The organism is Paenibacillus sp. BT-177 (assembly GCF_025846815.2).
Taxonomy (GTDB): domain Bacteria; phylum Bacillota; class Bacilli; order Paenibacillales; family Paenibacillaceae; genus Paenibacillus; species Paenibacillus polymyxa_C.
The window spans coordinates 1-57,671 of the sequence record NZ_JAOYTP010000004.1; the positions used below are offsets into that span (position 1 = coordinate 1).

Here is a 57,671-nt window from a genome sequence, read left to right on the forward strand (position 1 = left end):
AGGATGTATCGGGTATTAGCTACCGTTTCCGGTAGTTATCCCTGTCTTGTGGGCAGGTTGCCTACGTGTTACTCACCCGTCCGCCGCTAGGTTATTTAGAAGCAAGCTTCTAAATAACCTCGCTCGACTTGCATGTATTAGGCACGCCGCCAGCGTTCGTCCTGAGCCAGGATCAAACTCTCCATTAAAGACCAACCGAAGTTGGTTATAGAAAGAGCGATTAGCTCATGTTGAAACTGACGAGATAAAATATCTCATTTTCGTTTCCATTTCATACAGCCAGATGGCATGTACCAAAATTTAAACGTTGGATTTTGTAAACAAAATCCATACTCACTCGTTGTTCAGTTTTCAAAGATCAAATTCTTCATTTCATCGCTATTTTTTCCTCAATAGCAACTCTTATATACTATCATCTTTCAACTAACTTTGCAACAACTTTTTTTTCGTTTTTTCTTCAATTCGTTCTGCTCATTAGCCGACCGACAAAATATCTTGTTTAATTGGCCGGAATAAGAATATAACACATAATCAAATTATATAGCAAGTGTTATTTTCTAAAATAATTCGAGTTTAATTTAAAATCAAAACAAACCCCAAAACCGATGAAGGTTGTGCAAATTCGGCTGGCTTTTAAGCAACCACAAATCAAGAGGACTTAAATCTGAAAAATATAAAAAAAAAGCCAGCGATTTTATCGCCGGCTTCCCGTCAATTCAACAAAATGTTATGGAGTATGATGGCCAAAATATTGGAGCGTTCCATTTGGATAAGAGTTCCACTCTCCTGGAAGGTTATAAAAGGAGGAACCGGACTTAATCCCCGATTTTCGGATAATAGTCCCATTATTCGGCATAAATTGCGTTTTGCCGTCAGGATCACCTAAGACATCGATCGTTACACCGTTCTTTTTCAGGACATAGCCTGTCGTTACATTTTTATCTGATTCTGATAACATTATTTCTTCATTATAGTAGGCCGCAGGAACAATGTCGAAAAAGTCATAAAAAATGGAATCGATATATATATAAGGCATGCCTTTCCAAAACGAATTAATAGGTTGGCTCCACACTTTAGGAGTATTTGTAGCTAAATTGTATTGATGAATCTCAAGTGAGTATCCTGCATTTTCTATAGGTTTAGAAGTATCCCCTACTGGATTGTAAAACAACTCAATAGCAGTGCGGGTTTTATCCAAGGATAGATACTGGGAAAAATATAGATCCTCTGGCCCTTGAGGATTTGCTATCACTTGGAATACAGTGGCAGATCCGTTTGCCCCGATTACCCAGTAGTATTGAGAAATATCCCCATTCCATGTCCAAACTGTCCCGTTAAGAGGGATTGGTCCAGTAAAGGTAGAATCTGCCGTACCCGAATAGACTTTAAATGAAGTTTCACCCGGGAAAACTGTTGACATGTCATAAGTAATCGGATCTTTGACCCCTTGCTTGGTTCGGATTTGAACAATTCCGTTCGTCGTTAGAGGAGCATTTGTTACCTGAAAATTATAGGTGGCTGTTCCACCATGCCCGTCATCCGCAGTAATCGTTACCTTGGTACTTCCTGCCTGATTACCCGGAGTAAGAGTCAGCGTTGATCCGTTAACCTCTGCATTTGCCACACCGCTTGATTCAACAGTAGAAGTAAACGTCAGGGCATCCCCGTCAGCATCACTGAACAATTGGGATAGGTCGTAGCTTCTTGCATTGGTAACTCCTGCAGTCAACACTTGTTCATAAATGGCAGCTTCTACTTGAGGGCGTTGATTTGAAGATGGGTTAGACGAACCGGATGACTGGACATTGACCTGGAAGGTAGTTGAAGTTTGCCCTCCGCGACCATCCGTAGCCTTGATTTCTATGCTTGTCGTCCCTGCACTTAGTGCCTGAATTTTCAATTGGTCTCCAGTGATTTCCGCCGAAGCAACAGACGGAACGGAAGAGGTTGCCATAAAGGTCAACGTATCTCCATCAGGATCTGTAAAAACGGGATCTAAATCGAGTGAGTAAACCGCATCACCTACAGTAAGCCACTGGTCGACAGGTTTAGTTTCTACTGGATTTTGATTCTGTGGAGGTCCAGCTGTGACGGTGGTTTTGAAAGTTTTGATTACTTCCCCTCCCTGGCCATCTGTTGCTTTGATCGATACTAATGTGCTACCGATCGTTAATGGTGTAAGAGTGAGTATATCCCCATAAACGGCAGCCGTCACAACAGTCGGGTCAGAAACGCTATGAACATCGTAAGTTAAAACATAGCTATCAGGACTGGAAAAGAAATCATTTAAGGACAATTGAATATCGCCTGTATTTATTTCTTTCATCTGATCCGGAATCCCTGTGGAAATCGGGGATTCATTGACGCTAACATCAAAATTAGTAGCGACTTCGCCCCCACAGCCATCTTCTGCTTTAAGCGTAATCGTTGCTGTTCCTGGGGAAACTGCATGGACTGTGGCTATGTTTCCGTTAACGGATATAGCAGCGACTAACGAATCCGAAGATTCTGCAGAAACGTCCACAGAGTCGCCATCAGGATCGTGGAATATCGAAGATAAATCCAGGGTATAATCTGAATTACCTAAAATCAGTGTCTGATTACCCGGCTGCTGATCTATAACCGGATTTTGGTTAGGTACAGCGGTTACTTCCATTTGAAACGACCGGCTTGTGCTGCCTCCATGGCCATCGGATGCCTTAACGGATACTGATGTGCTGCCAATCTTTAACGGTGTAATGGTAAGCGTGTCCCCATTGAGCACTGCAGTTGCAACCGAAGAATCGGAAATATCAATGCTGTATGACAACGAATCCTTCTCATGGTCGGTAAAGAAGTCATTTAAAGATAATTGAATGTCACCTGAATTGATTTGTTTCGCTTGATCCGGAATTCCCATGGATGCCGGAGGTTCATTAACGGTAATATCAAAATTGGTTTTAACCTCGCCTCCACGGCTATTAGTCGCTTTTAGCTGGATGTTTGCTGTTCCTGAGGAAACCGCATGAACCGTGGCTTGATTTCCGTTAACGGAGACCGTCGCAATGGAAGGATCCGAGGATTCTGCCGAAATGGTCATTGGTTTGCTGTCCGGATCAAGGAATACCGGGGATAAATCCAGGATGTAGTCCGCATCGCCCACAGTGAGCGTTTGGTTGCCTGGCTTCTGATTTACAACCGGATTTTGATTAGGTCCAGCAGTTACCACTAATTGAAACGACTGGCTTGCACTGCCTTCCCGACCATCAGATGCCTTGATATTAACTTGGGCATGTCCTACAGCTGCCGGAGTTAATACCAATTGATCACCCGTCAAGGTAAAGGTGGCAATGGAAGGATCATCGATCACAACCTCATAGGTCATGGGATCATTTTCAGAATCTGTAAAATATGATCCTAAAGACAAGGTCACATCGTCGCTTCCCAGCTGTTCGCTTTGATCAGGGATACCCAATGAAACAGGAGATTCATTAACACGGACCTTGAAACTCGTGCCCGCTTTTTTCCCGGCCTGGTCATCTGCAGCGATCGTAATAGTCGCAGTCCCTTTGCCAACAGCCTTGATAGACAGGTTGGTTCCCTCTACTCGGACTGTACTGATTTTTGTACTAGACGACACAGCCGTATATTTGAGCTCAGACTGCTCCTCATCCGTAAAATGCCCAAGCAAGTCAATTTGAAGTTCAGAATCGCCCACCGTTACGGCTTGATCGTCATATTTGGTCACTAACTTCGGTGCTGTATTGGTCACAACCGTAAAGCGCGAGCTACCGGAAGAGCTACTGGAAGAAGTTGTAGTGACTCCTGATACCGTCGAAGAGGACACACCTGCTGCAAATGAAGTATTCGTGACTTGGCTGGAGGAGCTTACACTAATGTTTGCTTCAGAGTTATTTACTTGTAAATTTGAAATGGTTCCAGCTACCTCCAGACTGACCGAGGAGGAACTGCTCACAACCAATGTATTAATGGAGGCCTGGCCTGTCAGAGCTACGGGCTGATCACTGTTGACTGACAATTGCTGAATAGTCCCCTGCAACTCTACCTGCTGGGCACCGGTAAGAACTTTTAACTGCTGAATCATTGAGGATGAATCATTTTCAATCGTTGCATTGGAAGTCAATGTCATTTGATCTACCCTTGAATTTCCTTGAATGACTACGCGGACATCCTGTTTGGATACCTCGACATCCTGCAGCTCAGATGTGTTAAACAATACGGTGTTTTGGTCACCGCCCTGAATATATGTTTTTCCTTGTACCGTAAATTTAGAGGCATAGAAATCATGTTCAAGGCTTGACGTAACTGTAAAACTATTTTTGACATTCAAATTCATAACCGAAATGTAATCGCCGTCAATAGTTAAATCTCCGTCAATCGAGGAGTTATGACCATCTAATACAAGATTGCCGCTGAATTCGGAAGCTTGCCCTATCGGGGCTTGCCCACTCGCATGGATGACCAGTTTGGTGATTGATTCAATGGTCCGCTGTGATGCTACAAATTGAATATCTGCTCCTTTAAGAATCTCTTGGTTAGAGGTTTGCAGGATTCCTTTAACTGAATCCGAGAGTTTATATTCAATCCCGTTAATCCAGGCCTTTCCATCCTCTACTTTTTGGAGTTGGACTACATGGTCCTTGGGGAAAAAAGTAGACATCATATACTGGGCTATATCTTGACGCTGAACGGACGATTTAGGTTTGAAACCGGACTGATCCGTCTTCATGGAGCCCGACTGTAAAGCCGTATTAACATATGGCCGTGCCCACGGGCTGACCCAATTCCAATCAGTAAGTTTAGCAGACTCCGTGGCGTCAGCTGTAATAGGAAGCCCGGAAGCCCGCATAAGCAGAACCGCAGCCTCCTCTCTGGTTACTGCCGCTTTGGGCCTGAATTTGGAGCCGTCGTCTCCATTCATGAGTCCTGCACGATGTACAGCCTCAATATAGGGACTGGACCAATTTTTCGAGTCTACATCCGAGAAGCTGCTACTTGCTGCTTTAGAAATAGAGAGTTGAAGAGCTTGAGTTAACAAAACCGCCATTTCTTGACGGGTCAACAAATCCGTTGGCCGATAGGATCCGGACGGGTCGCCATGCAGAAGCCCGGCTTCAATGGCTTGCAGGATGCTTGTCTTTTGCTCTGAAGCAATATTATTGATGTCTTTAAAAGGCAGGCTGGCCAGAGCTGCTCCGTTTGATGCACCACTGGCAGCAGATGCAATCGTCTGCAAAGCCGTCGGAGCAACAAGTGCAGCCAAGGCTAATGTAATCAGCCATTTATTGGGTTTAGAACTCATGATGTTCCCTCTATTCTTTTTATTCATTACGGTGCCTCACTGTTAAAGATACCGATATTATCCGTATAATCGATACCTTCATCAAACCATTCACTCGCCTCGTAGTGGCCTGCATTTCCATGGGTAACATCGGATTGTCTAGCTATAGTGGTATGAGGCTGAAACACGGCCGTATCAATCAACTGATTATCGTAATAGAGCGATAAAGTGACAGGTGCTGAATCGTCGTTATAAAATCCCATATCCATGAAGTAATCTACATGTGCATCACCAAAATACATGGTATCTCCTATCACAAAAGTAGCTCCACCTGGAATAGAAGCACCAGCGTTTTGACTTATTTCGATCGAATTTCCACTATCACTGCGTTCAATTCTAATTTTCGAAGCATCCAATTCCTCAGAACCCGCATTATAAAGCTCAATAATCTGCATCATAGAGTCGCCCTCCCCCCATGCCAACTCAGAGAAGAAAAGTCCTTTTTTTTCTCCAACAGTGACTTGGAAGATCGTTTGAACGGTTCCCCCCTTCCCATCATCTGCGGTGACTGTGACTGTAGCACTCCCGACTGCAAGCGGAGTAATACTCAGTTGGTCACCTGTAACGGTAACCGTTGCTACTCCAGGGTCCGATGAACCAGCGGAATACGTTAGCAAGTCCAAATCTTCATCTGCAAAAGTTGAAGCAAGTCCAATAGTTGTGTCCATAGCACCCGCTTCTGTAGAAATATCATTTATCGTGCTTTGAACAACAGGTGCGTGATTAACAGCAGGTAAAGGAGTCACCGTTAGAGTGAAATTCGTATCCACCGTGCCGCCATTGCCGTCATCTGCCGTTACCGTAATCGTGGTCGTACCCGCGTTCACTGGCGTAATTTTCAGGTCACTTCCGTTTACCGCTACTGTCACCACGCCCGTATCTGTCGAGGTTGCCGTGTATGTCAGTGCGTCGCTGTCTTCATCTGCGAACACACCTGCAAGACTCACCGTCTTGATGCCGTCTGCAACACCTGCCGTTACATTGCTGATCGACGTTTCTACTATCGGTGCATGGTTCACAACTTCCGGGATCACCGGCGTGATCGTCACGTTGAACTGTGTATCCACCGTGCCGCCATTGCCGTCATCTGCCGTTACCGTAATCGTGGTCGTACCCGCGTTCACTGGTTTAATTTTCAGGTCACTTCCGTTTACCGCTACTGTCACCACGCCCGTATCTGTCGAGGTTGCCGTGTATGTCAGTGCGTCGCTGTCTTCATCTGCGAACACACCTGCAAGGCTCACCGTCTTGATGCCATCTGCGACTCCAGTCGTCACATTGCTGATCGACGTGTTCACCGTCGGCGCATGGTTTACAGCTTCGGGGATCACTGGTGTGATCGTCACGTTGAACTGCGTATCCACCGTGCCGCCTTTATCGTCATTTGCCGTTACCGTAATCGTGACTGTACCCGCGTTCACTGGCGTAATTTTCAGGTCGCTTCCGTTTATCGCTACTGTCGCCACGCCCGTATCTGTCGAGGTTGCCGTGTATGTCAGCGCATCGCTGTCTTCATCTGCAAACACACCTGCAAGACTCACCGTCTTGATGCCGTCTGCAACACCTGCCGTTACATTGCTGATCGACGTTTCTACTATCGGTGCATGGTTCACAACTTCCGGGATCACCGGCGTGATCGTCACGTTGAACTGGCTATTTATGGTCCCGCCCTTGCCGTCGTTCGCCGTAACCGTGATCTTGGTTGTTCCTGCGCTCACTGGTGTGAGAGTCAGCTGACTTCCATTCACCGATACCGTCGCTACGTTCGTGACCGAAGATTCTGCTGTGTAAGTCAGAGTGTCTCCGTCAACATCGGTAAAGCTATTTGCCAGATTAATCTTTTTAGGCTCATCTGCTGTACTTAACGTAATATCTGTAAACCCGGTAGTAACGCCTGGCGCATGGTTAGTCACTGAATTTGTTGAAGTTCCACCTCCAGATGAAAATGTCACGCTACTCGATGTTACTGTAGTCGTTTTTTGATCCGTCCCGTCAGCGGGCTGAATTTGTCCGATCTGGTTTTGTACTTCGTTGTAATTTTGGATAACTTGTGAAACAGAAATATCTTTAGGTAGCTTAATCGTTTCAACTTTAAAATTCGGGTTCAATGTCACTTTAGCGTTTGCGTTGGCAACTTTTAGCTCCCCAATTGTCCCTGTCCCTTTAATAGAAATATCACTGACGGAATTCACAGTAAGATGGTTTACGTTGCCATTCAGCTGGATATTAGAGACACCGTTATTAAGCTCAATTACTCCTTTGGTATCCCCTTTAATCTGAACACCATCGCCCGAAATTCGAAGTAGGCTGCTTTCCGGTAGACCATTGGTGTTTAACACAACATCTTTTTGCACGATCTCCAATTGTTGTAGCCCGTCCACATTACGATTGCGCGAATTAAACTTTAATATAGCTCCCTTTAACGCATCTTTATTGGAGTTTCCGATCAACTCTTTCAAATTTCCTTCTATTAAATAGGGAACATTATCAATTGTTACAATGTCTCCATCAACGCTATTGATCGTAGCCGTCTGCTCTTGAGTTTTGAAAATATCCAGCAGGAAAGGAGCAATATCCTCCCTTTTTACTTCACCCGTGGGATTGAGCTTGCTGTCATGAATGTCAATTAAACCCAAACGAAGTGCCTTATCTACCGCTCCAGCCGCCCATTGGCTTACCGAGGACTGATCTTTAGGCAAAATGCTTGATCCGCCCTCTGCATTAACCCCTCCGACTGCACGAACAAACACAGCTGCCAGCTCTTCACGCGTAACAGAATCGTTCGGACGGAAATTTCCTAATCCATCCCCGGATAGAAACCCGGCTTTTTGTGCGGCTTCTATATATGGCGCAGCAAATTGTTTGCTTTGCACATCTTTAAAAGTAGAAGAACTTGAAATAGGGTCCAATTTTAAAGCTCTGACCAATAATACTGCGAGCTCCTGGCGAGTTAATGTTGCTGCAGGGCGAAAAGTTCCTTGAGGATCTCCCGATAAAAGCCCCTGGCGTACAGCTTCTTGGATGGCCACCATTTTATCATTCGTCACATAGGATATATCTGAAAACGAATTATTGGCAGGCGTTGCAGCGTGAGCAGAAGTACCAAACGTCGCCTGAAGAGCAACAAGAGCGGCTGCCCACTTAAGTGAATAAACCTTCAATGGTTGTACCTCCTAATTTACTTTTGAGTAAAACGACCCTATTCAATCTTCGAAATGTTTCTACCTAATTCAAAGTTAATAAAGCCTATTCACTGAATTTATCGATAAATAATGCGTTTATATTATTTTTTATTCATATATTTGTCGAAAATAAGTGATTTATGTCGTTTCGATTAATATATACGAAAGCTCTGAACCAATTCTGAACAAAATCTTATATAATTGATGCTGGTTGCACTAAGTCCCCAACTATATTCTTCAAATAACTCATTTCCGCGAGTGATTTATCCGGATCTTCCCTTAACCGTGATACTTGTTCTATAAAAAAATAATCGCAGGCTAGAAACCTGCGATTATTTTTAAGTTAAGACAGCCTCATGCGAAGTATGGAGTTACGTTTTAAAATGATCAGTTTGCCAAGATTAGCATTGTCGACTATTGTACAGCTTCATTAAGCATAAAAAAGCAGCAACTTCACGGATCGTTCCGGAGAAGCTGCTGCTTTCGTGTTCTTATTGGGCTTTGGCTGTATCAAATAATCGTAGATAATAAAAAAGCTATGCTTACGAATTATTGGTATAATCCGTAAACATAGCTCTCCACGAGTCTTACTTAAGGTTGTATTTTTTGTTAAAGCGATCCACACGTCCACCAATATCCACGTTTCTTTGTTTACCAGTGAAGAACGGATGTGAAGCGGAGCTAGTATCTACACGGATAACTGGGTAAGTGTTGCCATCTTCCCATTCCATCGTTTCTTGCGAATATTTAGTAGAAGCACTCAGGAAAGTGAATCCACAGCTAGGGTCCAAAAAGATAACTTTGTTCAATGTTGGATGAATATCTTTTTTCATTTGTTTCACCTAATCTTTCATGTAATTTTAATTTCAAACTCAAACCTACTGGCGTAATGCTCCATCAGTTGGCAAAAGGAACGGTTATGTCTCAGAAAAAAAGACGACAGATCGTAACGGTTGCGCTCAAGGTCGTAAACGACAAGCGAACGATGCCGTATATATCGCATCGCCCATTACACGAACACTCCGTTTCTTTCGTCAGCCTTCATCGTTATATAAGCATATTGTGAATGGTCCTCCGGTTCGTCCCGCATGCTGACATCAGCATAGGAGAACTCGGGTGGCCACGTGCTTTCGATTCAAAAGGCAAAGCGTGCCATGTAGCTTAGCATCTATCAAACAACCATGAAAAGAAGCCGTTCCTCTTAGGTGCTAGCTTTAACCTCGGACGCTCTGTCCACTGGACTAATTCAAGTTTTCGCCGGTTCCATAACGCAGGCTTTTTGCAAACTTACAGGCTTCGCTCAGGAAGAGATCATTCAGGTTGCTATGCAGCAAACTACAAATTATCTAGTTTCACGATGAATCGTGTACTTTTTCAAACGCGGAGAGTATTTTCTCATTTCAATACGCTCCGGATGATTTCTTTTGTTCTTGGTTGTTGTATAGTTGCGATCACCGGATTCGGTGCATGCCAAGGTAACAATAACGCGCATTTATTCTTCCTCCTCAATTGGAATACATGGTATACAATTACAATAGTAATTTTTACGATTAGTTCTATTCTATAATTCATGCTCCTCTTTGTCAACCTTAGAGTCGCGGTTTGTTGCTTCTTTTACTGTGTTCCAGCGATTACAGTACTGTACTAGCTTGGGATGAAGTTCCAAAGGCTCACTCGAAAGCAGCAACCTGACGTTTCTAATCCATTCTCCAAAGGATGCATAGGAAGCGCACAAATTAGCAGTTTCAGGACTCATATACAAAAAAAGCGGAGTTGCATACTTTTCCGCCAAAAAACGAATGGCTGCTTCAATTGGCGTATACTTTTTTCGCTTACCTTCCCAGTTCTCAATCACAACAGCACTCAAAGCCTGCTCTCGCTGCCACTCTCCCAGCTCGTCGACCCGCTTATAATACGAGCGTACTGGCTGCTTCCACATTCTTCTGACCGTTTCTTCATGTAGCGGATACAGCACCAGCTTTGTAAAAGACAGTGCAGCCCCCGTTTCGGCAAAAAGCTCCAGCTCACTAGCTGTAGTCTGCTCAAACGTATCATAGTAGACCATAGTCCCTTTGTGCGTTTCGATTGGCGGTTCATAACCATAGGGTACATATTGAAGGTTTCTTGTCATGCTGGGCACTCCGTCCTTCCATAGAAAATTTCTCCTTCTATATTATACCCTTGTTATGGCATGAGCTTACATAAAATGTTTATCCTTATTCGACAGCAGGTGTATTACCGCGCGGACCCCGCCGGAACTGCAATGCGTAAAGCCCCATCGTCACAAGCGCAATCAGCGCAAGCACCGTAAATATATTGCTGAAATTGAACACTTGGACATTAGATACGACCGGATTCAAATGAAAGGACGACGAACTATCTAACGTTTTGCCCAAAATACTTGTTGTGATCGCCCCGGCAATGAAATTCAACAGAGATAACAGCCCCATTCCAACACCAATCTGATCTTTCGACAAAGTACGAGAAATTGTGTTGGACATGGCAATCTGCATAAAGGTCTGACCTACATTCCCGAAAATAAGCAAAAACAAAATCAGATACGGAGATGCACCTACAAATGTAGACAAGCTGATAAAGCAGATAAACAATAGCGATACGGCTGTATACACCAGAACTGAATTTCCTTTGCTATCGGCCAAACGCCCCCCTTTTTTTCCTAATAGAGCTGACGCAATAGCAGCGGGAAACATAATCAGTCCAATCGTAGCTGGTGTAAGCTGGTTGAGACTATTCAAAAACTGTGGTGCCAAGTACGGCAATCCAAAGCTAATCCCCGTCCCTAAAAAAGCGATAAGAAGCCCATATGAATATTGCTTGTTACGGAACAGCTTCGGCTGGATGAACGGATCGTGGGCAGTATGAATGCGCCATATAAACAGTCCAAATAAAACCACACCGATCAGAAAAAACATCATATTGGCTTGTGAAATGGAAAGCAACAAGCAGGCCACTGTTCCACCCAGCAATAATCCGCCAAGAAAATCGAACTTCTGATCCTTTCCTCGCTGATCGTCCAGGTATTTGCGAAAGAACGGCAAAGCGATCAGTGGCAGCATGGAAATGACGAACAAAAAACGCCAGCTCGCAAAGCCTGTAATCAAACCGGAAATAATGGGAGCCAGCGCAGTACCTAATGCTAAGCCGATTGCTGTGACGCCCAAAGCTCGCCCTCTTTTTTCAGCTGAGAAATAGCGAACGGGAACAATCATAGCGGTTGCCGGAATAACAGCAGCCCCCGTGGCCTGAAGCAAACGGGCTACAATTAACATCCAAAATTGATTGGCCAACAGTCCAATAAGCGAACCTAGTGCAAAAAATATAATCCCAAATGTCAGCAAATCTTTGAGACGATACTTATCTGCAAGCTTGCCGTAGGTCACCGAGCCAACTGCATACACGATCATATAACCCGTCAGTAGCCAGCTTACATCGGAGGCACTAATATGAAATTCCTCCCGAATCACAGGCATAACAACATTAAACATAAAAGCGTTCATCACTGAAAAAACAAGTGTGAAGGCCAAAACTCGCATAAGCTTATCCGCATTGGGATAAGTTTGTTCTTTTATCATTTGGTTTCTCCCTCTCCTGTAAACATCTTATCTAGGTGACATTTTATAGCTCATAGATTCGTCAGCCGGGCAAACTTTTCTAATTATCCGCTCAAACGCAAGCATTCGCAGGACGGTAATCGTGAAGAATTTTTTTGAGCAAACCACGCAGCGCTTCCGACTCTCCGACAGATAACGTTTTGCCTACGGAGCTTTTAATTTGCTCAATGGTACGTTCGGCTACTTTGTGAATCTCCAAGCCTTCCTCGGTCAAATAAATCTGCTTCATTCGCGCATCTTCCGGATGACTCTGGCGTACTGCCCAGTTTTTCTTAACGATCCCGTTAACCAGGCTAGTAACACTTGATTTATCAATAAGCAATAGCTTTTCCAAATCCGTATTGGTGACTCCAGGAGACATCGCCAAAATATAGAGCGTCTGCGATTGTGGGGAGGTAAGCCCCAAAGGCCGCAGTGCTGTTTCAATCTCGCGCCGGACGGTGGTGAAAATCCATTTAATTAAGTACATCGTGCTCTCTTCTTCCCAAGGAAGACAAACGGGATACACCTCACTTCCCATTTCACTGCTAACCTCCTTATCCATCGAATTTTAATAGTTTGAATTCCAACTAATTTTAATCAGCTGCCTATTTGGTGTCAATACCTTCGTAAAAAGATCGTCTACTAAATACAATCAGTTTCAGAATCACGAATACATTTTATGTATAAATTTATACATATAAAAAGACAGGTTCCAAAAGGAACCCGTCTTTTTTACTGTCTATAGTTGCTTAGTTCGCAGCTTTCACTTGAACCAGCGGATAATCTTTTCCATCCACAGTAACCGTGCTAGCATCATTTAGCTCTAGCCGTTGCCAAATAGTCAACAGCGTACGATAAGGATACTTGTCGAGATCATATTCCGTTGTCCCTGTACCATCATCGGACGTGCTGGTGATGGTTTTATCGGTTGCTATACCGCTACCCTCAATTGATATTTTTGAAGTCGCGCCTCCGGCTGTGTTGTCTGTCACTGCTCCAGTCTGATCAGCGCTTTTTCCGCTGGATGTACCGCTCAGATCTGTAGAACCACTTCCTGTGGATTCTCCGGCACCTGTCTTGCTTTTGGTGGTAGCGCCCTCAGTGTTAACGTCACCGGACGAACCATTGTTAGCTTTACTGGCTGCTTCCTTATCATTCTGTTCAGTAAGCGTAAAATTTTCGTATGAGTGCTCCTGTTGATCCGCACCGACAATGACGAGTTTTTTAGGCTTAAATTCTGCCTGCTCTGCCGATGTTTGAAACGCAAACAACAGCTTGACCATTTTCGTAGTGGACTTGGTGTTAGGTACATGTGTCACTATTGCAGCAGGCTCCTCTTTTACCGGCACTGTAGGCTCTACTGGCTGTTGTACAGGCTTTGGAGCAGCGGCAGGCGTTGGTGTGTTAACAGATCCAATGATCCCGGTTGCTTTCAGACCGCCTAATGTTCCTGCAATAACGATTAATACGATCCCGGAAATCACCCCGCCTTTGCGGAAACGACGAAGCGTTTTGACCAAAGGCGTGTCTGTCTCACGCTTTGCTGCCTGATAGAAATTTTTAAAAACAGGCTTAGCTGGTTCAAAATATTGACGCCATAGCGTCTTTTTATGCAGGCCCTCTCGTCCTTCTTTTTGGAAGAATAAAAGCAACGCACGCCGGTAGGCTGGTTCAAAACCACCACGTGGAGTAGCAAACTCAGCGTGTTCCTCCGACCAGCGGATAAAGCGGTACATCGTATCGTTATCCTTTGCCCATTTGCGGATCGAACTGACCAGGCGGGCAAAATCCAGTATTCCTTCGCCAGTACCATCAGAACGATAGAAAGCTGGCAACAGACGGGCAAAATGGCCTTCTGCAAGCTGCTGGGGCAGCCAACCGTAAGCCCAATCCTGCACCTTTTCTACTTCGCTTGGCTCCAGACCGTCTAGCACCGATGGTTCCGGGTCCTCCGTGTTAAACCAATCATAAGCCGCAATCAATCGCACTGCTTGTCCCTTGAGAGGAGCAGGCAACTTTCCAACCCACTGCACCAAATCGGAACGTGTGAAAAACGGAATCTGTACGACCTGATCAGGTGATATTTCTTTTAGCTCTACTTCAGTGAGTAAATATCGATCCGATGCTTCCCGTAAGCGCTCTGTTAATCCGGATTGCTCCAACGGGGACAGTGTGCCCACGGCAGAACTACTGTCCCATTGACGCAAGCGTTGGTGAATGGCAGCCACAGCCTCTACCGGCTTTCTCTCGGCACGCAGCTTGCCCATTAATGCAGATTCAGCCAACAGCTGAAAATCGGCATTCGCTGACACTTCGATATACCGACTGCCCCATTCATGCACCACGGCCAATAGACCCTTTACATCAGGCGTTCTTTTCATCTGACTGTCCATGTAGGGAATGAACAGCATTTTCGTGAGTGCCGGATTACCCAGTACTTTCGTAAAATAGACCTTGCCTAATGACGGATTCTCTTCAATCGTATGATAAATATACGTGACCGCTTCCGTATTTCTGGCAGTATAAGCGTTGTTTAGCGAACGGATTAAATACTCCACCAGCCGATTTTCGCTACTGCGTGCATGAACTTTATAATAGTCCTTGAAGCAATCAACCAGCCCTACATCTGGAATGTGTCCATCCTTCACCCGATCAAACTCGTGATCAAAAAAGGACAGAAACAGGTCATTCAGCCGCATTTTACGTGGCAGCGCATCAGATGGCGATAAATAATCAGTCAAGCTTCGTAACACAGTGATTCGCTGCTCGTTGTATAATGACCGCTCTCCCTGCTCAATTCTGTACAGCGTAATGAGCTCATGATAGCTAGAAGGTGTTAGTTCACGCCCTGCCTCCATGCCTGTCAGCATTTGCTCGGCAAATTTGAGAAAATCGTCTGGAGCCTCGCCATTCAGTAGCGTACGGACAATCCAGTCAAAATATGGCTGTTTCGCCTGCTCTGTATCCACATTCAGTATTCGACTATTGTTAGAGAGGTCAAATACAAAGTCTTTTTCTACATTCCGATCACCGGGACGCAAGCTGAAAGGCTCAACAAACATTAAGTGAATGCCTTTTCTGCTGTTCGGTTCCTGCGCATATGTAAGAAATCCGAGTCTGTTGCGAAATGCATAAGGCAGTGCCGCATACAACACACCCAGTAGCTGTTTGGCTGAAGATGCTACCGCTTCTGCTGGAACATTCAGCGCTACATATACCTTTTTGCGACCCGCAGCTGACATCATTACAGCGTATAAAAGCTGCTTGAACACTTCTTCGCTCAGCTGCAATTGAGCCAGTACTGCAGACGGGTCAACAGCGGGAAATACACTACCACCTGGTAGACGCTCTAATTCCGGTAATTCCGTTCCCTGCTCAATATCATGGGTATCGACAAACGAAGTGTTCAGCCACTGCTTATAATCAGACGGAGATTCACCATGTCCAGCCGGAATCACATAGTTATGCGTAAAAAAGGCGCTCCGAAGCCCAGTGAAATCCGCTGCTTTATAAATACTGCGTCCGAGCACAACACCCCCGGACTCTGTCCGTACCAGATGTAAAGCTTCGGGATAGACACTCTCCTGCTTCTCGCCACGCGCTGTCAAAGCCGCAGGCGCATCATACACACATAAAGGATGCAACACCTTTTTAATAAATGAAGCATCCAACCCTTTGGAATTAGCTACTGTATCGAAGCCTTCCGTAGAACGGAAAATACCGCGCCGTTCCCGTGTATACATTTGCTGCTGTATCATATGAGAGGTAGATAAACTCAATGTGATTCTCTCCCCTCAATGTACTTCAACTTATAGAGCAGCCAGATGAATGGCTCATCTACACGGATCGGACTAACCAACCCTTGCAGCTTTTGGTCCACTGGATTGCTACCTAGAGCAGAAACCGCGAAATAGGCTGTATCTGTAAAATATACATCCATTGTGCCCTTGAACGGCTTATCCACCTTCTCGATAAAGCGCCGAACTTCGCCATCAATGTTCGCGAACTCATCCAAATCCATGTATTTGCGATGTTCCATTGGATTAAAAATATTGCTGTTTGTCTTGATATACGTGCCTTCTTCATCTGCCAGCGCAGTAAGCATGTCACTTTTGGTGAGGACCACAGCTGTCGGAATGTCCGTCTTGCCTTTTTCTTGGTATGCAATAAAGTCACCGAACATCGTAAGTACGACATCACGCGGTTCATCATATTGCGAGACCCATTCACCAGGCTTATCGCCAAGATTAATCTTAATACGTTCCCGGATAGAACGGATTTGCAGTGGATCGACCATAAAAAGAATACCCGCAGAATTTTTAATATGCTGTCCATGAAGTCCCAGATAGTCCTGATCGACCATCCCCTCACCGGCTACATCAAAAAATACCAATGTCAGTGGTGGCTTTTCCTCATCCTTAAATACAAACTGGAAAATAAAAGGCTCCTGCATCTTTTCTTTTTGTGTCGATGTAAGCAGATCGCCTCGTTCAAACAGTGGTTCCTCATACATCGTGCGGAACTTGCGGCTGATCTCTGCATTAAGCGGCATGCAAGCTGCGTCAAAATGATCGGCCGTCACATGCTGCAGCGTGTGAATCAGAGAGGTCATAAATACAGATTTTCCCGCCTGCGAAGCTCCAATAATCGAAATGATATTACTCGGCACCTTGCCTGCGGTCACAGGCAGCTCGTTATGGCAGTGTGGGCACAGTCGGTGACGTGTCAGCTCACCGTAACGGTCCGTCAGACCTGTCAACACATGATCTGAATACAAGCGATGTTCCTCAGGTACATCATAGGGATGAAGAATTGCCTCCATATCATGTACACTATCCAAGCCAAAACGCTCCCGATATTTGTTCAACAGTTCATCTTCACCCAAAGCGTAATCCTCATCATCTTCACGGTGATGGGAAGCACGGAATACCACTTCCTCTGGGGAAAATTTACTAAAGCAATAAGGGCACACAATATCATAGAATAACGGCCGCGGTTCGGCCTGTGGCTTTCTTCTGAATAAATTGCTAAGAAAACTCATCGGTTGTGGCCTCCTTTCATTCAGGAACTAATTCATATATCGTGCCATACTTCTGACCGTCCGTAAAAAACAGCCGCACATACTCATCTCCACCCACTTCAATAGCGGGTAAAACATTCCGTCCTGCAGCAAAGGGTGCCGTGAACGGATACAAGGTGCCATCGTCCCGGTCAACCGGATAGCCGCCACGCTTCTTTACGTAGCAAAGCGCCTCCTGCGGAACAGGAACTTCGGCTGTCACCTGAATCTGGACTGTTTTGCGGCTGCGAAACCAGCTTTTTTTATGGTGAACCGCATATTTAATTTTGGCTCTACCCGTGCTCAACTCCAGTTGGTTGGTTCCGTCTGGCTGACGGATTACAAAGGTGTCACCCTCCTCCCGAACAGCCGGATACACGGTATACCGCACACGTCCAATGCCTTCAATCCGGTCACGATAGCTGCCAGCGGCCTTATATTCCTCGCGTGTAAAAAGCTTCAGGTCAGAAGTCGGTGCCTCATTCTGCCCATTCGCACCTGCATCGGCTGATTGTTTGGCAATATAGACTACGGCTACACCTTCAGGCCACTGCCAGCGTAACACTACCCGGTTGTCGTCAATTTTGTGGCTCAGCTCCGAAATCACAGGATCACCGGGCTGTGCATCCCTATACTGCATAAGTTCCAGCCTCCCGTTCTAAAATCCACTGCTGCGTCGATTGCGCGTCGGTCCTTCCGGTGCCCCTCTCCGTTGGCCTGATGGCCCACCTTGGCTCCCACCACCAGAAGATCGGCGAGTATTTTCCGCAATCGGCAGAACAAGTGAAAAGACAGCAATAAGGGCCGCCAGTACGAGCGCTGCTAGCAAACGAATCATCAAGTCACCTATAGGCGAGCCAGATAATCCTCTTTCCAAAATCAAGCCAGCGAGCAAGCCGGCTGGAACTCCACCAATTGCGAAATTCCGCGCGAGAAAACGGTTATCAAACATCAATCCAAGAGCCAACCCTAATAGAACTCCGATGATAACCAGAGCCGTTACGCGATAAATAGCAAAATACAGACTGTCGGCATACTCACCTGTCCGCTCCGTTACCAGCGTGCGATCACCAATTTTGTTATATATTTTACCGAACGCCTGCGTAAGTCCTTGGGCATTAGCTACATTAGAATAAGTTCCACCCGTTAGGCTGGCAATATTTTGCAACAAAGCTATACCTTCCGATTCTGCCAGTTTCAGGCCGATCGTATTAATCGGAATCTGACGGGCAATGTAAGGAGCCAATGCGGTTTGCGTATCCAGTTCGCTAAAGCCGTCAGAGAGCATAATAACGAGAGAACCTTTTTCCGCATTGCCTTGGGTTTCAATCTCTTTGATCGTCTCGTCCAAAGCAAGCCCGATCTCTGTACCGCCTGACATTATAGTCTGCATACTATCGATTTTGGAATATACCGCTTGCTTCTCTGCATCTGTGCCAATGGGAGTAAATGGCTGCACCAACTGCGCAGTGGATTCAAATGAAACAATGGCTACGCGCTTGTCTCCATCCATTTGCCCAATTAGACTCTTAGCAGCCGTTAGGCGTTCATTATCGGGATCTGTTTGCTGCATGCTTCCGGAATTATCAATCACAAGCACGAGGTCCTGTACACTCTTGCGCCCTTCAGGGTTAATCTGATACCCTAGTTCCAATAACAGACCTGCCACGAACAACATGACCAGTGTAGCAGGTACTAGTAATTTCCAGGACAATCCCGAGTATCGTTGTCGCCATGAATGTCCATTTAACTGTGGCGAAATCAGTTCGCCGATAAGGCAGCCTAGACCAATGCACAGCGCCATGATGCCAAAATACAGCCCGACCACGATGATATGCGGCCAATGGCCTATCAATTTGTGAAGAATAAGCTCTCCTAAGATGAAGCCTACTACAGCGCCCAGCAAGCCAAACACCAATAGGAGAACGTTAAATTTACGTTGCTTCATAAGATTCGTTGCTTCCTTCCATCATTAAAGTAGGATAATATATGGCTACCGCAATTCCGGCAACCGGTCCACGTCGATTCCATGAAACACGAAACCATTCGCAGTATATGTCTCATAATACGTTTTGCCGTTGCGGTAAACCATCAGATCCTCCAGATGGAAGCCGCCCATCAAATGCAGTTTTTCCACCCCGCTACTGCGACGCTCATGAACAAAACCCAGCTTGTAAATTCGCGAAGTAATGTCGACGTCCATCGCATAAGGAAGAAATTCGCCTTCGTAGTCACCAAAAAAATACTTTTCTTCATACCGATGCTCATGGGTATAGTCGAGCAAACGTACATTGATTCCGCCATGCTCTTCTAACGTTTGATACAGTTTTTTAAACAGCTCATCCTTCGGAACGACCAGCCGATTTTCATATGCAGCAGCTACATTGGCACGTCGTAATAATTCTTCTTCGAATGTCTGATTAAATGGCTGTGAGCTGAGAATCAAGGTACGGCAGGTCTGTGTAAGTCTATCCACCAGTGCAGACAGACCTTCATCCAGCAACCCAGATACAGGTCCCATATGCCGGGCGTCAAAGAATACAGATTTCCCCCGCTTGCTTTCCAACTCACGCATGACATCCTCCGTCACACGCTCGTAATACTCGAACAGGTTTTGGCCTGTGTAACTGTCAGCCTGCCGAATACTGTCCGTTGCAACTTGATGCAATTCACGCTCCAGGTTGGCTAGCTGTACTGTAATATGCTTTGCCTGTGCATGCCATTTTTCCAGTGCCATTTCATAGCGGCGAAGTAGCTCCAAATCCACTTGAATCCGCAGCATGTGCATTTTATGCCCGTAGACTGTTTCAGTGAGGTAACGTATCAAGCTACGCACATTATGTTTATCCATAAGCGGCAGTCGCTGAAAAGGCTGATCCTCCACTCGTCCGCTATACAGCGCATCCAGTTCGGCCGCACTGATCTGCAAATCATTGGACGTATCACGAATCATTCCCCGAACAGCCGTAAGCACATTTCCTGTTTGATTTTCATCTGTCCAATCTGTCAGCTCGAAAAAGCCGATATGAGGATGTTCCTTAGCAGCTGCATTCACAGCCATCTGCAAACGCATATCCGCCTGAAAATCTCCCAAGCGTTTATGTACGATCCGTTCGCAGTTGTCACGGAAAAAGGCTTCGCAGCCCTGACCAAACAAGGCTTCCTCTGCTTCACGTAATGTCATTCGTTTCAACGAGCCGTAACTGGCTCCGCTCGTCATTAGTGCGCTCATGTCCATGATCGCCTCATTGCCAGGAACTAGATCATTTCGCGTGCGGCCACGCTCGGCAGCATCTAAACCAAAATAATTTAGCTTATCGCGAATGTCCCACTCTTGCTCGGTTCTCATACGCTCTAACAACTTCACATAGAAGTGATACAGCACCGTAAGCGCAATCGACTGATTAGGGCGGTTAACCCGGGAAAATCCAGCCGACACATAACCCTGCCGCCCGGATTCCGTCATGATGTTGTTCTTAAACGATGTATTATTGTAGCCTCCATCCTGTGACCGATAGGAATCTCCTGCCTGATAACGGTTTTTAAGAAGTTGAATGTGACAAATAATATCACAGCTCTCGCGCAGGCTATTCGGCACCGTTACGCCGCGCTCATTCTTGTCGGACAGCACATAGACAAGATCGAACAACGGAGATGGAGCATGAGATACCGGGATGGTCAATTTGTCCTCGGTCATATGAAGCGGTGCTGTAAACGTATATGCTGGGCTCTGGATGTAATCCAACTCCCGCATAAAAGCAACGGATATTGCACTTCTGTAGCCAAATTGGGCAGCCTGGTCGCTTTCGCTCATCAACACATACAGATCCATTTGTACCGATTTAAAAGATTGGGCAAAAATATACTCTGCCAACAGCGTAATTTCAGGAATTAATACGTTCATGGGATCATCCGCTGTTGTCAGGATCGACAAATGTACACGCTCAAACGAGGAATACAACCGACCATAATCAGCCAGATGTCCACTAGCCCGGCGTAACGCGGTGTTAAGTTCAATTAGCTTTGATTCATGTGTATAAAAAGCCTGGTGCAAGTCACGGCGTAACGTTTGGTGACTACTTTCTTCCGGTACAGCTACCGTATGAACGATGGCCTCTACCGAACGGTCTACAGCCGCGTGCTCTTCCTGCGAGCAAATCTGAATATAGGTTACTCCTGTGCTGTTATCCCACTTGGTCCGGTTGATATCTGCAATTGTGTTCATCACCGGGCTCATGTGATCGCCGATAAAAAGAAACACGGACGGGAAATGGATGCTGCTGCGTCCATCCCCGCTTCCGATTAATTGGTCCTCTGCGGCTGCATAGTCAGCCGCATAACGTAACAGCTGCTCTCTCATACTTACTTCAACTTTCTGCGGATGTCGTTTAATTTTCCAGCCATTTGAGCATAAAATGCATAAAGTTCCGCTCCATTAGCCAGCTCTACCTTTTCATATTCCAATTGATTGCGAGCCTCTGTGTAAGTGGCAGCCAGCTCATCCAACTTCGCCAGCAGTGGTGTAATATCCTCAGATGAAGTCAATACAGCATCACGGCGATCCGCCTTACGCATTAGTGCTGCAAATTTCTTTTCATCCAATCCACGGAAGTTTGTGAACACTTCAAACTCGACGTAATTGCGGCTTTTCATGACGTTGGCAAACGGCTCCCACGCCTCTTCCTCTTCGTCACGATCATAGACGTACAAAGCTCCTTTTTTCGTAATCGTGTCCGTGTAGAGCGCCTGAATGAACTGATCCAACCATTTTTCTTCATCCTGATATTTGCCCAGCAAAGCTTCCAGTTCAGCAGCTTTTGCTTCGATTTGTATATATTTCGCCAGCTCATCACGAACCACCTGCGTTAACTCTGGTGAACGGATCAGGTTTTCCTTCGCCATCTCTTCATTGATGCTGCCAAAGATGTCCTTGCTTCCGGCCTGTTCGAGCCCTTCAGCCAGTAGACGTTTCAGCTCAGACCATGCTCTTTTCACCTCGCCCAAATTCGGCTTGGATTCCTGCAATCGCATATCGTAGGCTGCCAGTAGCGCATTCATATCTAGCGCTTGTGAGCGAATTACAGTAAAACGGCTGCTTGTATTTTGATCGACATCTTTCTCACGAATTACGCCGAGTGCCTTGGCCCGGTCGAAATCATTACGAATGCGGGCATTGTGAGCTTGCACACGCGAATTGACGTAAGTTTCTCCCCATGATTTTTCAGGAATCGGCGACGGCAGATTCGTCCAGTTGTTCTGACCTGTCTGCACCAGATGTCGGCCAATACCTTCACGGTCAAGAATGGTTTTCTCATAGCTCTCTTCATACACTTTGAGCGGCGTATATACAAACAGAGGAACACCATTACGCGTATTGAGCCAGAAAATCCGGTTACGGACTTCACTTTCTTTAATAGTGAAGTGCGATTTGCCAATTGCATTATTTTGATAATTGCGAACGCCTTTCAGGATATTAGGCGACTGTACAGGTACCGAAACGAATCCCCAGGATGGGAAATACAAATTGCCAGAACTGTTGCTCAAATGGAAGACAGGTACAGCCTCCTCATCCAGCTTGCTTGCAATGTAACGCTCCACAAATTTTTCAATTGCTTCATCCTGCCCGTACTTCATGACCAGGAAATCTTCCATAGAACGGGTAATGAGATCACCAAATTTGTCAGTCAAGAAATTGGAGATTGAGCTGATGATGTCCATATCCTGATCTTTCACCCATTGATCTGAATTTTCCAGCAATTCTTGGGCAAAATCACGAATCAAGTCGTCACCATTGCGGTTATCCAGCAGCTTGGTCACAACTTCCGAAATATCCGGTACACTTACCAGATTCCAATAATACGTCTTGTTACCTTTGTGATCGGATTGTTCCTCGCCATTAATCAGCAGATCACCATTCTTCTCGAAAATGGCACTCAGTGCGTTCAAAATTTCAGTAAATACATTATAAATGCGGTTATTTTCTTTGTTTAGCAGGTCATACAGGTCTTCATAGAATTCAATGAGCTGCTCTGTACGTTCCACATCAGCCCGCAGCCAATATTCGTTGATTTTTGCTTCGATATATGCATTTTTCTTCTTATCCTTGGATACAAACGCACTCTTAGCATCGCCCAGCTTCTCGTTCGCCTGCTCTCGCGCCCATTCAATGTCCGTAGGAATACGGTGCAGTGATTCACGTAGCGTTTCAACATAGGAAAGCAGCATTTTCAGCAAGCTAAATCCTTTTTCAGTATATATCATGCGGGATACATAAAACGGCCCTTGCTCGGGATGTAGGAACATCCGGCGGATTTGGTCCGTAAACTGTCCTACAATTTCGCCAGGAAGCTGTTTCTTCGCTTTGATATATTCTTCGCGAGCACGCGTCAGGAACGTTTGCTCCAGCTCAGTGTCCATATTAACTACTTGCATCTTAACAACATTGTTATAACTTAGCCGTTCACTGTTTTCAAAGCCTGGAAGCGGCTCAGGTACACGGGACTCAAAGTTTTTGATCATGCTATCCAGATCCACGCCCAGCTTGCGGGCAAACTTCTCTACATCCTCCTGATTTGGCGCTTGCTCAAACATTTTGGACATTTTACCAAACATCCGGTAAGCCAGATATGTCGTCATTTCCTCCATAGGCAGCACTGCCGAGGAAGCTCCGATAATATTGTAATCGTAGTTTGCTGGATACGCCTTATTCATTTGCGCGATGTTGGTACGAATGTTGCTGATATAGTCATGAATGGCGAACTCTTCACCCGACTGTTTTTCCTCACTCGCCATAAAGTTGGTGATATTCTCAGCGGTGACATTCATGCAGTAATCATAAGCATTTTCCAGTAGTTTGCCTTCCGTATTCGTAGCCGAAATAAGGTGACACAGATTGAACGGCGGCAACGGCGAGTTTACAGTCAAAATGTTACCGTACTGTTGCTTAAAGCGTTCACCACGACTGTCCACATTCATCCAGTAGTCCAGCTCTTTCAGTGCAGCATAGCCATTCTTTTTAATATATTCACGCGTATGCTCGCTCAGGCTTTTGTTGGCCAGATTAATATCCGGTGTGAACAGATAACCCAGCGTGTTTACACGGTCTACACCTGCGGAGCCATAGTCCCGCTCAATAATGCCTCGAACGATATATGAGATATCGAGGAAAGTACCGCTTCCTGTACCGCCGGACAAACCGGATAGCAAAAACACCATAAGCTTCTTGTTAGTGCCTTCAGACAGGGTTTTGATTTTTTTGTCAATACTTTGTACGACCTGATTGATTTTGGTGAACAATAGTAATCGTCCAGCCTGACGTACCCCTGCCGCCCCGTTCATACCATCGGTAATGCTCAGCTCGGGAGACAGCCAGTCAGTGATGTACGGCTCCAAAATACTGCGGTTTTGCAGCAACCCGCCGATTTCCGCATTGGACAGCAGTACAAACTCATTGATGGGGTCCAAACCAATCCCTTTGTATTTTTTGTTGCGGTCTTGTTCATTCGTTTCAAAAGCGAGAAATTCCACATTATCCGGCTTCTCGCTTTTTTTCTTGGAAATCGGGTCCGCAGGCAGCTTGAATCTGCGGTTTATTTGATATTTCAAGCGGAGAAGGGCGTCAATCCCCGTTCCCCCAAGTCCGATAATTAAAATAGGATTATCGATGGTATCTACTCTGATCTTATCGCTTACGATCCCTCCGCCGAGTGATACGTCTAATTGTTGGATATGCTCTCTAACTACTGGTTTCATAGATATGACCTCCTAAGGGTTCGTTTAGCTGTTTACTGAAATAAACTCCAGTAAAATGGTTTTGTCCACACTAGCCAGCGGAATCGTCAGACGATCACCGTTTTTCAGTTCAAGACCATTGCCTGCGTCTACAGCACGCCCGGATTTTTCAATCGTAATCTCTGGGGTACTACGCACCACAATGCGATCCTGGTTCGCTGGCGTGAACACGACCTTATCGGTTCCAGCAAATTCTGGCGCCAGTTGCAGCAACTGGTGTAAATTGAATTTGCCCCGGAAGGTGTTCAGCTTCTTATACTGCGGGTATGTCTTTTCGCCGGTATTTTCGTCCCGGATTTCCAGTACGATCTGGCCGACAAAGCCACGATTGGCTTTTTTGACAGCCTTCCAGATGAAATATGCCGCCACTAGCAGAACAAGCAGTCCCACCGCTAAAAGAATGAGTGGCAGCAGCTTAGACTTTTCAGCAGGTGCCGTAGGCTGAGTTGTGCCAGTATTCGTACCGCTCGCTGCCCCAGCTTTGGCACTGATGGTTACAGGCTGCGTTTCGCGGTAAAAGCTCTTCTCCTCTGCTCTGACGGTTAGCTCATAGTCATGCTCATCCGGAATCGTATAGGAACCGGTAAAAGCATCGCCTGCGTTTGTTAGGGGCACTTCATTCGTTGCGCCGGTATCAAGGTCCTTGACCTTTAGGACAGCATTCATATTCGCATACAATTCCTGATCCTGATACGGCTGGTTATTGCTCGTCAGATAGGAACGAATTTGAACCGAGTCACCTTTTTTGTATGGTTTGGCAGGCGGTGCGTCCAGCTTCAATTCCAAATCATAGTTAAATACCAGATTAATATCAATCTTATCCTGCTGCACTCCCTTGACTTGAAGCTTCCAGTCGCCAGCCACAGGCTTGAGCAATTTAATCAGCGAGTAGCTTTTGGACTTGGACAGCAGTACATCGCTCGAAGGAATCGACTTCGTGTTGCCCGATGGGTCTATTAATCTCGCGTCCACCGGTTTCGAGGACATGATCGAAATGTTGGCTTCCAGCACGCTATCGTTTGGTACGGTTACTGTAACGTCCTGATAGTCGCCGTTTGCCGTAATGGACTGCAAGGGCACCACTTTCAATTTCAAATTGCTGGCGAAAATTTCACTCAAAATGTTCGGCAGATCGTCTGCCGAGCTTGTAATAAAGGACTTGCCGCCCGTTTGTTGCGCGATGTCTGCGAGTTTATTTTTATTTAGCTTTCCATCTGCATTCAAACCGATGGTATAGATCGGCACACCGCTTTTTTTAGCCTCGGCTACAGCCTGTGCCATATCCTGAGCGGATTGGCTTTCAGTTCGGCCTGTCGTCTTATTAAAATCGTTGTTACCATCAGCTAACATAACGATCATAGGCGCATGCCCGGCTGTTTTGCCATCCTGCAAAATACGGATCGCTTCCTTGACACCTACGGAGGTGTCAGTATACGCTCCCCGGTTCAGCCCGTCAATAAACGTCTTCAGTTCCTGCTTATCTGCTTCGGATGAAATATTAAGCAAGGCTTTCTCGCGCTGTACGACATCCGTATAGGCTACAATCCCAACCTTGTCATTTTGTGTTGACAACATATCAATAAACATTTTCATGGCTTCATTGCCAATTTTCCCAGGATCACTGGTGTTCATTGAATTACTTACATCGACTACCAGCACCGCATCCACTTTAGAAGCTGAGGGTGAAGCGGCATTCGCCGTCTGTGGCTGCCAGGCCGAAATCGAGGTCATGATCATTGTACATATGATTCCGATGACCAAAAACCATTTTCTGTCTCTACTAAACATCGCTTGTACCCCTTTGCCGATTAATTCTCATTCTAAATTACAGTTGTACTCCACTACTATTAAATTATAATGAGTTTTACATGAGCGCCAGCTGAAAATCCTGTCCGAGCGGCCTAATACGACCAAAAAGCCTATTATACCGCGATATTTTACCAATATCCTGCAGTAATGATATAATTATACCCCAACAAGGGCAATCGGGCACCAGCCTTCTCCTTTATACGACAAAAATAACCCTAGCGAAACCCGTTCATGTAAAACAGTAAAATAAAAATCTAAGCAGAAAGAGGAAGTACACTATGATCTCATACGGATGTCTGGCGATTATGTTTCTTTTTGTCGCCATTAAATCACTAATCTACTATATACATAAAAGACGCGCCCCGTCGATTACACAAATCGACACCGAGCTTCTCGCACTGCTGAACCGGAGAAGTGAGCGCAATGAATAGCTCCAAACAGGCTGTGCAATTTCGCCCCTTTACCCGCACAGAGCATGCCTTCCAAAAGCTGAGAGTCTGCAAGCGCTGCGGACAATTCACCGCCCTTTGGGAAGAGGAATGTACATCGTGTGGTCGGGATACGCTGGTTCCTGTAGAGCAATATGCCAAACTCAGAGCCAAACGTTATTTTCATAAAGATCTTGCCGTCGGCATCGCGCTACTGGCTGCTTCTATCTTTTTCGGTCACTCGTCACAGCAAATGCTACTGTGTGGTATCGTCGGTGCGCTTCTCCTGTTGCCCTTGATCCTTCTACAGCAGCGCATTGTTCCTTATGAACAGCGTAGGCAGCTTATACGCCTTTTCAGAGGCCGTATAGGACAGATCCAGGAAGGATTGAACGTAAATCACAAAAATGCAGTTGCCCTACGACAGCTCAGTGAGCGTGTCTGTTATGAAATGTTACGCGAGATTGCCATACTCATTCACAATGATCGGATAAGGCTCCAGCAGGTCGCTCTGCTGCAATCATTTGTTCTTCGCAAAGATATGGAATTAACGCTCGATCCTCTCCTGATCAAAAGCTTTGAACCCCTTATGGTCAGATACATTGGAGAGGTTGCCAGACTCAATCGTGAGCTGATTAAGGATCGGACATTTCGGTATGTGGCTTTTTATGAGCGCCGTATTTTAGAGATGGCAGGAGGCGAAGATATTCTCGTTCGCGTAGCCAGTGCCGCTGTCCGTAAAAAACGCTACATAATCACCCATGCCGCTTTCATTTCCAGATATGTTCGGAAGCTGCCAAAGGAACGAATCCAACGTTTATATCATATCATTCAGGAGAATCCGTTAGAACCCTTTGGAGATTTGGCCGATGAAGTGAAGATCATGTACCTGATGGAGCAGTATAAAAGCTGAGTTGCCATAATGCCCTTTTATATATGACGTATCCCAGTCAAGGAATCACTGCAATGGATCAGCAAAAAAACCGTCAGGATCGCCAATGTGCCTCCAGACGGTTTTTTAAATATGGATTATAATGACGCTCATGCATCTTTATTGACCTTGCAGTTTATGCTGCGCATGCTTAATGGAAGTAAAGTTAAATGCTCGTACTCCCTTGCTATCATACACAATAATCTCTTTATTTAAATACGGGTGTAGACCATTAAAATATCCGGGCATAATCAGTCTGCGCATAAAAAGGTTTTTACCCAGCAGACGGGGTGAATTGGTCGATACGACAAGCATCTGCTGGGTTGCAGACCATGGGCTAGGTTGAATATATGACAAACAGTATTCGCCTGCCGTAAAATCGTCACCCCATGTATACCCATCCTCGGTACATGCAATTTGAAGATGAGCTTGATACTTTTGAAGCAGCTCATGTCTGGACAAGGCCGAAGTGATACAAATCACGTTGCTATCAGCCAGTTCTTTCTCTGAAATATCTTTAGAAGAAACCACGGGATAATGAACACCAATGTACGGGTTCCAGGTCGCTGTCCGCGGACTAGCCAAGGCGTTCGCCGTTCGTTTCACCGCCTGCTCTTCCTCTAATGTAGCATAACTGGATGGAAGAACAATATGAAGTCGATTCATATAAACATCAAGTACACCCATACCGTGACTCACACCATTTCTTCTCACGCTTTGCAAACCTGCAATACTCTTAGCTGCATCCGCATTTCGCGTAGAATCCTCACTGCTCTCTCCCTCCCGTTCAGCAATCAAACGGTATTCGGGTGAGGGGCGTTTGTGCGAGTGTGTTTTAACAAAGCGAAAGCGGCTGTATTCTCGTAAATCCAACATGAAAATGCGGGCTCCGATACGAACTTGGGCCAGTTCCAGGGACATGTCCTCTTGTGAGAGATGAATCACAAATTCTTCGACGTGAACAGCCTCAATATCCAATTCACCCGTGGAACTCATTTCGCCATACAACTCCGCATATTCCTCGTTTTCATCCATGCGTGTCACTTCCAGCCAGTAAGCTCGATTATGTCTCCCTCGTTCCGTCCGGTAGGCAATACGCTGAGGGACGGCATCTCTTTTCCATTGCATAAGCCAACCCAGTATGCCGTCCAGAAGTCTTAACTCATGCGTATCCCAATGATTAGACTGCCGCTCTATCACACCTTTAAAATGGTTCGATGAAAGCTCGGTTATAGGAGCTGTGTATGCTTGGGCAAATAAGTAATCCTGGTCACCACATACATCCAATATTGGAATATTGATCAAATTTTTCAAATTCTTGGGGTGTGGCGTCCCTGAGATAACCGCAATAGCTGCAAACCGAGAAGGATAAGCCTGTGCCATCGCCCAGGCAGCATATGCGCCGTTCGAGTAACCCGTCAGATAGATACGTTCTTCGTCCACTCGGTACGCTTGCAGTATAACATCTAGCCCCTCCAAAAAAGCAGCTTCTCCAATATAACTGCCCAGCGTAACCCCACGACACGAAAAAGTAACAAATATAGCCTCGTCTTCCCAGCCCCGCCCAAAACCTCTATTCTGAAAATCCGGCAGTCCCAGCTCATATCGCTTACCAGGCATTAGAACGATCAGAGGATACCGTCGCTCAGCCGTGTAGTTGCTGGGAAGCTGGATGGTATACCGTTGCAAACTATTGTCCAAACGGGAGACAAAAAAAACTTCACCAATGCCGTCGGCTGTCAAAAAAATATGTTCTTTCTGAAGTAACGATGGGTGCTGTGACTGTTCGGTATGTCCAGATATAAAAATTTGTTTTAATAGCTTAATATATTCACGCACCACCCGGGAATCCCAGATTTCAAAAGGATCTTCCGGCGAATCCGTTAACCTGTTTAATTCCTCAAGCAGGCCCTTTATTTGTATTTTCTGCGCAGAATGAAGAACATCTTTAGCGTAGGCTTGCATGTACTGGTCATACTCTTCCTGCAAGCCCTCCACGACGACTGACAAAGGCCGCACAAGTACCGAATACACAAAATGATGTTCTACAGCCTCATGATCCCGATAGGTAACGGTGAAGTGCAGCATTCCCGTATTCCCGATCTTCTCCTCATCCCAGGCGTAGCTTTGCTCCTGCTCCCAATGGGCTGGAAACTGATCCAGCTTCATGCCCTCATCATTCGTTACCTCGACCCATAACGTTTGATCTGAGGGAAGAAGTATCCGATCCTTACGCAGCAAATAAAATAAAATCGGGCTGTCTTCTCCTTCCCTGCCAGCACTTTGCTCAACCTCTAACCATGCCATATGATTACGTATATTACGCTCTACGAATTCACGATGCAGTTCTATCACATCTGGTTCATCGCATACCTGATTTCCACTGATACGAATAGAGCGGGCCTCATCAGGAATAAATGCAGCAATGATAACGACCGTATGATCACCTTCCTCCAAATACAAGCGAAAGGGACCGGATTCGGCATATACCAATGTGCCATCTATCCAAATTTGTCCGGTTCCTTCAAACGGTCTAAAAATCACTTCCTGTGCAGTCATACAACGTAGATTTGAAACCAGCAAAAGTCTTTCGTGTTCAGCCAAAGGCGGAAAAACACCTAGATTCAGTTCAGAGGTCCGAGGGTCAAGCTCGGTCAGTAATCGGCACACTGCCTTTCCTCCTGCTGAAAGCTCGATTCCATCTTCACCACAAGCCTTTTCCAAATTCCATTCCTCTTGCGTAAAATGACTCGACCATTCCCTGCCCACACCACAATTTTCCGGAAGCTCGACTGGGCCGACTGCATAAGCAGACGCCAGACGTACCGGATGATCCGACAGCACAGTAGTTGCTTTTTCCAGATGTGTGAACCTCATAACATTCCCCCTCCAGGTTTTTGTGTCCTCAGAGACGTAGCCGCGTTATATTCCGTTTAACATTCAATTGAACTATATAAAACTATTCGTTACCACCTCTGCGTACTCCTCCGTGCTTTTCAAAAAAGAAGCTATTCTCACAACAAAAAAAGAGGCAGCTTCTGCCACCTCTCTTGATCATTGTGCTTATTTTCTTACAATGCTGACTGCAAGTCTTCGATCAAATCCTCCAGATCTTCAATCCCAACCGAAATCCGTACCAAGCCTTCCGTAATACCTAGCTCTGCACGGCGTTCTGCCGGAATGGAGGCGTGCGTCATACGTGCTGGAACGCTAATCAGACTTTCAACCGCTCCCAGGCTCTCAGCCAATGTAAAATACTTCACTTTTTTCAGGAGGGCAACCGCGTTAGCATCGCTACCTACATCAAAGGAAATGATGCCGCCAAAGCCTTCAGCTTGAATTTTGGACAGCTCGTGCTGTGCATGGCTTTCCAGCCCAGGGTAGTATACCTTACTAACCTTCGGATGCTTTTCCAAAAAGGCTGCAATTTCCTTTGCATTTTTCTCAATTGCTTCCATACGCAGACCCAAGGTTTTGATACCACGAATCAATAACCATGAATCCTGCGGACCGAGAATACCGCCAATGGCGTTTTGCAGAAAATGAAGCTGCTCGCCCAGCTCTTCACTGTTGACTACAGCCAGACCGGCTACAACATCGCTGTGTCCACCCAAATATTTGGTTGCGGAGTGTACGACGATATCAGCCCCGAGTGTAATTGGCGTCTGCCAGTAAGGGGTAGCAAATGTATTGTCCACAATCAACAAAAGCTCATGCTTTTTCACCAGTTCTGAAACTGCGCGGATATCAGTAACTTTCAATAGCGGGTTTGTTGGTGTTTCGACATACAATGCCTTCGTATTCGGACGGATTGCTTTAGAAATAGCCTCCAGATCAGTTGTATCCACAAATGTGGACTCAATCCCGATCCGACTAAGCACTTTGCTTACAATACGATAAGTGCCCCCGTATACATCATCGGTCAGCAAAATATGATCCCCTGCTTTAAACAAGGAAAACACTGCATGAATCGCTGCCATACCGGAACCGAAAGCAAAACCACGTTTGCCTTCCTCCAGTTCCTTGATCAGCTCTTCCAGTGCAAACCGGGTCGGGTTGCCTGTACGTGAATACTCGTATCCCTTATGAACGCCGATTTCCTCTTGCTCATAAGTGCTTACCTGATAAATAGGAACGTTAACCGCGCCAGTATGAGGATCGGTAGGGAGTCCACCGTGAATCAGTTTTGTTTTGCGTTTCATTTTATATCCCGCCTTCATATATTTTTTTGCTCAAATAACGTTCACTGCTATCTGGGAAAATGGTGACAATATGTGCACCATCCGGTGCGCTCTCTGCTTCCAGTAAAGCAGCATGGAGGGCAGAACCGGAGGAACTGCCCACGAGAATTCCCTCACGTTCCGCCAACTCCTTGACGCGGTTGAATGCGTCCACATCGCTAATGGTATGAATGGCATTAAAATAGCCTTTGTCCACAAACTCAGGGATCAATTCCATGCCGATTCCTTCTGTTTTATGAGGGCCTGACTCGCCTCCATTCAAAATGGACCCTTCAGGCTCCACAATGACAGTTTTAATGGCTGCATTTTGCTCCTTAAGATAACGCGAGGTTCCCATAAATGTGCCCCCTGAGCCTGCTCCTGCCACGAATACGTCGACTTTACCGTCCAGATCGTTCCAAATTTCAGGTCCCATTGTCGTATAATAAGCCTCTGGATTATCAGGATTGCTAAATTGCTGCGGCAAGTATGCATCTTTGATTTCAGCAGCCAATTGCTTTGTTTTTTCAATGGCTCCCTTCATTCCCTCACTTGTCGGGGTATGAACGATACGTGCTCCCAATGCTTTCATCAAGTCCTGCTTCTCTTGGCTGAACTTCTCAGGCACAGCAAAAATAACCGAGATATCATAATGAAGCGCAGCCATCGCAAGACCAATACCTGCATTACCTGCTGTTGCTTCTATTAAAGTCCCGCCCGGCTTCAACTGGCCTGTCTTTAACGCTTTTTCGATTAGAGCCTTTCCCACCCGGTCCTTTACGCTCCCGCCGGGGTTCATAAACTCCAGCTTGGCGAACAGGCGAATTCCTCTGGGTAGAGAATAGCTATTCAGCTCCACTAATGGCGTGCGCCCGATGAGTTCAAGGGTATTGCGATATACATTCATAATTTCAAGCTCCTTTTAATGGCGAATCCAAAATAAACCAATGGTCAAAAATTAGCACCCATTGTCGGAGAAATTCGCTGTCTTCTCCAAAAACATAGTAATGCGGTAAGTATTGATGCAATAAGATTTTATGTGTATTTGAAGCTTTTGTCAAATGGACCAGTCACAACACCCACACCCTTGATATTCTGCCTCGATATGATGGTAAATATCTCTCAAAATACCCACGTCTAACATAGGAGGATGTCATCTATGGGTAAGCAATGTTTAAAGATAGCTGCTGTATATTTTGCCCTCGGTGTGCTGTTCAGTCTAATCATTGGCGTGTCGGGTGATTATAGCCTGTCCCCTATTCAGTCTCATATCCATTTGCTAGGTTGGACGACTCTTGGGATCATAGGTCTGATCTATGTGACCTTTCCTGCACTTTCAGTTACGATTCTGGCACGTATCCACTTTTGGATACATAACATCAGTCTGCCAGTGTTGATATTGGGTATTATAGGTAAAAATTACGCGATTGCAGAGGCTGGAGTGTGGGTCGTCATAGGGTGGGTGTTACTCGCGGCGGGTATTATGCTGTTTATGGTGAATGTGTGGGACAGACTGCGTTAGATCACATAAGTTTCTTCACTGGTCATAGAAAAAAGGAGCCCGATCATGCAAAGGCTCCTTGATATCCTAATTATAGGTTCCAATATATTGCTGTGCTAGCGAAGTGTCCTTACTGTTAATTTAACGCTCCATCCTGTACATGTTCTTTGCAGAAGTTTTCAACTGCTTGCAGCTCATCCTCTTCAAGTTCAAGCTCAATGTAACGATCCGTTGCTTTTTCAAACAATTCATACTTCAGCAGTCTTGTCTTTTCTTCGTCTACTAAATAAAGAGCACGGATATATATTCCGTTTTCAGTGTATAGCTCGTCGTCTTCCTCTACTTCTATCTCAATGATAAATTCATAACGCTGTCCACTCAAAATACCAAAAGCATCTTTAATTTGATCTACTGTATATGCTGTAAAATTCAACATGTTTTTATTCCCTCCGGATTTCCTTCAATTATGGTGCATTCTACGCCGGCAGGCAGTAGTTGTTCAACTTGTGTGCGTACTTCTGGACGATTCAAATCCTGACCCATGATCGAGATCCAGCCCTGATCATTACGCGAGCGGATTAGACGCCCTATGCCCTGTCTGAGTCTAAGTGCCATGTGAGGCATATCTATCTCAGTAAACGGATCTGCTGCATCCTTGCGCAGAGCCGTAAAAACCGGATCATTCGGAGGAAATGGCAGCGACCAGATGATGACATGCGACAGGGATGGTCCAGGGATGTCCAATCCTTCCCATAATGTAACAGCGCACAACACACTTTCCTCATCATTCTGAAAAGCGGAGATCAGATGGCTAATTTCAGCCGAGCCTTCATACAGAAAACGATAGGCAGATGCCTCTGGGTAAGCAGCGAGACCCCTTTGGAAGGCAGTCAGTTCCTCCTGAGAAGGAAACAGAATAAGCGCTCTTCCCTGCGATTTCTCCAGCAGCGTCAGCGCTCTCTGGATTGGGTTATGTCCCGCTTGTAGCGGGTACAGTGCGGCTTGCATCTGATCGCTGTAGTCATAAGGTGAAGCGACGGAAAACGTTAGCGGGTTTTCAATACCGAGGCTCTGCGCCATATAGTCAAATGAACCCTCCACGGAAAGTGTAGCCGAAGAGAATACGATTGGAATATGCTGCGCAAATACTCGTTCTTTGAGAATCTCTTTTACCATCTTCGGCATAACCACAAGCGTTAATCCATCCTGATCCTCTGTCACCCAAGAAATGAGAAGTTCAGGACGCTTAAACAAAGCCAAAGCAGTTTGAATCATTTCCAAATGTTCTTCTACAATTTTGACTTGATACTCATCCAACGAGAATAACCCGCTTTCAAACACAAGCTCTTCCTCGATCGTACCGATCAGTTCACCAAAACGGGTCACCTCCCGAATCAACGATTCATTCAGGATAAACTCCTTGCGGTTAGACCCTTGTACTGGCTGACTGCTCTTATTGAGCGCGGCAAACAAAACCTCGCTTTGGGAGATTGCATCTTCGATCGTCATGGCCAGAGATTCCCGCACTTCTCCCTCTAGCAGTCGGGTAATAATAGACTCAAATTGAGTGTGCTTAAGCTTGTAAGTAAGCGCATTTTGTGCCGCTGTCTCCAGCAAATGTCCTTCATCAAAAACAACAGAGCTGTGCTCCGGCAGCAATGGCAGCTGACCCTCGCGCTTTCGCGCTTCATAGGTCCATACATGCTCCATGTAAAAGTCATGAGAGCAGATGACCAGATCTGCCGCTTTACGATAATGATCACGAGACAACGTCTGTCCGCAACGATGCCGCTGATGACAAACGAGACAGTCTTGAAATACATCCCATCCAAGTCTGCTCCACTGTCCATCTGTTAGCTCGGGGTACTCTTTCCGGTTCCCGTATGGAGTGAAGGACTGTAACGTATCTGGAAAATGGACAAAATCAGGCAAACCCTGATAAATATCGCGGAAAACATCCGCGTCCTCATCCAGTCCGCTTCTCACCTCATCCAGCTTGTTCAAGCAAATATATTGATCTGGCGATTTCCCTAATCGGGCATCAATTGTCAAGCTTAGATGCCGCGCCAGCTTGGCGATATCTCCTTCTGGCTTCACCAGTTGTTCAATCAATGATTCATCCGCACAGGCAATAATCGCCGGTTTTCTCATGTATCGGGCATATGCAATAGCGTACAGCAGGTATACCAGCGTTTTACCAGTGCCTACACCTGCTTCTGCAAAAATGGTCTTTTTTTCCTTATAGGCACGTTCTAGCTGGAATGCCATATAAATTTGTTCATCCCGAACCTCAAAGCCGACTTCAGGCAAAACTTCATAAAATACATCTGCAATCCAGTCACTTGCCTGCTCAATAAACGGCTTGGACGGATCAAAGGCAAAAGGGTAAGTAGTCAATCGGGCTGTGCCTCCAATTCGTTCATAATGTGCATCCTTTCATTATAACTCAAAACAAGCTAAAAAGAACATGTAAACTGTAAGAATAACTTACATTTTTTATTTTCCCATGAAATTCTATAACAAAAAGGACATCGAGGGGTTCGCTTGTGAGGACGCTACACTGGCATTATGAAAAAACAAAGAAACCAGCGAATGCTTTTAGGCACTGGCTGGTTCCTTGTTTACTTTTGCTTCATCAAATCTGGAATTTGTTCCAGCAATCGCTCTCTCGTAATGGCATCATCAAAATTCCACGAACTGTCGAGCGTATATACCCGTTTATTCTGAACGGCAGGAATCGTTTTCCACACTGCACTATTCATCAGGTTTCTGGTTGTTGCAATTGTTTCTTGACTCTGATCCGACAGAATAAAAAGTTCATCCCCGATAAATGAAGGAAGTACCTCGTTAGAAATGGTAGCAAAGCGTTCTTTTTTATCAATTAAGTCTGTCTGTACCTTGGGAGCTGGCGTAAAGCCGAGCATATCATACAACGACACGGATACACCTTGATGTCCCATAACATACAGGTTATTACCCATAACTAACAGCACTGTTGCTGTCTCTCCCGGCTTAATGTCAACATCCAGTTTGGCCTTCATTTGTTTGGCCTTCTCATCATATAAGGTTTTAAACTGGTCTGCCTCTTTAGTTTTTCCAAGAAGTTCACCTAGCTCTTGCATACGTTCAAAAGTTGCCAGTTCGGAATTGAGAACCACGGTAGGTGCAATTTTAGCTAACGTATCAATCGTCTTTACATCCCAATTGTCGAAAAGAATAAGATCCGGTTTCAGCATCGTCAGTTTTTCCAGATTCACCGGGGAGCCTATATCGGTAACATCCTTGGTAAGGTCTGCGTACACAATTTGTGACTGAATGACGCTCAGACTCGCACCGGCCGGACGTACACCCAAGGCAAGCAAATCCCCTGGATCACTGCCTACATAAACAATCTTCTGCGGATTTACCGGAATCGTGACTTTACGTTTTTGAAAGTCTGTATATTCCCGGGTGGTCGGCGTTGTAGATGCCGTTTCCTTTAGATTCGTGCTGTTTGCAGCCTGTCCTGCCGTAGGGGAACTTTGGGCACCATTTTCTTGTGAGCTGCAAGCTGAAAGTACAATGGCTATAATGAGCAGTACACTCGTCAGCACAGGGAGTCGAGACGATATTTTTATATGTTGCATATGATATATCCTCCAAGTTATGTATTTTCATAGAAAATGATAATCATTATCATTCATTTTATATTACATAATACTTCCATCTTCCGCAACGTTAATTTCCTTAATTTATGATGTTAGAAGCTGCTGGAGGCAAGGATGATTGCTGCTCATGTCGCTGCAACTCTTTTTTATTTACAACTAAGGTTTTGGCACATAAATCGTGGACTCCTTGTTTTTTCGCAGTAAAAGCAACCACAATGTAAATAATATGAACAAGCATAAAAGAAATGACTTTAATCCAGTACCGTCCGGATGCGTGTAAGAATCCTAGACGGTTTCCTTTGCTGTTAACTACAACTAGAGAAAACACAAGCTTCCCCGGCGTAGCCTGTACTTTCGATGATTCCAAAAAACCACAATATAGCCATGGTAGCACAAGCCAAAGAATCAGCGGCATCCATATAAAAAATTCTAGTATGAAACCCGTCTCCTCTATATCCAGAAGAACTGGAATTATGGAAAATGTTCCCCCAACTAAAAGGACTATGGCAAAGAGAATGATCAGATCAATCATAAACGCTGCCGTTCTTACCCAAAATCCTCCGTAAATCTTTCTTACACTATCACTTACTACTGTCATAATGATGTATAACTCCTTTTCATTCGTTAAAATCCATTTTATTCCTTTATCCAAGAAAATATCATACGGTCACCTCCCTAAATTGTCAATTTACGAATAAAAACTCATAAACAAGTGAAAAGACCTATTTCCATGCATTAAAATGAACATTCTTTTAGGATTTAAGCGCTTATACACCGTAATTTTACTCTGAGTGGGCACGAAATAAGCTCGCTACAGTCTCTTATCTACCTATACGTAGTACTTTGGCATCGAATTAGAATAAGTCTTTTTCACGGATAAAAAAACAGCGTATGTGTAAATGAGATTACACACACGCTGCCACACTATTTATTCTGTGGATTTGACAAGCAACAGCTCAACTCGAATGAGCTTGTTCCCGACCATCTAACGCACTATGTTTTTTGCCCTTCACACTAAACAAACCTTCCTCACCACGCAGCTTTGCCAATGCTTCGACAAAGAAGTAATCACCGTAAATAATGGGCACATTGATGTGTCTTTGCTCAGGATAATGTACGGTTCCGTTCATCAGCAATCCCTCATGTTCTTCGCCCCATGCCGTACATGTGTGATGCAAGCCCTTGAGGATGGATTCTGCAGCTTTGGTAAATTGCTCTGCACGTGCCGAATATTTTGCTAGTTCCAGCAAACCGCTAGCTGCAATGGCCGCAGCTGACGAATCCCATGCTTCGCGGTGCCCTTCTTCTGCTCTAAAGTCCCACACAGGCAGGCAAGCATCGCCCAGCTGGGATAGGAAAAAGTCAGCCGTGTTCTCGGCCACCTTTAAATAACGCGGATCGCGCATGTACCCGTACGAAAGCGTAAAACCGTACAGCGCCCAAGACGTGCCGCGTGCCCAGGCGGAACCGGGAGCAAAACCCTGTCCGCCATGCTCGGCTACCTTTTTTCCAATCTCCGGATCGAACTCAATTACATGCGCGATGGAGCCGTCCGAACGAACGAACTCACGTGCCACGGTATCTGCATGCTGAACAGCGAGAGCAGCAAAGCGTGGATCTCCACTTTCCTCCGAGGCCCAATAGAGCAAGGGTAAATTCATCATACTGTCTATGATCGCAACACCCCGTGTATCCATATCCTTCGAGTGGAAGTTCCACGCGCGAATAAAGCGGCCATTCACGTTAAAACGAGCAGCCAGCAAATTAGCAGCCAATAACCCCCGTCTTCTGGACTCTGCATCACCAGTCAACCGATAGGCAGCCACACCGCTGAGCAGCCAAATAAAGCCGAGATCATGGTCTACAGCTTCGCTATTATAAAGTATTTTTTCCAATCGAGCCTCGCAGCTTTGTGCAATTTTGGCGGTCTCCCAGTCAGGACGTGCCCGATGGGCCAGCCATAGCAGCCCCGGATAAAAGCCTGCTGTCCACCACGCTTCCTCACAATTATCATAACGACCACCCTCTGCAACATGTGGAAAGGCGTCCCCCAGTCTTGCCGCCAAGGCAAACGTTTTATTCAATGCCAGCTCCCACGATTGTTCCAGCCACGCTTCTGATTTTGTCATTTCTTTTTCCTCTCCCTTTCCACAGGATTGAAGATAACTATGGCTCCCGACCTAATCTATTCAGGTAACCGAATGATAAAGGAAATGCGACTGCCTCCACACTCCAGACGCGCTCCCTTAAGCAAACCATTTCGGCAGGCTACGGCAGTCAATTCTTCCGGCCATACCACATTTGTTCCTTCCGTCGTGGGGATGACTTCAAGGCTTGCGCCTGCGTATTCGACTCGAATGCTTTCAGTTTCTTTCCCAGCTGTCATCACATGATGAATCACACTTCGTTCCCGACCGTCATACGCCATCAATGGAATAAGTGCCCCTACATTCTGAATATTGCCTTGAAGCTCATACGACACTTCAATTTTGCCAGGCACCTGACGATAATGCGTCCGGATTTCCCTCACTCCCGGGAATGGACCTTCCCACAGCAGAGTAAAGTCTGTCTCTCCATCAGATGCTGAACTGCGCTCCATCTGTACGTTTCCTCCGCCATCCTGCGGATCAATCCCTCCATCACGGTCGAACTCCAATGTGCCAGGGATTCCTTCTGACAAGCTGTGCCACTTTCCGTCTTCGGTTTGCCAGGCCGGTGTATAGCTCAGCGGGAAAATATCTCCCTCCGCGAAGCCCGTAAAGCCGCGATCTGCGTGTCCTGCTGAGGATGGGCCGATCAGAGATGGCAACGCAGAACGTTGAATACGTACGATACCCGGAATATTGTACGGATCGTTGATTGAGGTTTGCACAAGCATTTGCTGCCCGTCTACAGCTGCAATGACGGTCTGAAACCAGCCATCCGTTGCCAATACCCGACTGCCGATCTCCGCCGGGATAGAGGTTGGAGGAATACGATCAATCTCCTTCCCATGTAGGAGCGTATGGGCCAGCACAGCTGCCGTCCACAGACTGTAGCAGGTATGATTCGAGTACACCTCAAAGCCATGGCGTGCCTCAGATGAATAATGGTTGCGGACGATATGCAGTTTGCCATCATCGGTCTGCCAACGGCCAATCGATTGCCAGCATAGATCTGCTGCCCGCCGAAATGCGCCTGCAAGCCCATGCTCGCCTGCTGTATACGCCTGCTGCGCATGTGTTGTAAAAACAAAGGCCGCAGCCGCTTCGTTCCATTGGTGCTGCGCGCTTCTTCCACGCGGAGGAATTTCCCCATGCGGGGATAAAGTCAGCAATGAGCTGAGTGCTCCCCTGCGAAGGTAGTCACGCACTTCGAGAGCACAGCCGCCATTATATCCGTTCTCCAGCATCACGCCCAGATGAAACCGTGTGACAATATCGTAGGCGAATGGGCTATTGGGCCGATCCAGCGGACCATCTTGGTACAGCCCCAAACTGGTAAAGCGAGGTAAGTGGTAGTTGCGGATATACGTCTCCATCCACTCAGAATCGGCTGCAATCCCTTCAGTGGCACGCAAAAACTCGCCGGAAATCATGATCGCATTCCAGTTGATCATCCGGTTTGGATTTTTCATTTTGCTCATCGTAAAAATGTAGGTCTGCTCAGGCTGAATCCTGCTCAATTGCTGTTTCCAAGCCGTGGCCTGCTCTGGCAGCAGATTTTTAAGGATACGATACGCCCCCATCATCATAATTGGAAAAAAGTCCGGGTGATGATCTGGCGCTTTTTCCTCGACTACACAGGCTATGCTATGCGTCAAGGCCGCAGCAGCAGACTCAAGTAAATCATGCCGGCCTTCTTTGACCAGCACAGCCGCAGCCAACGCATAGGATGGAGTGGAGTAATACCGTTCACTTTCAGAATGAGGGTCAATGATAGCTCCGTTTTCATCTTGATACAAGGCATATGCACGAACTAGCTTTTCCAGCACAGCCAGCTTACGTTCGTGAGTCCATCCGTCATTTTCTCGATTTGGTGCGCTTTCCACCTGTTCTATAAATCTCTCCAGTTCCGTCTGCCAAGGGTACACGCTGCCTGTTTGAAGCTTATTCATTCTGTATGCCTCCCATTCAACATGAAGATTGATGTATGGTAAAAAACAGATTGCAATCGATGCTTGCTGAACCGTTCCAGCGATTAGAGTCTAGTTGCAGTGATGTCTTATAAAACACAAAAGCCACTCCGTCATGATCTATATGCTTCACAGCCTCCAGCCGCTGTCTCAGCACGCCAGCATCATAATCTAGCCTAACTACTGCGTTCGTTCCCTTCCATTCCACGAAGCCTACTCCTGTATGAGGCTGAATACGGCTGATCAAAACCTCCTCCACCTCCCACGGCTTCACGTTCATACCAGACGTCTCAAACTCAAAATGGTCTGTGACAGTAAGCCTTGCTCCCTCGTTACCCTCCGGCACACTCCAGGCAAAGGAGCGAGTGAAAACAACCAATTCATCTACAGCATAAGCAGATGTCAAATCGAGCTTAAAGCTTGTAACTGTCTGTGCTCCCTCCTGCTCATCCATAGCAATATCCAGCACAACCGCCCTTGCCTTTGCTCCGGATTGCTGCGTGATCCCATTAATGATAGGCACGGAATGACCACTGGAGGAAATGTTGATAATCGACTCCCGTCCTGGTGAAAAATAGGCCTTCGTGTACAAGCCTGCTCCTAGATCACAGAGTAGATTTTCGCCACCGCCATGAAGGATGAAGTGTCCAAGATCATTATGATTGTGCGGCTCATTGTTATGCCCAGCCTTGGCTGAAAATGCAAGTGTGGCACCTGGGTTATCCTGCTGTCCCCCGGATCCATGATGACTAGAGCAGAGGCTGCGGCACATCAACCAGCCGAGTTGCGGCAAATAATCGATTACGGCTTCACCGGATCCATATACCAAGGGGTTGGTCCAGACTAGGTTACGCAATACATGAGCCCAGCGGCGACACGGATCTTCCAACAAACCAGGTACCCGAAAGGGGAGTGTAGATGGGCGTCCTTGCAAAAAATTCACATGAGAGATGAGTCCAGAAGGCAACCGTTCAGTTTCACTACTATCTGAATAATTAGCGAAAATACCGTCTGACAGATGGACTCGTTCTGCAAAGGCTGCGATTTGTCTTACCTTTTCTGAGTTCAAAATATCCACAGCTCCCTCGGTAAACTCACGCAGCATATCGGCAAAATATATAAAATACCCAAAGCCATACACCCAGTAACCTACGCCTTCGGGACATCCCCCATCCTCTCTGTAGCCTGCCAAAAAGCAATCCAGTGCACCCAGCATACGCTCGATGGCTATCGCTCTGGAAAACTCGTCTTTTGCCAGCAGCAATGCAGCAATTCCGCAACCCGAAGCGCATACTGCCGACCAGTTATGCTCTGCCGTTTCCCAATTAAAATGGTGAGGCTGCCAAAACACAGGTTCCAGTACACGGCGTTCAACCTCTTTGTGTACCTGAACGACTACGTGATCAGCCAGTCGTTCTCCGAGTAGCAATAAAATTTCAACCAGCATTTGCGCTGTTTCTGATGCGAATAAATCCACCTGCTGCCAAGGCGGTGTTACAGTGTCCTCTTCGTTGACATGTGCAGGAAGCGCCCAAGTGTACTCGGTGCATATGTCCAGCAGTCCGCTTTCCACCTCTTTCATCTTCTGATGCTCCGGATCGGCAACTACTGCCAACACGATAGCAACCAGTCGTCCGCGCCGTTCAAAGTATACATCCTCATACGGCTTGCGCTCCCCTGTATTAGCAAATTGCTGGAACAGAGACAACGGTAGTTCAAGCCGTGGTGCTTCCCGAACATCATTGCAGATACGTTCGATGTCCTTCCAAAGCTCGGCGTATGCCGGTTCATCGACAGTTGCCCGCAACCTTTGAGTCCAATTGCTCCTTAACCGTTGTCTTGCCGAATTCTGCACTCCGCCAGCCAGCGCGTTGACGAGCCGCGAAGCAGGCCAAGCCTCCTTCAGAAGACTCATTCGCATTTCCTCCCCATGAGAAGCATTCGTTTCACCTTCTTTTTTGTTAACGCTTTCATTGTATCTAACAATCTGCCTAAATTCAAAGGGGGTAAAAATATAATTGGAAAAATATAAAAAAACCTCCACGCCACGTTGTCGTGGTCATGAAGGTTCTTATTTACGTTCTTGAGTTCCGTCCAGATTCGCTTTGGTCCATTTTTCTACGCTTTAGGCTTCTCTTGTTTCCAGTTTCTAATCCCGTCATCTTCTAGAATCCCCAATGCGGCATCTGAAATATTAGGATCACGCAGCAGAGCGTCCTCGACTCTAAATTTAATATCATCAGCATCTGCCAGCGTCATGCCCGAAGTAAGCTCGATCACCCCTTCGACGTGATAGTAACGTCCCTCCTGCAAAATACGCATTTGAGAAATATCGGTCACATGTGTATCTGCCAAAATAATGGAAGCCACACGTTCTTCGATATCAGGAGGTGCAGATACACCAATCAAGCCCACCATGTTGTCATAACCGACCCGGAAAGCTACACCGACCATCAGACAGCCGATGAGAATACTCGAAATCCCGTCCAGCAGCTTAAAATCTGTCAGCGATGTGACAACTACAGCAAGCAGGGCAAGTACCCCGCCTGTCGTTGCTACCAAATCCTCATAGAACACCAAGCGGGTTGGTGGCGCAGCACGTCCCACATGACGAAAGGCAGAGGTAAAAATACTTAGCCCCTTCGCTTCCACTCTGGATTCATGCAGCACTTCTTTCATCGCTTTGCTCCATACAAATCCGTCAACCGCCAATGACAAAACCAGCACCACTACATTAATCCAAAATCCTTGTGCGGATTCGGCCGGATGCTGCAGCAAATGAACTCCTTCCAATACAGTTTCGTAGGCCATAATCGTTACGACAATAACGGCAACCATACAAAAAAGATTAATTACCCGTCCGAAGCCAGTAGGAAAACGTTTCGTAGGTTTTTTCTCTGCCAATACACTACCCGCAAATACAAACATTTGGTTCACCGCATCCACAATGGAATGCATCATCGTAGCAAACATAGAGCCGCTGCCTGTCAAGGCAAAAGCTATCCCCTTAATCAGGGCAATGCCAGTATTACCCAATGCCGCCGAGCCTGAAGATTTATTTCCTTTTTTGACCATACTCCAAAAGGAGTCCTCTCTCTGTTTCACTTCCATCATGTAGCTCCTCCTGTGGTATACATAATCTGACATATCCACATTATGTAATCGCTTGTTATGTATTATTTTTAACCCGTCCATATTCTACCTAACCAACTGAGGAGAATCAATACTTATGATAATATATTCCATCGTAAAGATTCCCCATGACTCTCACGAAACGGAAGATCGTAGCTACGGATTCCTCAAAGCAAAAAGCCGTTGATCTAGCAGAACCTTTTTATTGCGGTGAACGGTCTGCTGTGTCAACGGCTGCAAAACTTGCTGACTTAACTTCGTTCATTCAGCCAAATGGCAAGCCACCCAGTGATCTGGACGAGCTTCACGATAGCGTGGAATCTCTTGAGAGCAGCGGTCGATTGCAAAGGGGCAGCGAGTATGAAACTTGCAGCCCGAAGGCGGATTCACCGGACTTGGAATATCCCCCTTGAGCAAAATACGTTCTCTTTTCAACTTCGGCACCGGAATAGGCACAGCCGACAGCAACGCCTTCGTATACGGATGCAGCGGATCGCCGAATAGCTCGTCACGAGAAGCTGTTTCGACCATAGAGCCTAGGTACATCACGCCAATACGGGAACATAAATGTTCAACTACACTTAAATCGTGAGAGATGAACAAATATGTCAGCCCCCGCTCGGCCTGCAATTTGGCAAAGAGGTTAATAATCTGTGCCTGTATGGACACATCCAGCGCTGACACCGGCTCATCGGCGATGATCAGATCTGGTTGAAGCGCCAGCGCACGGGCAATGCCAATCCGCTGACGTTGACCTCCTGAAAATTCATGTGGGAAACGGTCGATATGATATTCCGACAATCCGCACAGCTTGAGCACGTCCAGCACGATCTGCCGGACCTCCTCTTTGATAGCTATACCGTGGTCGAGCAGCGCCTCGCCAATGGCATCTCCGATTCGTACACGCGGATTCAGCGAGCTGTACGGGTCTTGAAAGATCAGCTGAATTTTGGGACGAAATTCCTGCATCCCTTTGGCTGACAAGCTGTGGAGATCCACCCCTTTGTATTTGACGGTACCATCTGTTTTATCCGTCAATCTAACAATCGTGCGGCCCACCGTGCTTTTACCGCTCCCCGATTCCCCCACCAGGCCAAAGGTTTCACCCTGACGGATCGTAAAGCTTATATCGTCTACTGCCCGCACATGTCCTGAAGTACGGTTCATAAACCCCGACTTCACCGGGAAGTACGTTTTTAAACGGTCTATTTCCAACAACGGCTCAGCCATGAACAACCGCCTCCTCATATAACCAGCAGGATGCTTTCTGCTGAGCTGAAACTTCTTTTAATGTAGGCTCCTTTACACGACAAATGTCCATGCAATGCCCGCAGCGGTCATGAAAATAACAGGACGTCGTCAGCTCTAGCGGATTAGGCACCTGCCCAGGGATGGAATACAGCTCCTTTTGGCGCTGATTAAGCACCGGTTTGGACTTGAGCAAGCCCTGTGTATAGGGATGCTTGGGGTGATTGAATAGCTGCACCACTTCGCCTTCCTCGACGATCTTGCCCGCATACATCACAATGACGTAATCGGCCATCTCCGCAACAACACCCAAATCATGGGTGATTAGCATGAGCGACATATTGGATTGGGCTTTAAATTCACGCAGCATGTCGAGAATCTGTGCCTGAATTGTTACATCCAGTGCCGTGGTCGGCTCATCCGCAATAAGCAGCTTGGGTCCGCAAGAAACAGCAATGGCAATCATAATTCGCTGCAGCATCCCTCCACTCAGTTCATGGGGATAGCTTTTTAAAATCTGCTCCGGTCGGGATATGCCGACCTGTTCAATCAGCTCTAGCGCCCGCTTGCGAGCCTGCTTTCGGCCCATCTTTAAGTGCTCAATCAGTGGCTCAGACAGTTGTTCACCAATGGTCATCACCGGATTTAATGAAGACATCGGCTCCTGAAAAATCATAGAGATTTCATGTCCGCGAATCGTGCGCATCTCATTTCTACTAAGCTCTAGCAGATCGGTTTCCTCAAAACGGATACTTCCACCTGCGACTTTACCACCGGGACTCTGAATCAGGCCCATGATCGACATGGCGGTAATACTTTTGCCGCAACCCGATTCACCGACAATGCATACCGTCTCCCCCGGCTTCACGCGAAAGCTGATATCATCCACCGCTTTGACCGTTCCTTCTTCTGTATAAAAATGAGTGCTTAAATGTTCAATGGAAAGTAAATTGTCCATGGTGCATGATCACCTACCTCTTATGTTTCGGGTCGAGTACATCCCGCAGCCCGTCACCAAAAATATTAATAGCGATGACTGTTGCAAAAATAGACAGGCCTGGTGGTATCCACAACCAAGGTCGTTGCTGAAAATCCAGTACATTGTTGGCGGCATCAATCATATTGCCCCAAGTCGGTGTCGTGGGCAACACGCCAAGACCAAAGAAGCTGAGTACAGATTCACTCAGGATGGCTCCGCCAATGTTCAATGTAGCGATAACGATCAACAATGGCAAAATATTCGGCAGCAGATGCTTAAAGAGCTTTCGGCGATTCGATAGTCCTAGCACCGTTGCAGCCTGCATAAATTCACGTTCTCGCAAACTAAGCATCTGACCTCTCACCATCCGTGCAATCCCCGGCCAGTTGACCAGACTCAGCATCAACATGACGATATACATCCGTTGATCAGGCGGAACCTTCCAGTCAGATAACAGCGCACCCATAATAAATAGCAATGGCAAACTGGGTATAGTCAGCAGCAAATCGGCAATGCGCATAATGATTTGATCCGCAATTCCACGAAAATAGGCGGATATAACCCCCAGCGTTGCTCCTAAAAAGACAGACAACACCATAGAAGCCAAACCCACAGTAAGAGAAATTTGACCTGCCTGCATCACACGTGTCAGCACATCCCGTCCCAGCTTGTCTGTTCCTAGCCAGTGATGGATATTCGGCGCCTTGTTCATTATTAATATGTTCGTTTTGTTATCGGAATAAGGAGAAAATAACGGACCGATAAAACAGAGCAAAAACATAAATACCACGACGAGCAGCCCAGCCATAGCAAGCTTGTTTCTGAACAGCTGCCGGAGCGCTTGCTGCCACATTGAAGATTTGGCATTTAATCGCATTCTGCCGTTGCTCTTGCTCAAATTACTGCTCACGGATGACATTCCATAGCCTCCTTCTTACACTTTTACACGCGGGTCAGCAATGCGATACAAAATATCGGATAACAGCGTCCCGATCACGCTCAATATGGCAATCAGCATCGTGAAGCCCATCAGCAGCGGATAATCCCGAAGCGAAAAGGATAGCATGTACAGCTGACCGATCCCGGGCCAGTTAAAAATCTTTTCGATAATCAGAGATCCGCCAAACAGCGCAGGCAATTCAAAGCCAACGAGCGTAATGGCAGGCAATAGTGCATTTCTCAATGCGTGTGTAAAAAGCACCTTTCTTTCCTTTAAGCCCTTTGCACGAGCTGTGCGGATATAATCCTGCTGGATCACGTCGATCATATTGCTGCGGAAGTAACGGGTCAGCGAACCCAAGCCCAGCAGTGTCATCACGATCACCGGCAAGGTCATATGCTGGAGAACCTCCTTCACATACTCCATGCCTGTAGCGTTACTACCCGTATTGAGCATCCCGCCCGGTGGCAGCCATTTCAGATCGACCGCCGCAATTTTGATCAGATACAGTCCGATAAAAAAAGAGGGAACAGACATCGCGGCAAAAATCACCACCATGACCAGCGTATCGAACCATGAATACTGCTTGTAAGCAGCAACCACACCAATAATAACTGCAATCAGCCAGGTCAGGAAAGTCGATACGATGGCCAACAAGAACGAGTTCCAGATATATTCATTAAATAAGGTCAGCACCGGTTTCTGTTGAGCGAGCGAATAGCCGAAATTACCATGCAGCGCATTGCCTAGCCAGTTTCCGTAGCGCTCAAGAATAGGCTTATTCAACCCGTAAATTTCCCTCAGCTCCGCTTTTCTCTCCGGCGACAGCTTCAGATTACCGCTAATGAAATCCCCCGGTGTCATGGCATACAGGAAAAAAATCATCATCGAAGCGGCCAACAAGATAATAATCATATACGTCAGTCTTTTCGTTAAAAACGAGCTCATGACAGACTCCTTTCAATTCATCGTCGGGCTACTCATTACGCGTCCTCCATTTGGCAGACCCCTTGATCCGAACCTGACGTTCTTCACAAGGGGCCCGAAAGGTGGCTTATTTAAGGGACCATTCGAACAGATTCCCAGACAAGCCAATGAATGGACTGACCTTTACATGTTCCATTCGACCATTGTAAGCATATACAGTCTTCTTGTAGTTGGTGAAAATAACAGGTAGTTCATCATTTAGCAGCACATATAGTTCCTTATATATTTTCTTGCGTTCTTCCATATTCGTCGTAGCCAAACCTTTTTCATAGAGCTCTTTGAGCTTTGGATTGTTATATCCCTTGATTTCACCATTAACGAATGGTTCGATTCCATCCGATGGGTCTGTCAGCATGGCGGTCGAGAAGGCGGCAAGATCATAATCTTTACCTTCTACTTTAGCGACCATTGCATTAAAGTCTGCAAAGATTTCCGGTTGTAGGTCAACGCCAATCGCTTTATAGTTCTCAGCCGCAAGCGCAATAAACGTATCTGTTTCCGGACGTTTGGAGGTCAGCAAGTGAATGGTCAACTTCTGGCCGTTTTTCTCACGGATGCCGTCACTGCCTTCTACCCAGCCTGCTTCATCTAGCAGCTTTTTTGCTTGCTCCGGGTCGTAGTTGTATGGATTGATCCCATCGATCGTGTATGACCAGAATATAGGAGATGCCGGAATGTTGGCGACCGCCCCTGCTCCCTGTGCTGCATCAACATAAATGCTTTTACGATCCAATCCATAGGTCAATGCTTGACGAACCTTTTTTTCCTTCAGCTTTTCATTTTCCAGATTGACTTGCAAATATCCGTAGGTGCTCGGGGTATATGGAAGAATATTTAAAAAACCAAGCCCTTTCAGCTTGTCGATATTTTCCTGCGTTGCGGTAAAGGAAGCAAAATCGGTATCACCTGTTTCGATGAATTGCCATGCATCACCTTCCGCTGTCTTATAAATGAAGTGTTTCGTTTTCGGCTTGCCTTTAAAAAAGTGATCATTCGCCTCCAGACGAACTTCTTGCCCCGGAATGAATTTTTCAAGCTTATATGCCCCATTCCCCAATGGGCTACCATGCAGATTTTTAAAATAATCCAGCTGTCCGAACTTATAATCCTTGCCGTAGTAAGCTTTGGACAGCACATATTCACCGAGAATGGTTAGAGCCAGCGCGTTCGGCTTTTCCAATGTTACTGAAACAGTCTGTGGATCGATTACCTTAATTCCATCAATTTGCATTGCCTTGCCTTCCGTGTAGGCTCTGCCGCCTTTAATGTTCAGCTTCCGAATTTGGCTGTCGCCAGGATAAGCTTTGTCATAGATCAACGTCCAGGTAAAAGCGACATCCTCTGCTGTCAAAGGCGAGCCATCGCTAAATTGAGTACCGGGAACTAGATGAAACGTATATGTTAGATTATCCATGGAAATATCCCAGCTCTTCGCCAGATTGGGCAGCGGAAGTCCCTTCTCGTCTACCGTAACCAGCGGAGTCCATAACTGCGAAATGACGTTGCCGTCATAGCCGCTTTGGTTAAAATACGGGGTGAAAACCCCGGCCGGGTCAGTCAGACCAACAATAATGGTGTCGTTTCTTTTTTTGGATACTTCCGGCAATTTGGACATATCAGAAGCCTTTACCAGACTTGTTAATGGCTGCGCTGTAGCTACTGTCTGTGTGTCCCCATTATTTTGGGCAGTAGTATTGTTGGTGCTATCCGATCCACCGTTAGAGCAAGCTGCCAGCAAGGTATAGCTCGCTAGAAGTAGACTGCTAAGTAAAATAATACCCTTTTTCAACATAATCCCCCCGAGTTAAATTATTAAATTCCGATAGAACAAGTTGTGATTAAGAAGATAAACCTCATTATAGGAATTTATTGGGGTTCTGTAAAGGGAGAACTGCGGTTTTTATGTAAAAGCTCTGCTTATCAACAACTACCCGAATTTTTGTACAAATATAAATAAAGCCACTTAATCCCTAGTAGTAGATTAAGTGGCTGTCTCTTATTCATTTGCTATACTATTTTTTTACAGCATGGATATAATGAATCGTTTCGAACGCAGACAAATAATCTGTCCTCTCATCAAAGAAAAGACTATTTATTGTATCTGGGGATAGATGTTCATAAATTAGTAAATCTGAAGCTTCTAGCATTTCCTCTATTTCATCATAAGCAAAACATGATTTCATGGATTCTCCACTTACCGAAGCCATTTTTACCATATTTTCAACTCTATTAAACATGCCTTTCTCTTTAAAAAGGTTTTCATCTGCATAATCAAACACGATCGAACTCCCTGATGGGACCTTGGTAAACAAATGATTTATTAATGTTGAAATTTCCTCTTTAGTTAAATAATAAGAAACACCCAGAAGGCTAAAGAATGTTTTTTTGTTAGCAAACCCTTCATCCAATAGATTGGAATACGAAAACGGATGGGCAAAGTCCATAGAAATCAGATGAAGATGGCTCGGTATTTTTAAATTTGCATGAGCTAACCTTTTCTTTTTAGATTCCTGTGTTGCTGGATGATCTATTTCAAATATTTCTAAGCTGTTTTTCAATTCTGGATGTCGAAAACAAAAAGTATCTAACCCGGCTCCAATTATGACATACTGCTGTAATCCTAACCTAAGTTCATTAAGCAATACTTTTTCACAATACGCGGCACGTGCTAGGGGTGTTGGAGAAAGTTGAACTTGCGCAATCCATTTTAAAATTTCATCTGGATCATCTTTGAACCTTTGCGCAATATCTGCATTGAAAAACGTTATCCCTTCAATCATATTCTTTCTAATATCTGAAAATTCTTTTTGGGAAATTAACTCTTTAACCATAAAATCATCAAAAATTTTGGGTGTGTCATGTTGACTATGATATGCTCGGCCAAAAGCTGCTACTAAGGAAGTTAAACTGGACTCATTTGGCTTCATACATTTACCTCCTATAAAAACAAAAATAAGATTCCCCTGGCCAGGAGAATCTTATTATAACATCAACTCAAATAAATTTAAATTATAGCACAAATAAATAATTTTGTCAATGTTTAATTTTATGACTTACCTTCGCTCCATATAGCTAAGGATACTCCCATGCATCTCATCCACAGCCGCAAGCCGTGCACTGTAGCCGAGCAATGTTTCGCCATCAAAATGTGCATGAATAAAGCCAGCGGCACGGAGCTTAAATATATGATCGTGTGTGATTCCCTTGGATAGCTGGAGATGACGGACAATCTCAATAAAGGTTCGCGGAGATTGGCTCTGGTACAAATATTTTAAAATCTTGAGCCTGCTCTTCTCCCCCAAACTTCGAATCATGCGATATTCCTGTGGTGATAAAAAATCATCTTCCTGGACATATACTCCTGCTGAATAATGACATAATAAAAGTGAGCCAAATTGATAAATAATATTCATCGGCTGAAAATGATATTGCGGTACCAGCAACACCTGCGTTAGTCCTGCGGAAGGCTCGAATCGGAATCCATTAGTTATACGATCCACCCACTCCATAGAGCTATATACGTTCTTCTCCCGCTTTCTGCGTTCAGCTTCCAGTTTCAGGCCACTGAGAATCCTTGTATCCATGTGACGAAAATACTCCTCGTTCCAGCCGGATAGCAGTTGCAAAGCAAGTTTACGGAGGTTCTCCATGTCGTCAGACAGCGGAATCCCATAGGCTGATGCCTGTTGTTTTAATTCCGGTAAAGTCTGGCTTTCCAAGCGGTCTACGACCTCTTCAATGCCCCCCTGATCAGAAAGCATACAGACAAATCCATAAATAACCTTCCAATCTGTATTGATTTCCATGGACTCCAGTAACGCGGACAGACTTGGAGACAGCGTTTCACGAACTTGCTCTGCCCATCTGGATGCTAATAAATCTGTCTTCTTATATGCTTTGCGGCAAATAAAAGTGTGTAAGCTGCTGAGCAGTTCAAACACCGGTCCGTATGCTACATGTACATCGTAAGGAGCATTCACGTTGTGACTCATCGCTTTCTGTCCTCTTTTCTTTCATATCTGATGTCCATTATACATACTATCGTACATCCGTTCATTCTTAGTGATTCATTCATGCGAAAATGAAGGCACAATACTGATGCAAAGCCAAAGCGAGATCCGTTAGAGTCAAACTGTTTATCTATAAAACAAAAAAAGGGTATTCGGATTTTATGATGGAGACAAAATCAAAACATTTGCCTTAAAAATCGGAGAATATGGTGGTATTTTTCTAAAGACTTGATTTGTAGCGATATCTTAGTACAATGGTTTTATGACTACTCAAAAAATAATAAATGACGATCTCAGAGTCAAAATATTTAAGGCGTTAGCCGATGAAACAAGATTGGACATCATACGAGCTCTATACGCCAGCAAGAAGGAAATGAATTGTGGAGAAGTAGGACATATTCGCGATACTACGAAATCGAATACTTCGTATCACTTGCGTGCTTTAAAGGAGGCGAAATTGATCAAGGTACGAAAAGAAGCTCAAACAAAGTATATGAGCATCGATTTGGAGACATTTCAAACTTACTTACCTGGATTTCTGGATACGTTGTAGAAAGAAATTCTTTTTTTATTCATTAGTTCAATAATCTTTGAACTATAGAACTAACTAAAAAGGGTGAATAGAATGATCAAATTAACTGCTTTATTTTTCCTCATCATGTTTGTTATCGGTACGGATACGTTTTTGATTTCTCCGCTCATCCCCACTCTTCAGAGCTTGTTTCATATCCCGACCGAATATTCCGGTTGGATGGTGGGGTCTTATGCTTTAGGTTATGCCATTTTTGCACTGATTGCTGGACCGCTTTCCGATGGATGGGACCGCAAAAAAGTAATGCTTGCCGGCATGGTATGCTTCTCGGTTTCAACCATGTTATGCGGCTTTGCCACAGGTTTTTGGTCAATGTTCTTCTTCCGTTTTTTAGCCGGAGTCAGCGCAGCATTTACGGCGCCTCAAGTCTGGGCCTCGATCCCTGCTCTGTTTCCAACGTCAAAAATCGCCAAAGTATCAGGAATCGTCATGGCAGGCTTGGCTGCTTCCCAAGCGTTCGGCATCCCTATTGGAAGTCTGCTTGCCTCAACCCATTGGTATTATCCTTTTTTTACAATCGGTGCATGTGCATTATTGGTAGCAGTATTCATCTTCTATGCATTGCCCGAAATGAAACCAAATCAAGGCCAAAAAACCAAGACTCCGGTTTTCAGTAGATACATCCCACTATTGAATAGCCGAATGGCGAGAAAGGCTTTCCTCGCTCATTTCTTATTTCAATGTGGATTCTTTGCTGCCTTTTCTTTCATTGGAAAATGGGTGACGGATCGCTTTCACCTTTCAATTGATCAAGCGGGATACGTAATGTTTTTTCTTGGTCTTGGGAATATAGTCGGGAGCTTCGGCGGTGCCTATGTGATCAAAACGTTAAACCGTTTCAATACGCTGGTTGTAGGCTTTCTTGTCTCTATCATATGTTTTATTGTTTTGCCTCTCTTGCCGTCGGTTGCGGCCTTCGAAAGTGTTTACTTTTTCATATTCGTTAACATGGGAATCGCTTTTCCCCTAATATTGGGAATGTTGAATTCATTAAATCCGACCATCCGCGGCACGATCTCCAGCTTGGCCAATTCAATCATGTACGCTGCGACAACGCTCGGTTCTTGGATCGCAGGCCTGATTTACGCGACTTTTAACGGTTTTTCCGCCGTAGGCATGTTTGCGGCCATATGCTTTGCCGGTTCGTTGTTATCTTTTATATTCAGCGGTATTTTGACCAGTCACGCAAAAACAAAAAAGGAACTTGCATCATAAATGCATAGAAGAAATTCATATGGATATTCTAAATCTTTCAAAATTCAACATCCTAAGTATTAGTGAGAATGAATTTGATTTTCTAATACAAGTGGTGACGAACTCTCCACCTTTGGCTTGCCCTCATTGTGGGTGCATAGCCAACCTCTACAGACACGATAGCAGGGAACAGATCTGCATGGACTTGCCTATTCACGGCAAGCGTGTAGGCCTTCTTATAAAGCGTCAGAGGTATCGCTGTAGAGACTGCAATCGAACCTTTTGGGAACACTTAAACCACACCATAGACGAAAAGCGAAACTGCACCAAACGATTATTGTCTTATATAGAGAAGCAAAGCCTTAAACGCACATTTGTCAGCATATCCGAGGATGTTGGATTGCATGAAAAAACGATACGTAACATCTTTCGTGATTACATTAATCGTCTTAAAGAAACGCTTCGATTTGAAACTCCTAATTGGCTTGGGATTGACGAAATACACATTATTAAGCCAAGATGCGTTTTAACCAACATTGAGGAACATACTTTGTTAGACGTTTTGCCCAATCGTAACAAGGAAACCGTTGTAGGCTACCTCTCACGCCTTCCAAATCGAGGACAAATACGATACGTCACAATGGATATGTGGCAGCCATATAAGGACGCCGTGAGGGCTATATTGCCAAAAGCTCTTATCATCGTCGATAAGTTTCACGTTGTCCGTATGGCAAACCAAGCGTTAGAAACCATTCGTAAGCAGCTCCGAGAAGGATTATCGCCAAAAGAGCGCCGCGGGCTGATGCACGACCGTTTTATCCTCCTAAAACGCCGTATAGAGCTTACAGAGATGGATAAGATTACGCTTGACCTTTGGACAAAAAATCATCCTTCTCTCGGCACTGCTTATGACTTAAAGGAATCATATTTCGATATTTGGGAATGTAATAGCAGACAGACGGCATTCCTTAAATACAACGAATGGAAAGTTAAAATACCAACTGAACTGCAATCCGCTTTTGAACCACTTACAAAGGCTATGAAGAACTGGGAACAGGAAATATTCGCCTACTTCGACCATCGCATTACAAACACTTATACGGAATCTCTAAACAGCCTTGTTCGAGTCATTAATCGTTTAGGCAGGGGATACTCTTTTGAAGCCCTACGAGCCAAGATACTCTTTACAGAGGGACTTAAAAAGCAACGTAAGCTTATGTACCAGAGGCGGTTTGATAGCTACGATCTACGGGAGGGAAACTTCCCGATGCTTAATATGCCACCTGTTGGAGCTGTTCGTGAGCCAGAAGAAATAATCTTGCTGGGAATCGATTGTTCCACCTTGATCGAGAAATTGGAGAAGGATCAGCTATAAGCCCTTCTCCACCATAAAATCCGAATATCCTAAAAAAGGTTATCTCCCACCAAGAATCGCAGGAGACAACCTTTGAATACCTATATTTCTATTCTACGTATCTTTTATCGGGTAGGAAAACGAGAGGTGTCCTTCTTGACCTGGCTCCAGGTATAACGCAACATCCAGGTATCCCACTCTGTTATTTTAGGAGAATTTCCAGCCCACATAATCGTAGGCATAGGGAACCCGCCAGGTGGACGCTCGTGCTCTTCGTAGAAATCAGGCAAGCCAAATCCATGCCCCATCTCATGCTCTGTAATCTGTACTTCATCCGAATTCAAGGTGTTCAGGATATAATCATCAGGCATACGTTGTCCCCAGTCACCGCCGGCTCCACCCTGAAAATTAGACGTTCCCCATAAGTACATATCAAACCGCTTGTCCAGTCCACCCGGATAAGTATAGTTAGGGTCCATAAAATGTTCAAATCTCGATAGTGCATTAGGAGCAACCGGAAGTTTAGCAGGAATATTGGGGTCTGTTTTACTTAAGTCATCGGTAATTGTATCTGTGTAAACGTTTTCATTAGATTGTTTATTAAGAATCTGCGACGGATTTGCAACGGCCCAACCTACTATTTTTACAGTAATATGATCATACGGCCAGCCATCATATCCTTTCAACTGCTTATTCCAGTTATTTATTTGGCGACTTAGCATGGAAGCCATATCTTTACGCTGCTGAAGAGTGATATTTTTAGAGGATTGCCAGCGAACTACATAATTGAGTGTTCCTTTGCCTGCATAAATTTGATCAAAAATCAAGTTTTTACGGTTGGTTGAGCCTTCTTTGACCATCCTATTCTTCCAAACCCATTCTACCGAAGGCTTAAATTTAGCAGGTAGTTCAGCGGCAGCCAAGCTATTACTCATTGTTACTGTATTCGAAGTGCTTTCCAAATCTGAGGCCGCTAAACCGACATTAGCCCCGCCAACCAGTAAAGAAGCAGCCATTACCAATGAAAAAGAAGCCATGATCATTCCTTTTTTCTTCGGCATTTTTTCAACCTCCGTACCTGTTATTTTTACGAGCACATTTAAAATGACAACGTTTGTTCTCTCACCTACACCCACTCTAAATTTTGAATTAAATAACAATTTTATATTATCATTGGAATAATATACCGTCAAACAAAAAGATCCCCTCTTAATAGAGAGGGGATCAGCTCCATAGAGTAGGATCGGGTTCCTACTCTATGGATTTCAATGCCAATTCAGCCAGTGAAGCCAACAGCTTCGCTGTTCCCGGCAGTGCGCGTTCGTCCAAATCAAAGGAAGGATGATGCCATTCCTGGCTTCCCGCAGTGCCGACAAAGACAAACACACCGGGGATGTTCTTCTGATAAAGCCCAAAGTCCTCGCTTGCCGAGGAAGGTATGGGGCGAACGACCTCCAGACCGACTGCTTCGGCCGCCTGCTCCGCGATCACAGCCAACTTACTGTCGTTCAGCACAGGTGGCGGACCCTCGATCCAGCGGATGTTCGCTTTCGTACCAAAAGCATCAGCTACGCCCTTGACGACCTGCTCGAAGCGTT

The 57,671-nt window shown here is 45.6% G+C and carries 40 protein-coding genes, 1 rRNA gene and 1 pseudogene (1 of these 42 running past the window's edge); 6 read left to right on the forward strand and 36 right to left on the reverse strand.

Annotation, left to right across the window (positions count from 1 at the left end; all coding sequences use genetic code 11):
- The 15 genes from OIU26_RS13550 to OIU26_RS13620 all read right to left on the reverse strand — a co-directional run.
- A 16S ribosomal RNA gene (locus tag OIU26_RS13550) occupies nucleotides 1-188 on the reverse strand; the annotation flags it as partial.
- A gap of 539 nt (nucleotides 189-727) precedes the next feature.
- Nucleotides 728-5,302 (reverse strand): S-layer homology domain-containing protein, encoded by a 4,575-nt coding sequence (locus OIU26_RS13555; RefSeq protein ID WP_264217136.1) that lies wholly within the window; start codon nucleotides 5,300-5,302, stop codon nucleotides 728-730.
- Nucleotides 5,303-5,328: 26 nt separating this feature from the next.
- A complete protein-coding gene (locus OIU26_RS13560; RefSeq protein ID WP_264217137.1) occupies nucleotides 5,329-8,502 on the reverse strand; it encodes an S-layer homology domain-containing protein in 3,174 nt (1,057 codons plus the stop codon).
- A gap of 608 nt (nucleotides 8,503-9,110) precedes the next feature.
- On the reverse strand, nucleotides 9,111-9,356 hold the full coding sequence (locus tag OIU26_RS13565) for a type B 50S ribosomal protein L31 (protein WP_013310118.1): 246 nt from the start codon (nucleotides 9,354-9,356) through the stop codon (nucleotides 9,111-9,113).
- A gap of 509 nt (nucleotides 9,357-9,865) precedes the next feature.
- Nucleotides 9,866-10,015, reverse strand: coding sequence for a 50S ribosomal protein L33 (gene rpmG, locus OIU26_RS13570; RefSeq protein ID WP_013370941.1), 150 nt, complete (start codon nucleotides 10,013-10,015; stop codon nucleotides 9,866-9,868).
- Between the two features lie 69 nt (nucleotides 10,016-10,084).
- Nucleotides 10,085-10,654 (reverse strand): hypothetical protein, encoded by a 570-nt coding sequence (locus OIU26_RS13575; protein WP_264217138.1) that lies wholly within the window; start codon nucleotides 10,652-10,654, stop codon nucleotides 10,085-10,087.
- 85 nt (nucleotides 10,655-10,739) lie between these two features.
- A complete protein-coding gene (locus tag OIU26_RS13580) occupies nucleotides 10,740-12,116 on the reverse strand; it encodes an MFS transporter (RefSeq protein ID WP_264217139.1) in 1,377 nt (458 codons plus the stop codon).
- Nucleotides 12,117-12,207: 91 nt separating this feature from the next.
- A complete protein-coding gene (locus tag OIU26_RS13585; RefSeq protein ID WP_264217140.1) occupies nucleotides 12,208-12,675 on the reverse strand; it encodes a MarR family transcriptional regulator in 468 nt (155 codons plus the stop codon).
- Nucleotides 12,676-12,886: 211 nt separating this feature from the next.
- On the reverse strand, nucleotides 12,887-15,916 hold the full coding sequence (locus OIU26_RS13590) for a hypothetical protein (protein ID WP_264217141.1): 3,030 nt from the start codon (nucleotides 15,914-15,916) through the stop codon (nucleotides 12,887-12,889).
- Complete coding sequence (locus OIU26_RS13595) at nucleotides 15,913-17,178, reverse strand: TRAFAC clade GTPase domain-containing protein (RefSeq protein WP_013370936.1); 1,266 nt, start codon at nucleotides 17,176-17,178, stop codon at nucleotides 15,913-15,915. The genes OIU26_RS13590 and OIU26_RS13595 overlap by 4 nt, the downstream gene beginning before the upstream one ends.
- Before the next feature lie 16 nt (nucleotides 17,179-17,194).
- Nucleotides 17,195-17,836 carry a beta-mannanase gene (locus OIU26_RS13600; RefSeq protein WP_264217142.1) on the reverse strand — a complete coding sequence of 214 codons (642 nt, stop codon included), beginning with the start codon at nucleotides 17,834-17,836 and terminating at the stop codon, nucleotides 17,195-17,197.
- An 18-nt stretch (nucleotides 17,837-17,854) separates the two neighbouring features.
- The gene (locus OIU26_RS13605) at nucleotides 17,855-19,144 is read right to left on the reverse strand and encodes a vWA domain-containing protein (protein ID WP_058710446.1); all 1,290 of its coding nucleotides are present in this window, start codon (nucleotides 19,142-19,144) and stop codon (nucleotides 17,855-17,857) included.
- Between the two features lie 45 nt (nucleotides 19,145-19,189).
- The gene (locus OIU26_RS13610; protein ID WP_264217143.1) at nucleotides 19,190-21,556 is read right to left on the reverse strand and encodes a transcription initiation factor TFIID; all 2,367 of its coding nucleotides are present in this window, start codon (nucleotides 21,554-21,556) and stop codon (nucleotides 19,190-19,192) included.
- Nucleotides 21,557-21,558: 2 nt separating this feature from the next.
- Nucleotides 21,559-24,948: a tubulin-like doman-containing protein gene (locus OIU26_RS13615; RefSeq protein WP_264217144.1), complete on the reverse strand. Its 3,390-nt coding sequence runs from the start codon at nucleotides 24,946-24,948 to the stop codon at nucleotides 21,559-21,561.
- Nucleotides 24,949-24,972: 24 nt separating this feature from the next.
- Complete coding sequence (locus OIU26_RS13620) at nucleotides 24,973-26,775, reverse strand: vWA domain-containing protein (protein ID WP_264217145.1); 1,803 nt, start codon at nucleotides 26,773-26,775, stop codon at nucleotides 24,973-24,975.
- A 299-nt stretch (nucleotides 26,776-27,074) separates the two neighbouring features.
- Between OIU26_RS13620 and OIU26_RS13625 the strand changes: the two genes are divergently transcribed.
- Both OIU26_RS13625 and OIU26_RS13630 read left to right on the forward strand, forming a co-directional pair.
- Complete coding sequence (locus tag OIU26_RS13625; protein ID WP_165079916.1) at nucleotides 27,075-27,227, forward strand: hypothetical protein; 153 nt, start codon at nucleotides 27,075-27,077, stop codon at nucleotides 27,225-27,227.
- Nucleotides 27,220-28,137 carry a hypothetical protein gene (locus OIU26_RS13630; RefSeq protein WP_264217146.1) on the forward strand — a complete coding sequence of 306 codons (918 nt, stop codon included), beginning with the start codon at nucleotides 27,220-27,222 and terminating at the stop codon, nucleotides 28,135-28,137. Before OIU26_RS13625 ends, OIU26_RS13630 begins: the two co-directional genes overlap by 8 nt.
- 138 nt (nucleotides 28,138-28,275) lie before the next feature.
- On the opposite strand, the gene OIU26_RS13635 is transcribed toward OIU26_RS13630, so the two are convergent.
- The 3 genes from OIU26_RS13635 to OIU26_RS13645 form a co-directional block, all read right to left on the reverse strand.
- Entirely contained in the window at nucleotides 28,276-31,032 is a 2,757-nt protein-coding gene (locus OIU26_RS13635) for a PHB depolymerase family esterase (RefSeq protein ID WP_264217147.1), read from the reverse strand.
- Nucleotides 31,033-31,226: 194 nt separating this feature from the next.
- Complete coding sequence (locus OIU26_RS13640) at nucleotides 31,227-32,357, reverse strand: bifunctional cystathionine gamma-lyase/homocysteine desulfhydrase (protein ID WP_264217149.1); 1,131 nt, start codon at nucleotides 32,355-32,357, stop codon at nucleotides 31,227-31,229.
- Nucleotide 32,358: 1 nt separating this feature from the next.
- Complete coding sequence (locus OIU26_RS13645; RefSeq protein ID WP_013370925.1) at nucleotides 32,359-33,282, reverse strand: PLP-dependent cysteine synthase family protein; 924 nt, start codon at nucleotides 33,280-33,282, stop codon at nucleotides 32,359-32,361.
- 252 nt (nucleotides 33,283-33,534) lie between these two features.
- Between OIU26_RS13645 and OIU26_RS13650 the strand changes: the two genes are divergently transcribed.
- Nucleotides 33,535-33,897 (forward strand): hypothetical protein, encoded by a 363-nt coding sequence (locus OIU26_RS13650; protein WP_040101459.1) that lies wholly within the window; start codon nucleotides 33,535-33,537, stop codon nucleotides 33,895-33,897.
- A gap of 115 nt (nucleotides 33,898-34,012) precedes the next feature.
- Here the strand turns inward: OIU26_RS13650 and OIU26_RS13655 are convergent, their stop codons facing one another.
- The 16 genes and pseudogenes from OIU26_RS13655 to OIU26_RS13730 all read right to left on the reverse strand — a co-directional run bounded on the left by OIU26_RS13655 (nucleotide 34,013) and on the right by OIU26_RS13730 (nucleotide 52,915).
- Nucleotides 34,013-34,312 carry a DUF6509 family protein gene (locus OIU26_RS13655; protein ID WP_040101460.1) on the reverse strand — a complete coding sequence of 100 codons (300 nt, stop codon included), beginning with the start codon at nucleotides 34,310-34,312 and terminating at the stop codon, nucleotides 34,013-34,015.
- Entirely contained in the window at nucleotides 34,306-36,273 is a 1,968-nt protein-coding gene (locus OIU26_RS13660) for an ATP-dependent DNA helicase (RefSeq protein WP_264217150.1), read from the reverse strand. Before OIU26_RS13660 ends, OIU26_RS13655 begins: the two co-directional genes overlap by 7 nt.
- 224 nt (nucleotides 36,274-36,497) lie before the next feature.
- Complete coding sequence (locus OIU26_RS13665; protein ID WP_264217151.1) at nucleotides 36,498-37,502, reverse strand: ABC transporter substrate-binding protein; 1,005 nt, start codon at nucleotides 37,500-37,502, stop codon at nucleotides 36,498-36,500.
- A 100-nt stretch (nucleotides 37,503-37,602) separates the two neighbouring features.
- Nucleotides 37,603-38,121 (reverse strand): RDD family protein, encoded by a 519-nt coding sequence (locus tag OIU26_RS13670; protein WP_040103737.1) that lies wholly within the window; start codon nucleotides 38,119-38,121, stop codon nucleotides 37,603-37,605.
- Between the two features lie 358 nt (nucleotides 38,122-38,479).
- A complete protein-coding gene (locus tag OIU26_RS13675; protein ID WP_165079921.1) occupies nucleotides 38,480-39,652 on the reverse strand; it encodes a glycoside hydrolase family 88 protein in 1,173 nt (390 codons plus the stop codon).
- A 56-nt stretch (nucleotides 39,653-39,708) separates the two neighbouring features.
- Nucleotides 39,709-41,619: a glycosyl hydrolase gene (locus OIU26_RS13680; protein ID WP_165079922.1), complete on the reverse strand. Its 1,911-nt coding sequence runs from the start codon at nucleotides 41,617-41,619 to the stop codon at nucleotides 39,709-39,711.
- Nucleotides 41,620-41,635: 16 nt separating this feature from the next.
- Nucleotides 41,636-43,552 (reverse strand): heparinase II/III-family protein, encoded by a 1,917-nt coding sequence (locus tag OIU26_RS13685; RefSeq protein ID WP_264217152.1) that lies wholly within the window; start codon nucleotides 43,550-43,552, stop codon nucleotides 41,636-41,638.
- Between the two features lie 203 nt (nucleotides 43,553-43,755).
- Nucleotides 43,756-44,748, reverse strand: a complete 993-nt coding sequence (locus OIU26_RS13690; protein WP_264217392.1) for a cation diffusion facilitator family transporter — start codon at nucleotides 44,746-44,748, stop codon at nucleotides 43,756-43,758.
- Between the two features lie 282 nt (nucleotides 44,749-45,030).
- Nucleotides 45,031-45,315, reverse strand: coding sequence for an oligopeptide/dipeptide ABC transporter ATP-binding protein (locus OIU26_RS13695; protein WP_436449155.1), 285 nt, complete (start codon nucleotides 45,313-45,315; stop codon nucleotides 45,031-45,033).
- Nucleotides 45,316-45,510: 195 nt separating this feature from the next.
- Nucleotides 45,511-46,017: pseudogene (locus tag OIU26_RS13700) on the reverse strand (ATP-binding cassette domain-containing protein); the annotation flags it as partial.
- On the reverse strand, nucleotides 45,992-46,975 hold the full coding sequence (locus OIU26_RS13705; protein WP_025679103.1) for an ABC transporter ATP-binding protein: 984 nt from the start codon (nucleotides 46,973-46,975) through the stop codon (nucleotides 45,992-45,994). The gene OIU26_RS13705 and the pseudogene OIU26_RS13700, both read right to left, overlap by 26 nt.
- A 13-nt stretch (nucleotides 46,976-46,988) precedes the next feature.
- The gene (opp4C, locus tag OIU26_RS13710) at nucleotides 46,989-47,915 is read right to left on the reverse strand and encodes an oligopeptide ABC transporter permease (protein ID WP_025364732.1); all 927 of its coding nucleotides are present in this window, start codon (nucleotides 47,913-47,915) and stop codon (nucleotides 46,989-46,991) included.
- Nucleotides 47,916-47,930: 15 nt separating this feature from the next.
- Nucleotides 47,931-48,884 (reverse strand): ABC transporter permease, encoded by a 954-nt coding sequence (locus OIU26_RS13715; protein WP_016821119.1) that lies wholly within the window; start codon nucleotides 48,882-48,884, stop codon nucleotides 47,931-47,933.
- A gap of 106 nt (nucleotides 48,885-48,990) precedes the next feature.
- Nucleotides 48,991-50,715 carry an ABC transporter substrate-binding protein gene (locus OIU26_RS13720; RefSeq protein WP_264217154.1) on the reverse strand — a complete coding sequence of 575 codons (1,725 nt, stop codon included), beginning with the start codon at nucleotides 50,713-50,715 and terminating at the stop codon, nucleotides 48,991-48,993.
- A 220-nt stretch (nucleotides 50,716-50,935) separates the two neighbouring features.
- A complete protein-coding gene (locus OIU26_RS13725) occupies nucleotides 50,936-51,850 on the reverse strand; it encodes a class I SAM-dependent methyltransferase (RefSeq protein WP_264217155.1) in 915 nt (304 codons plus the stop codon).
- 126 nt (nucleotides 51,851-51,976) lie between these two features.
- On the reverse strand, nucleotides 51,977-52,915 hold the full coding sequence (locus tag OIU26_RS13730) for a transcriptional regulator (RefSeq protein WP_264217156.1): 939 nt from the start codon (nucleotides 52,913-52,915) through the stop codon (nucleotides 51,977-51,979).
- A 280-nt stretch (nucleotides 52,916-53,195) separates the two neighbouring features.
- Between OIU26_RS13730 and OIU26_RS13735 the strand changes: the two genes are divergently transcribed.
- The 3 genes from OIU26_RS13735 to OIU26_RS13745 all read left to right on the forward strand — a co-directional run bounded on the left by OIU26_RS13735 (nucleotide 53,196) and on the right by OIU26_RS13745 (nucleotide 56,094).
- Entirely contained in the window at nucleotides 53,196-53,486 is a 291-nt protein-coding gene (locus OIU26_RS13735) for an ArsR/SmtB family transcription factor (protein ID WP_264217157.1), read from the forward strand.
- A gap of 72 nt (nucleotides 53,487-53,558) precedes the next feature.
- Nucleotides 53,559-54,740: an MFS transporter gene (locus OIU26_RS13740; RefSeq protein ID WP_013370907.1), complete on the forward strand. Its 1,182-nt coding sequence runs from the start codon at nucleotides 53,559-53,561 to the stop codon at nucleotides 54,738-54,740.
- Nucleotides 54,741-54,759: 19 nt separating this feature from the next.
- The gene (locus tag OIU26_RS13745; RefSeq protein ID WP_264217158.1) at nucleotides 54,760-56,094 is read left to right on the forward strand and encodes an ISL3 family transposase; all 1,335 of its coding nucleotides are present in this window, start codon (nucleotides 54,760-54,762) and stop codon (nucleotides 56,092-56,094) included.
- A gap of 104 nt (nucleotides 56,095-56,198) precedes the next feature.
- Here the strand turns inward: OIU26_RS13745 and OIU26_RS13750 are convergent, their stop codons facing one another.
- The gene (locus OIU26_RS13750; protein WP_264217159.1) at nucleotides 56,199-57,134 is read right to left on the reverse strand and encodes a dockerin; all 936 of its coding nucleotides are present in this window, start codon (nucleotides 57,132-57,134) and stop codon (nucleotides 56,199-56,201) included.
- A 190-nt stretch (nucleotides 57,135-57,324) separates the two neighbouring features.
- Nucleotides 57,325-57,671 carry the 3' portion of an amidohydrolase gene (locus tag OIU26_RS13755; RefSeq protein ID WP_165079932.1) on the reverse strand. It continues 811 nt past the right edge of the window, so only the last 347 of its 1,158 coding nucleotides appear in the window; its start codon lies beyond the right edge, outside the window; the stop codon is at nucleotides 57,325-57,327.

Excerpts from the sequence above, each read along its gene's own strand:
- OIU26_RS13555 (WP_264217136.1), bottom strand. The coding sequence starts at position 5,302 with ATGAGTTCTAAACCCAATAAATGGCTGATTACATTAGCCTTGGCTGCA.
- OIU26_RS13565 (WP_013310118.1), bottom strand. The coding sequence starts at position 9,356 with ATGAAAAAAGATATTCATCCAACATTGAACAAAGTTATCTTTTTGGAC.
- rpmG (WP_013370941.1), bottom strand. The coding sequence starts at position 10,015 with ATGCGCGTTATTGTTACCTTGGCATGCACCGAATCCGGTGATCGCAAC.
- OIU26_RS13575 (WP_264217138.1), bottom strand. The coding sequence starts at position 10,654 with ATGACAAGAAACCTTCAATATGTACCCTATGGTTATGAACCGCCAATC.
- OIU26_RS13580 (WP_264217139.1), bottom strand. The coding sequence starts at position 12,116 with ATGATAAAAGAACAAACTTATCCCAATGCGGATAAGCTTATGCGAGTT.
- OIU26_RS13585 (WP_264217140.1), bottom strand. The coding sequence starts at position 12,675 with ATGGGAAGTGAGGTGTATCCCGTTTGTCTTCCTTGGGAAGAAGAGAGC.
- OIU26_RS13595 (WP_013370936.1), bottom strand. The coding sequence starts at position 17,178 with ATGAGTTTTCTTAGCAATTTATTCAGAAGAAAGCCACAGGCCGAACCG.
- OIU26_RS13600 (WP_264217142.1), bottom strand. The coding sequence starts at position 17,836 with ATGCAGTATAGGGATGCACAGCCCGGTGATCCTGTGATTTCGGAGCTG.
- OIU26_RS13605 (WP_058710446.1), bottom strand. The coding sequence starts at position 19,144 with ATGAAGCAACGTAAATTTAACGTTCTCCTATTGGTGTTTGGCTTGCTG.
- OIU26_RS13610 (WP_264217143.1), bottom strand. The coding sequence starts at position 21,556 with ATGAGAGAGCAGCTGTTACGTTATGCGGCTGACTATGCAGCCGCAGAG.
- OIU26_RS13615 (WP_264217144.1), bottom strand. The coding sequence starts at position 24,948 with ATGAAACCAGTAGTTAGAGAGCATATCCAACAATTAGACGTATCACTC.
- OIU26_RS13620 (WP_264217145.1), bottom strand. The coding sequence starts at position 26,775 with ATGTTTAGTAGAGACAGAAAATGGTTTTTGGTCATCGGAATCATATGT.
- OIU26_RS13625 (WP_165079916.1), top strand. The coding sequence starts at position 27,075 with ATGATCTCATACGGATGTCTGGCGATTATGTTTCTTTTTGTCGCCATT.
- OIU26_RS13630 (WP_264217146.1), top strand. The coding sequence starts at position 27,220 with ATGAATAGCTCCAAACAGGCTGTGCAATTTCGCCCCTTTACCCGCACA.
- OIU26_RS13635 (WP_264217147.1), bottom strand. The coding sequence starts at position 31,032 with ATGAGGTTCACACATCTGGAAAAAGCAACTACTGTGCTGTCGGATCAT.
- OIU26_RS13640 (WP_264217149.1), bottom strand. The coding sequence starts at position 32,357 with ATGAAACGCAAAACAAAACTGATTCACGGTGGACTCCCTACCGATCCT.
- OIU26_RS13645 (WP_013370925.1), bottom strand. The coding sequence starts at position 33,282 with ATGAATGTATATCGCAATACCCTTGAACTCATCGGGCGCACGCCATTA.
- OIU26_RS13650 (WP_040101459.1), top strand. The coding sequence starts at position 33,535 with ATGGGTAAGCAATGTTTAAAGATAGCTGCTGTATATTTTGCCCTCGGT.
- OIU26_RS13655 (WP_040101460.1), bottom strand. The coding sequence starts at position 34,312 with ATGTTGAATTTTACAGCATATACAGTAGATCAAATTAAAGATGCTTTT.
- OIU26_RS13665 (WP_264217151.1), bottom strand. The coding sequence starts at position 37,502 with ATGCAACATATAAAAATATCGTCTCGACTCCCTGTGCTGACGAGTGTA.
- OIU26_RS13670 (WP_040103737.1), bottom strand. The coding sequence starts at position 38,121 with ATGACAGTAGTAAGTGATAGTGTAAGAAAGATTTACGGAGGATTTTGG.
- OIU26_RS13675 (WP_165079921.1), bottom strand. The coding sequence starts at position 39,652 with ATGACAAAATCAGAAGCGTGGCTGGAACAATCGTGGGAGCTGGCATTG.
- OIU26_RS13680 (WP_165079922.1), bottom strand. The coding sequence starts at position 41,619 with ATGAATAAGCTTCAAACAGGCAGCGTGTACCCTTGGCAGACGGAACTG.
- OIU26_RS13685 (WP_264217152.1), bottom strand. The coding sequence starts at position 43,552 with ATGAGTCTTCTGAAGGAGGCTTGGCCTGCTTCGCGGCTCGTCAACGCG.
- OIU26_RS13690 (WP_264217392.1), bottom strand. The coding sequence starts at position 44,748 with ATGGAAGTGAAACAGAGAGAGGACTCCTTTTGGAGTATGGTCAAAAAA.
- OIU26_RS13695 (WP_436449155.1), bottom strand. The coding sequence starts at position 45,315 with ATGTACCTAGGCTCTATGGTCGAAACAGCTTCTCGTGACGAGCTATTC.
- OIU26_RS13705 (WP_025679103.1), bottom strand. The coding sequence starts at position 46,975 with ATGGACAATTTACTTTCCATTGAACATTTAAGCACTCATTTTTATACA.
- opp4C (WP_025364732.1), bottom strand. The coding sequence starts at position 47,915 with ATGTCATCCGTGAGCAGTAATTTGAGCAAGAGCAACGGCAGAATGCGA.
- OIU26_RS13715 (WP_016821119.1), bottom strand. The coding sequence starts at position 48,884 with ATGAGCTCGTTTTTAACGAAAAGACTGACGTATATGATTATTATCTTG.
- OIU26_RS13720 (WP_264217154.1), bottom strand. The coding sequence starts at position 50,715 with ATGTTGAAAAAGGGTATTATTTTACTTAGCAGTCTACTTCTAGCGAGC.
- OIU26_RS13725 (WP_264217155.1), bottom strand. The coding sequence starts at position 51,850 with ATGAAGCCAAATGAGTCCAGTTTAACTTCCTTAGTAGCAGCTTTTGGC.
- OIU26_RS13730 (WP_264217156.1), bottom strand. The coding sequence starts at position 52,915 with ATGAGTCACAACGTGAATGCTCCTTACGATGTACATGTAGCATACGGA.
- OIU26_RS13735 (WP_264217157.1), top strand. The coding sequence starts at position 53,196 with ATGACTACTCAAAAAATAATAAATGACGATCTCAGAGTCAAAATATTT.
- OIU26_RS13740 (WP_013370907.1), top strand. The coding sequence starts at position 53,559 with ATGATCAAATTAACTGCTTTATTTTTCCTCATCATGTTTGTTATCGGT.
- OIU26_RS13745 (WP_264217158.1), top strand. The coding sequence starts at position 54,760 with ATGGATATTCTAAATCTTTCAAAATTCAACATCCTAAGTATTAGTGAG.
- OIU26_RS13750 (WP_264217159.1), bottom strand. The coding sequence starts at position 57,134 with ATGCCGAAGAAAAAAGGAATGATCATGGCTTCTTTTTCATTGGTAATG.